We start from the raw sequence: 56,569 nt of genomic DNA, 5'->3' as shown, positions 1-56,569 counted from the left end.
TTCCCGATCGCCCGCGACGCCGGCCGCGAGGCCCTGGGCCTGCGCGCCGACGCCCTGCCCTTCGCCGGCCACGACCGCTGGCACGCCTATGAACTGTCCTGGCTGGACCCGCGCGGCAAGCCGGTCGCCGCCACCGCCACTTTCCTGGTGCCGGCCGGGTCGCCGAAGCTGATCGAATCGAAGTCGCTCAAGCTCTACCTCAACTCGCTCAACGCCAGCCGCTTCGACACCCCTGCCGACGTCCGGGCACGGATCACCACCGACCTGTCGAAGGCCGCGGGCGCCGCGGTCACCGTCGACTTCGGCCTGCCGCCGGTGGATGCCGGCGACGGCGCCGCCGACGGCGACCCCGCACCGGTGCCGCTCGACGCCCTCGACGTCGACTGCAGCGAATACGACCACCCCAACCCCGCGCTGCTCGCCGCCGACCCCGACGACGTGGTGCACGAAGTGCTGCATTCGACCCTGCTCAAGTCCAACTGCCCGGTCACCGGACAGCCCGACTGGGCCAGCCTGCGCCTGGCCTACCGCGGCCCGCGCATCGACCGCGAAGGCCTGCTGCGCTACCTGGTCTCCTTCCGCGAGCACGCCGGCTTCCACGAGCAGTGCGTGGAGCAGGTCTTCACCGACGTGCTGGCCCGCTGCCGGCCCGCGGCCCTGTCGGTCGAGGCGCGCTACACCCGCCGCGGCGGCCTGGACATCAATCCCTGGCGGGCCACGCCGGGGCTGCCACCACCGGCGGCGGGGCGCGATCCGCGCCAGTAACGGCCGCCCGCGGCGCCTTCGCGCGACCGACACGCGGGCTCCATGCGCCCTTAACGGCCCGGGTGCTTACCTGTGCCCCGAGACACGCGGCACAGGAGGCCCGGATGAACAAGCCCCAGAACCCCAACGATCCCGACTCGCTGTCGCTGAAGGCCGGCGGCACGACGTCGGCCGGCAGCGGCAAGCCGGATTTCAGCAACGTCAAGAGCAGCGTCGGCAGCACCGAGGAAGCGGCAACCGGATCAAAGCCCGACTTCAGCAACGTGAAGTCTTCAGTCGGCTCGACCGAGGAGGTCGTCGGCGCCAGCGAGACCCGGTACACCGTGCAGAAGGGCGACACCCTCTCGCACATCGCCAAGGCCCACTACGGCAAGGCCAGCCAGTGGTCGCGGATCTTCGAGGCCAACCGCGACCAGCTGGACGATCCCGACCGGATCCAGCTCGGCCAGGTCCTGAAGATTCCCGCCGCGCAGTCCGAAGACTGAGCTTCCCGCACCCCGACACACCGGACACGGAGATACCCATGACCCGCAACCCGATTCCTGCCGCGCTGGCCGCGGCGCTGCTCGGCACCCTGGCCCTGGCCGGCTGCAAGAAGGACGAGCCCGCCGCCCCGCCGCCGCCGGTCGCCACCCCGGCGCCCACCACGCCGGCGCCGGCCCCTGCACCCGCCGCGACCGTGAGCGTGACCTCGGTCGACCTCGGCAAGGCCGTGGACGGCAACAACCGCGTCACCGAGCCGATGACCACCTTCGCCACCACCGACGCGATCCACGCCTCGGTGGCGACGACCTCGTCCGACCCGGCGATGCCGCAGCAGGGCCAGCTGACCGCGCGCTGGACCTACGAGGGTGACCAGCTGGTCGACGAGACCAGCCGCGACTTCAACTTCACCGGCACCGGCAACACCTTCTTCAAGATCGAGAAGCCCGACGGCTGGCCGACCGGCAACTACAAGGTCGAGATCCTCCACAACGGCGAGGTCGTGCAGACCCGCAGCTTCGAGGTCCGCTGAGCCAGCGGACACCGCGCGAGCGGGACCTTCCCGCCAGCTTGCCCCCATCCCCGTTGCGCGGGGATGGGGGCAAGTCTTGCAGCGCTCCCCGGGCAACGCACCGTCCGCTTTGCCCCACCCCCGCCGAACGGCGACAATAGGGGTCCACTTCCGCCGCGCGCACCTGGCCCGCGGCCCCCTGGAGGACCCTGATGGCAGACTTCACCCCCGCCGTGCCCGATGGCGGCAGCCCGATCACCAAGACCGCGCAGGGGCTCAACGTCCCCGACCGCCCGATCATCCCCTTTATCGAAGGCGACGGCACCGGCCCCGACATCTGGCGCGCCAGCGTGCGCGTGCTCGACGCCGCGGTCGAGAAGGCCTACGGCGGCAAGCGCAGGCTGGAGTGGATGGAAGTGCTGGCCGGCGAGAAGGCCTTCAACCAGACCGGCGAATGGCTGCCGGAATCGACCGTCGAGGCCTGCCGCGAATACCTGGTGAGCATCAAGGGCCCGCTGACCACGCCGGTGGGCGGCGGCATCCGCTCGCTCAACGTGGCGCTGCGCCAGATGCTCGACCTCTACGTCTGCCTGCGCCCGGTGCGCTGGTTCGAGGGCGTGCCGTCCCCGGTGAAGAAGCCCGGCGACGTCGACATGGTGATCTTCCGCGAGAACACCGAGGACATCTACGCCGGCATCGAGTTCGAGCCGGGCTCGGCCGACGCGCAGAAGGTGCTCGACTTCCTGCAGAAGGAATTCCCGAAGGGCTTCGACAAGATCCGCTTCGGCACCGCCGACAAGGCTGCCGGCTGGAACGAGCAGCTGGGCGCGGTCGGCCTGGCGGCCACCGACGGCACGGTCAACGTCGGCATCGGCATCAAGCCGGTCAGCTGGCAGGGCACCGAGCGCCTGGTGAAGTCGGCGATCGAGTACGCGATCGCCAACGGCCGCAAGTCGGTGACGCTGGTGCACAAGGGCAACATCATGAAGTTCACCGAGGGCGCGTTCCGCGACTTCGGCTACAAGGTCGCGCGCGAGCACTTCGGCGCGGTCGAACTCGACGGCGGCCCCTGGCACATCATCCCCGAGGGCAAGCCGGGCGCGGGCATCGTGATCAAGGACGCGATCGCCGACGCCTTCCTGCAGCAGATCCTGCTGCGCCCGCGCGAGTACGACGTCTCGGCCACGCTGAACCTCAACGGCGACTACCTGTCCGACGCGCTGGCGGCGCAGGTCGGCGGCATCGGCATCGCGCCGGGCGCCAACATCAACTACGTCACCGGCCATGCGGTGTTCGAGGCCACGCACGGCACGGCGCCGAAGTACGCGGATCTCGACAAGGTGAACCCGGGCTCGGTGATCCTGTCGGGCGAGATGATGCTGCGCTACATGGGCTGGACCGAGGCCGCCGACGCCATCATCAAGGCGATGGACGGTGCCATCGGCTCGAAGCGCGTCACCTATGACTTCGCCCGCCTGATGGACGGCGCGACCGAGGTGAAGTGCAGCGAGTTCGCCGACGAGATCATCAAGCACCTCTGACCCGGGGCGCGGCGGGGCAACCCCGCCGTACCCGCTGGTGGAACACGCAATGCCCGCGATGGAAGTCGCGGGCATTGTCGTTCCCGGGGCCTGGTTTCCCGACGGCGGCCTTCATCCGGCGAACACCGGGGGAATGAATACGATGCGCGATCCCTGGAATCGCGGAGCTGCGCATGTCGTCTTTCGCCCTCTACCTGATCGGCATGGTCATCATCATCGGCGGCCTGGCCTGGGGCGCCTCGATGGCCGGCCTGGCCACGCAGTGGATCGCCATGGGCGCGCTGGTGCTGCTGGGCATCGGCATCGTCACCGCGGTCTCGCGCACCCGCCGCAAGGATCCGCCAGCCTGAGGCCAAGCGGCCCGGTCGCGCGCGGACGACACACCGGCGCGTGCCGGCAGGGCGTCGTCCGGGCCACACTGCGGCCATGAACCCGTCATCGAACGATCCGCTGGTGCAGCGTGCCGCCGCCCTGGTGCTGGATGCGTTCGAGGACTACGACGCGCGTTTCGGCGACCTCACGCGACGGGCCCGGCGGCGCTTCGTGCGCCGCGACTGGCGCGGCGCACAGGCCGATGCACTGGCGCGGATCGACCTGCAGGACGGCTTCCTGCCGGAAGCGCTGGGGCGCTTCGAGGCCCTGGTCGGGGAGCGCATGCGCTCGCGGCCGTTCTGGGCGGCGGTGCGCCAGGCCTATGCCGCGCTGACCGACGGTCGCCACGACGCCGCACTGGCGCGGACGCTGTTCAATTCGATGTCGCGGCGCTTCTTCCTCACCGAGGGCGTGGCGCCGGCGCTGGAGTTCCACGAGTCGGGCAAGGCTGTTGCGGGTGATCCGGACTGCCCGGGCGAGCTGCGGCCGCTGCCCGCGGCCAGCGATGCCTTCGATGCCTGGCGGGCGGCGCTGCGCGAACGCGGTTTCCCGCATCGCGACCTCGAGGCCGACGCGCGCGCGATCGCCGCGGCGATCCAGCTGCGGCTGCGGGCCGGTGGAGCGATGCCGGACATCGCCCTGCTCGACACCGTCTTCTACCGGGAGCGCCGCGCCTATCTCGTGGGCCGCATCGATGCTGCCGACGGGCCGCGGCCGCTGGTCGTCGCCCTGGTCAACGAGGCCGAAGGCGTGCGTGCCGATGCGGTGCTCACCGAGCGCGACCAGGTGTCGATGCTGTTCGGCTACGCGCGCAGCTGGTTCCATGCCGACCTCGAGCGCGTCGGCGACGCGGTCGCCTTCCTGCACGCGCTGCTGCCGGGCAAGCCGGTGTCGGAGCTGTACTCGGTGCTCGGCCGCGGCAAGCAGGGCAAGACCGAGCGCTACCGGGAAATACAGCGCCATCTCGCCGCGCGCCCGGACGAGCAGCTGGTGCGCGCCGACGGCGTGCGCGGCATGGTCATGGCGGTGTTCACCCCGCGCGACCTGCCGGTGGTGTTCAAGGTCATCCGCGACCGCTTCGCCGAGCCCAAGGACAGCGTGCGCGCCGACATCGAAGGCAAGTACCGCCTGGTCGCGCGCCGCGATCGCGTCGGCCGGCTGGTGGAAGCGCAGGAGTTCCGCCGCCTGCGCTTCCCGCGCGCGGCCTTCGAGCCGGGCATGCTCGAGGAACTGCTGGAAGGCTGCACCGAATCGGTGGTCGCCGAAGGCGAGCAGGTGCTGCTGCGCCACTGCTACGTCGAACGCCGGCTGCGCCCGCTGGACCTGTACGCCCGCGAGCGGCCGGAGGCCGAGGCGCGGCGCGCGGTGCTCGACTACGGCCAGGCGATCACCGATCTGGCCCGCAGCGGCATCTTCCCCGGCGACCTGCTGCTGAAGAACTTCGGCGTCTCGCGCAACGGCCGCGCCCTGTTCTACGACTTCGACGAACTCTGCCTGCTGGAGGAAGTGAACTTCCGCGACCTGCCCGAAGCTCGCGAGGAAGACGAGACCCGCCCGCTGGAAGACTGGCTCTACGCCCGCCCCGATGACGTCTTCCCCGCCCTGTTCCCCCGCTTCCTCGGCCTGTCGCCACCGCTGCGCCAGGCCCTGCTCGTAGCCCACCCCGGCATCTTCGAAGCCGCCTGGTGGCGCGAAATACAGGCGAAACTGCACGCCGGCGGCTACCTCGACGTCCCGCCCTATCCCGCCGCCGCGCGGCTCTGATCGCTCCGGGTGGGGATCACTTTTTTTGCCACGGATGAACGCGGATTACGCGGATCTGGCCGAGGAAGACTGTGGCCCAGGGCCAATCCAGGGCAGCTCGCCAGAAGCAACTTCCAACAAAAAGCCCATGCAGGGCCTGGTGCCCGCACTCGCCTCGGCCAGATCCGCGTAATCCGCGCAAATCCGTGGCAAAAAAGCTTCTCCGCTTTTCTGCACTTCCCGCTTTTTCTGTCTTTCCAGCTTCATCCGCGTAAATCCGCGTCATCCGTGGCAAATGCTTTTCCCGGATGCAACGGTTTAGCGGTTAGGCTTGCGAACCCGACCGCTTCCCGGAGACGCGACCATGGCCGTTCGGCTTTCGCCCCTGTTGATCCCGATCTTCCTCGCGGCCTGCGCCGCCACGCCGGCGACCGGTGCCGGTGCTGCAGCCGACGCCGGGGCCCCCGCGCCGCCGGCATCGGCGGCGGGCGTGTCGATGCGGGCGCCCGATCCGCTGCTCGACCAGGCGCTGGGCGGTGCGTGGCGCTCGGCGGAGAACGTGGCCCGCGACCCGTACCGCCATCCGCGCGAGACGCTCACGTTCTTCGGCATCGAGACCGGGCAGACGGTGGTCGAGATCGCGCCCGGCGCGGGCTGGTACGCCGAGATCCTGGCGCCGTGGCTGCGCACCGGCTACGTCGCGGCGGTGGTCGATCCGCAGGCGCAGCCCGAGGGCCGCCAGCGCGATGGCGCGGCGCGGTACAAGGGCAACCTCGAGACCCTGTTCGCCGGCAAGCCGGCCCAGTTCTCCGACGCGCGCGTGGTCGGCTACGACCCCAAGGCGCCGGTGTTCGGCCCCGCCGGTTCGGCCGACGCCGTGCTGACCTTCCGCAACGTCCACAACTGGCGCATGGCCGGGCAGGCCGAAGGCATGTTCAAGGGCTTCTTCGACGTGCTCAAGCCCGGCGGCGTGCTCGGCGTGGTCGAACACCGCGCCGCCGGCGACGTGGCCGACGACGACCGCAGCGGCTATGTCGGCCAGGACCAGGTGATCGCACTGGCCACCGCCGCCGGCTTCCGCCTGGACGAGGCCAGCGAGATCAACGCCAACCCGCGCGACACCCGCAACCACCCCAACGGCGTGTGGACCCTGCCGCCGACCAACAACCACGACGCCGAGGACCGCCAGCAGTACCAGGCCATCGGCGAGAGCGACCGGATGACGCTGCGCTTCATCAAGCCCTGAGTCCGGGTGCTGGTCGCGTTCAACAAGCCGCACGGCGTGCTCTGCCAGTTCACCGACCGGAGCACGCCGCCGCGCCCGACCCTGGCGGGCTTCGGCCTGCCGCCGGGCGTGTATCCCGCCGGCCGCCTCGACCACGACAGCGAAGGCCTGCTGCTGCTCACCGACGACGGCGCCCTGGTCCACCGCATCACCGACCCACGGCACAAGCTGGCCAAGACCTACCTGGTGCAGGTGGAAGGCGAGCCTTCACCGGAACAGCTGGCGCAACTGCGCGACGGCGTCGAGCTGCGCGACGGCCCGACCCGCCCGGCCCGGGTGCGCCTGCTCGACGCAGCACCGCCGCTGTGGCCGCGCGAACCGCCGGTGCGCGTGCGCAAGACCGTGCCCGACGCCTGGCTCGAGCTCGCGATCCGCGAAGGCCGCAACCGCCAGGTCCGGCGGATGACCGCGGCGGTGGGGCTGCCGACGCTGCGCCTGGTGCGGGTGGCGATCGGCGGTGCCGGGCTGGGGGAGCTTGGTCCGGGCGCCTGGATGGAGTTGCCGCACGCCACGCCATTCACCTGAACTGAATGGTTCAGCCACCGCCACCCGGGCGGCCGCAGAGGCCCTCCCCGGATGCCTTCATACCTGCGTCTTTCTGCTAACTTCATCGGCTGCTGCGCGGCCTCTCCGCGCTGCCGTGGAACAGCGCCATGAAGGCAGGCAACAACAATCCGGGTCGCGTCCTGGTCGTCGACGATCAGCCGGCCAACCTGCGGGTCGTCAGCGCGCTGCTGGAGCGCAAGGGCTACCGCGTGGCCGTGGCCGAAAACGGGGAAAGCGCGCTGTCCGTGGCGGAAGCCGAGCCGCCGGACCTGATGCTGCTGGACATGATGATGCCGGGCATGGACGGCTTCGGAGTGATGGAGGAGATCCGCCTGCGCGCCCTGCTGCCGCGGGTGCCGGTGGTGTTCCTGACCGCCGCCCAGGACCGCGACCTGCTGCTGCGCGCCTTCGAGGCCGGCGCGGTGGACTACGTGGTCAAGCCTTTCATTCCCGAGGAGCTGCTGGCGCGGGTGAACGCGCACATCGGCCTGAAGCTCGCACGCGACCGCCTGGAACAGGTGGCCCGCGAGCGCCAGGAACTGGTCAACCTGGTCGCCCACGACCTGAAGAACCCGCTGACCAGCGTGGTCTTCGCCAGCGACATCCTGGTCTCGGGCACGCTGCGGGAGGAGCGCATACCGCGCTACCTGCAGATGATCCGCGAGAGTGCCGACGAAGGCCTGGGTTACATCCACCGCTACCTTGAAACCCAGGCCAGCGCACGCGTCCATGCCGGCGACGGCGACGCCCGCGTCGCCCTGGCCGACGTGGTCGACTGGATCGTGGGCCGCTACGGCCTGCAGTTCGAGGACAGTGGCTGCCGGCTGTGCGTGGCCGGGATCCCGCCCGCGGTGGTGGCGATGGACGCCCTTGTGCTGCGCCAGGTGGCCGGGAACCTGGTCAGCAACGCGATGAAGTACGCGCCCGGCAGCGACGTCGACATCCTCGTCGACGCCGGTGCGCCCGGCTACTGGCGCCTGCGCGTGGCCGACCGCGGACCCGGCGTGCCGCGCGGGCGCCAACGCGAACTGTTCACGCCCTTCACGCGCCTGGCCGAGGGCGACCCGGCGCTGGCCGGCTCATCCAGCGGCCTGGGACTGTCGCTGGCACGGCAGATCGTCAGCAATGCCGGCGGCCAGCTCTGGTACGAGGACCGTGAGGGCGGCGGCGCCTGCTTCGTGGTCGAGTTGCCCGAGGTTCCGCAGGCCGGCTGAGACCGGCCGTTCCGGCTCAGTCCTCGCCGTGCGAGGGGCGGCTGCCGATGTCGGTCGCGTGCGGGTCGATGTCGCTGCTGTCGAGCGCTTCGCGGATCCGCTGCGAACGGCCCTCGAGCGCCGCGCGCTCGGCGGCCTTGCGGCGATGGCGGGCCACCGCGTAGAGCGCAGCGCCGATGCCGACCGCGGCGGCGGTGACCGCCACCGGGTGCTTGCGCGCCACCGTGCCGACCGCACGCGCGCCGGTGCGCGCCGCGCCCACGGCCACGCCGGCCTGGAGCCACTTGCCCGCGCCTTCCGGCACGCCCTGCAGCCACTTGCCCGCGCTGGACGGGGCGTCGTGCAGCCACTTGCCGGCGTTGTCGGGCACGGCGCTGCGGAAGCCGTCGCCGATGCGGCCGGCGATGTCGAAGGCCTTGTCCGGAATGGCGTTGCGGACGTCGCGGATGATGGTGCGCTTGCGCATGGGGAAGATCCTCGGGGCTGGGGCGGCGGTGCTACGCCGGATATTGCAAGGATAGGGAAGCCAGGCGCGCAGTGTGGGCCGCGCCCCGTGGTGCCGGCGTGATCCGCGAGCCGTCGTTCAGCTGCCGCGCGGCCGCGCCCGATGAGTGGGAACGGCGTTCCAGGGATCCTCGGGCCAGGGATGCTTCGGGTAACGGCCCTTCATCTCCCGCCGCACTTCCGGCCAGGTGCGATCCCAGAAGCTGCGCAGGTCGCTGGTCACCTGCAGCGGCCGGCCCGCGGGCGAGAGCAGGTGCAACAGCAGCGGCACCCGGCCCTCGGCGATGCGCGGGGTGTCAGCCAGGCCGAACAGCTCCTGCAGCTTGACCGCCAGCACCGGCGGACGCGGCTGGCCGGCGCCGGCGCTGCCGTCGTCATTGCCCATCGCGGGGTCGAAGGCATAGTCGATCACGCGCGCCTGGCCGGAAGGCACGGTGATGCGCACCGGCGCGAACGCGTCGAGCTTCTGCTGCAGCGCCCAGTCCAGGCGTCCGCGAAGCGCGTTGGAGAGTTCGTCCGCACCGAGCGCGTCCAGCCGCGACTTGCCCTCGAAGGCCGGGCGCAGCCAGTCGTCGAGCGTCGCCATCAGCGCAGCATCGCCAAGGTCGGGCAGGCCGAGCTCCGGCATCCAGACGCGCAGGCAGGCCACGCGCGCGCGCCACTGGCGCAGGCCGTCGCTCCACGGCAGGACATCGAGGCCCAGCGCGCGCACGGCGTCGGTCAGCGCGCGCGCGGCGGCGGCGGGATCCGGGCGGCCGGCGGGGCGGCTGTCGAGGACGATGCCGGCGAAGCGGCGCACGCGCTCGGCGACCAGGGCGCGGCGCTCGCCGTCCCAGCGGGTTTCGTCGCGCTCGCTGAAACGCCCGCCGAAGTCGCGGCGCAGTGCGGCCTCGTCCACCGGCGCGGCGCGCAGCAGCAGGGCGTCGCCGCGGGCTTCGAAGCGCAGCTCGGTGGCGACCAGCCAGGGTTCACCGACCAGGTCGCTGTCGTCGGGCAGGCGCAGCATGCGGCCGTTGGCGAGCTGGTAGCGGCGCAGGTCGCTGGCGTGGCGGGCGGCGATGCGGTCGGGGAAGGCATGCGCCAGCAAGTCGCCGAGTGCATGCGCGGGCAGGTCGCCCGGCGGCGGTGCGTCCACGCGCAGGCGGCGGCGCCACTGGCGCGCGGCGGCGTCGATCGCGGTCAGCGCGGAGCGGCTGGCATCGGCGGCGACGCGGCGTTCGCGGAACGCCGCAAGCGCACGCCAGCGCGCGGCCAGGGCGTCGCTGCGCGAACGCAGCGGATCGCGTGCTTCCAGCAGGGCGGCCAGGTCGCAGGCCAGGGCGCGCGAAGCGGGATCAGGGGCGGCCAGCAGCATCGCGGCCAGGCGCGGATGGGTGCCCAGCGCGAGCATCCGGCGGCCGGCCGGGGTGATGCGCACCGCACCATCGATCGGGCCGCCGCCGGATTCGTCGCGGCGCCGCACATCGGTCGATACCGGATGCCCGGACGGAGAGCGGGCGGCCTCCTCCAGCGCACCGAGCTGGCGCAGCAGGTCGCGCGCCGCCGCCATCGTCCCCGCCGGCGGCGCATCCACGAAGCGCAGCGCTTCGCTGCCCCAGGCCGCCAGCTCCAGCGCCAGCCCGGCCAGCTCCACCTGCACGATCTCCGGCCGCCGCTGCGGCTCCAGCCGCTGCGACTCCGGCCACAGCCGGTACGCCCAGCCCGAAGCGACGCGCCCGGCGCGGCCCGCGCGCTGGTCGGCCGAGGCCTGGGCGATACGCACCACGTCCAGGCGGCTGAAGCCGCTGTTGGGATCGTGCCGCGGCTCGCGCGCCAGGCCGCTGTCGACCACCACGCGCACGCCGGGCAGGGTGACGCTGGATTCGGCGACGTTGGTGGCCAGCACCACGCGCCGGCGATGGTCGGCGGCCGGGCGCAGCAGCTGCGCCTGCGCGTCCACCGGCAGATCGCCGTGCAGTTCGAGCACCTCAGCGCCGGCAGCCGCCACCGCGGCGCTGCCGGCCAGCACCGCCGCCGCGCGCGCGATCTCGCGGCGCCCGGGCAGGAAGGCGAGGACATCGCCGGGATGCGTCGCCAGCGCCTGCTCGACCGCGCGCCGCAGCTGGTGCTCCAGCGCCTCCTCGCGCCGCGCCGGAAAGTGCGCGAGCTCGACCCGGTAGCTGCGGCCTTCGCTCGACAGGCGCGGCGCATCCAGGAACGTCGCCAGCCGCGCGCCGTCGAGCGTGGCCGACATCACCACGATCCGCAGGTCCTCGCGCAGCCCCGCCTGCACGTCGAGCGCCAGCGCCAGGCCCAGGTCGGCAGCCAGGTGGCGCTCGTGGAACTCGTCGAACAGCAGCGCGCCGACGCCTTCGAGCATCGGGTCGTCCTGCAGCATGCGGGTCAGGATGCCCTCGGTGACCACCTCGATCCGGGTCGCCGCCGACACCCGGTTCTCGAAGCGGATGCGGTAGCCGACCGTCCGCCCGACCTCCTCGCCCAGCGCCGCCGCCATGAACCCGGCCGCGGCGCGCGCGGCGACGCGGCGGGGCTCGAGCATCACGATCCGGCGGCCGGCGAGCCAGGGCGCATCGAGCAGGGCCAGCGGCACCTGGGTGGTCTTGCCGGCGCCGGGCGGCGCCTCCAGCACCAGGCGCGGATGCGCGACGAGGCTGCGCGCGATGTCCGGCAGCAGCGCCGCGATCGGGAACGCGGGCAGTGGCGTCGCCAAGCCGCCCTCAGCGCGACAGCGCGCGCAGCAGGTCGCGCTGGAAGCGCTCCGGATCCTGGATGTGCGGCGAGTGGCCGAGGTCCTCGTACTCGACCAGCGCGGCGCCTGGAATCTCGGCCGCCGCGCGCCGGCCCAGGGCGCGGTAGTCGCCGAGCACCGCCTGTACCTCGGGCACCGCCGCGGCACGGCCGAGCGCGGTGCGGTCGTGCACACCGATGAACAGCGTGGTCGGCACCTGCAGCCGCGGCAGCTCGTATACCACCGGCTGCGCCATGAGCATGTCGTAGGTCAGCGCCTGGTGCCAGGCGACGGTCTCGCGCCCGGGGCCGGCGTACATGCCGGCCTGCATCCGCGCCCAGCGCTCGAACTCCGGGCGCCACTGGCCGGCGTAGTACACCGCTTCCTGGTAGGCGCGGATGCTGTCGTAATCCGTGCGCAGCTCACCGGCGTAGACCTTGTCGATGGGCTGGTAGGGCACGCCGAGGGCGGCCCAGTCCTCCAGGCCGATCGGGCCGACCAGGGCGAGGTGCTCGACCGCGTCGGGATGCATCAGCGCATAGCGGATCGCGAGCATGCCGCCCATGGAGTGGCCGACGACGACGCTGCGCTCGATGCCCAGCGAGGCCAGCAGCGCGCGGGTGTCGTGCGCCAGGCCGGCGAGCGCGTACTGGTGGCCGTCGGGCTTGCTCGACTTGCAGAAGCCGACCTGGTCGGGCGCGACCACGCGGTAGCCGGCCCGTGCCAGCGCGGCGATGGTGTTTTCCCAGGTCGCGGCGCAGAAGTTCTTGCCATGCAGCAGCAGTGCGGTGCGGCCGTTGGGCTCGCCGGTGGGCGCCACGTCCATGTAGGCCATCTCGACCGGCCGGCGCTGCGTTTCGAACGCGAACGTGCGCACCGGATGCGGGTAGTCGAAGCCTTCCAGCCGCGCGCCGTAGGCGGGCCCGTCGGCGGCGAGCGCCGCGGGCGCCAGCGCCAGGCAGGCGATGGCGGCGAACATGCGTGCGAACCCGGTCTTCATCGCGCTCTCCCGTCCGGTGGCCGAAGCCGGCATTCTACAATCGCGGTTTGACCGGACCCCGGACGCCCGCGGCATGCAGTTGATCGACATCGGACTGAACTTCACCCACGACAGCTTCGACCGCGACCGCGAGGCCGCCTGGCAGCGCGCGCGCGAAGCCGGCGTCGTCCAGGCGGTGCTGACCGGCGCCAGCCGCGAGCATTCGCCGCTGGCGCTGGAGATGGCGCGCACGAAGCCCGGCGAATGGTTCGCCACCGCCGGCGTGCATCCGCACCACGCCAGCGAGTACACCGCCGAATGCGATGCCGAGATGCGTGCGCTGCACGCGCACCCGGAGGTCGTGGCCGTGGGCGAGACCGGGCTGGACTACTTCCGAGACTTCTCGCCGCGCCCCGCCCAGCGCAAGGCCTTCGAACGCCAGCTCGAGATCGCCGCCGACACCGGCAAGCCGCTGTTCCTGCACCAGCGCGACGCCCACGCCGACTTCCTCGCGATCATGAAGGACTTCGAGGGCCGCATCGGCCCGGCGGTGGTGCACTGCTTCACCGGCAGCCGCGAGGAGCTGTTCGACTGCATCGACCGCGACTGGCACGTCGGCATCACCGGCTGGCTCTGCGACGAGCGCCGCGGCCAGCACCTGCGCGAGATCGTGGGCAACATCCCGGCCAACCGGCTGATGGTCGAAACCGACGCGCCCTACCTACTGCCGCGCACGCTCAAGCCGATGCCGAAGGACCGGCGCAACGAGCCCATGTTCCTGCCGCATATCGTCGAGGAACTCGCCCGCGACCGCGGCGAGGACGTCGCGGTGACCGCGGACAATGCCACGGCCACCGCGCGGGCGTTCTTCAGGCTGCCGGGCTGACGTTCCGTCCGGCGGCCCTTGGAGACGGAACGTTGCTCAGCGCTGCGGCATGGCCCCGCGCTGTTCCATCTGCTCGCCGAACTGCTTGAACGCCTCCAGCTGCGCACAGGCCTTTTCGCGCTCCGCCGGCGTGCCCTGCCGGACCTTGGCGAGGGCGTCGTTGTAACCCTTGGTGTACTCGGCGTCGAAGTTCGCGCCGCTCATGCCGCTCTGGATCGCCAGCGCCCGCTGCTGCTGTTTGAGGTCGGCGAGCTCGGCCGCCGAATAGCCGCCGCAGTGCTCGGCCAGCGCCTGCATGCCGCCACCCAGGGCCGGCATGGGGCCGACCATCGGGTTGCCGGGCTGGGCGGCACCTGGCGCCTCGGCAGAGCCGGCCAGGGCCGGGTCCGCTGAAACGTCTGCAGGCGCGGCGTCCGGCGCCGAGGGGACCGCGGCTTCCGGAGCGCCGGCGTCCTGGCTGGATTCTCCGCCGCACGCCGAAACGGCCAGGGCCAGTGCAACGACAAGAGCGGCGCGGACGGGGGATTTCACATCAAACATGGGAGTTCCTTCTGCTGGGGGGATAACCGGACATGGGGGGCTGGGCCTGGTTCAACCCAGGCGCACCAGCTCGACGCGGCGGTTCTTCGCCCGGCCTTCGTCGGTGTCGTTGTCGGCGACCGGCTGCGACTGGCCGTGGCCCTTCGCCTCCAGGCGCGAGGCCTCGATGCCCTGAGAGGTCAGCGCGGCCACCACGCTCTTCGCACGCGCCTCGGACAGGCGCTGGTTGTGCGTGGCGTCGCCGGTGTTGTCGGTGTGGCCGTCGATCGACAGCCGCAGCGCCGGATCCTCGCGCAGCAGCGCCAGCACCTGGTCGATCTGCGGCTGGGAATCGGGGAGGATGTCGGCCTCGTCCACGGCGAAATTGACCTGGATCGCGACCCGGCCATCGGCGTCGAGCTGCTGCTTCATCGCCGAAGCCGGCAGCAGCCCCGCGGTCTGCACGAAGCCCTCGCGCTCGACCACCACCCAGCCTGCACCGAGGTATTCCAGCCGCGCGTGCACCCAGACCTGGCGGCCACCGGAGCGGTCGACGCGGTAGACGAGCGAGTCATAGCCGTCCCAGCTGAAGCCGGTGCCGTCGCTGTAGAAACCCTTCAGGCCGGAGTCGTAGCGTTGGGAAGCCTCTTTCGGAATGCGGCCCTCGAACACCTTCGTGCCGCCGGCCTCGGCCATCATCGCCTCGAGGTTGCGCCGGACCTCGTGCATCGAATGCGTCCCGCGCTCGCCGCCCTTGACCATGGCGACGTGGACGCGGCCTTCGACCTCCTCGAAGCCGCTGCCGGTCCAGAACGGATACATGTCGAAGTCGCGCGTCTTCGGCCGGTTGCCGCCGTAGCCGGCCGGCGGCGACAGGAACGGCGGCTCGTCGCTCCAGCGTGCGGTCGCTTTGAACGGCCGCTCTTCGACCACAACCAGCCCGGCGCTGCGGCTGTCGGTGGCCAGCTGCACCCAGATGTTGCGGTCGGCCTGGCGGATCACGTGGACCGTGGTCGGCACGTCGCCGCCCATGTTCACGCCTTCGATGAAGCCCTGGCCGATCTCCTCCTCCAGCTGCGGGCCGTAGTACAGGTCGTTGTCCAGCGAGCCTTCGAACACCTTCTGCGCGCCGGCCTGCTCCAGCACCGCCTCGAGGTTGCGGCGCAGCTCGCGCGCCGAATACTCCTTGTCGCGGCGCTGGTCGCGCGCGATGCCGATGCGGCCATCCCAGCTCGCGCCCTCGACCCAGTGCAGGCCGTCGCCGAGCCGGAACGGGAAACGCGCGAACGCGCGCTGGTTCGGGCGGTTGGTGACGGCGTAGCCATCGGGCAGGGAAAAGAACGGAAGCTCACCCAGCGAGGCGCTGCTCATCGCAACGCTCCCGATGTCGAAAGGCAGGATCGCTATCGGATTGCCCCGCCTGTCCTGCAGGCCCGAGGCAGGCTGTTCCGCTCCGGTGGCGGTCGCAGCAGCGGCCTGGGTGCCCGGATCCACCGGCGGCGCGGTGTCATCCGTGGCCGTCGGCATGGCATTGTCGCTGGCGGCAGGGGTGCCGGTCGCGGCATCGCCGCCAGTCTCGGTGGTACCGCCACAGGCGGACAGCATCATCGCCAGCGCACAGGCGATGGCCAGGTTCCCTTCGCGCATTCCTCTTGCTCCATGGGGGACGGAAGCCGCGAGGTTACATGATCATGGTCCAGGCGGATGCGGCACCACGCACGAAGCACACACCCACCACCCTCAGCTGCGCAGGCCGACGCCCCGCTTCAGCAACCACAGCCCGAGCACGCCCAGCGCGACCACGAAGCCCAGCATCAACGCGTAGGCCACCCACAGCGGCACGTCGCTCTGCCCGAGCAGGCCGTAGCGGAAGGCGTTGACCATGTAGAAGATCGGATTGGCATGCGTTGCCGCTTCCGCCCAGCCCGGCAACAGCTTGACCGAATAGAACACGCCGCCGAGGTAGGTCAGCGGGGTCAGGATGAAGATCGGGACGATCGCCACATCGTCGAACTTCTTCGCGAACACCGCGTTGACGAAGCCGGCCAGCGAGAAGATGGTCGCGCCCAGCAGCACCGTCGACAGCGTCACCCAGGGATGCGGGATGCGCACGGTGGTGAACAGCATCGCGATGCAGAGCACGATCACGCCCACCATCAGCCCGCGCAGCACCGCGCCGGCGACGTAGCCGCCGAGGATCACCCAGGGCGGCATCGGGCTGACCAGCAGCTCCTCGACGTGGCGGCCGAACTTGGCGCCGAAGAAGCTCGACGAGATGTTGCCGTAGCTGTTCTGGATCACGCTCATCATCACCAGGCCGGGGACGATGAAGTCCATGTAGGAGATGCCGTCCATGGTCCCGATCCGGCTGCCGATCAGGCCGCCGAAGATCAGGAAGTACAGCGTCATCGTGATCGCCGGCGGCACCAGGGTCTGGCTCCAGATGCGCAGGATGCGCATCACCTCGCGACGTGCGATCGTGCCCAGGGCGACGAGGTTGGGGCGCAGCACGGAGGCATCGCCGGGCGTGGCGGGCGTGGCGCTCATGCGGCGGTCTCCTTATCGCCCGTCATGCGCACGAACAGCTCCTCGAGCCGGTTGGACTTGTTGCGCATCGAGCGCACGCGGATGCCGGAGGCGTCGAGCGCGGCGAAGACGCGGTTCAAGTCCATCGCGCGCGGCATGTCGACATCCAGCGTGTGTGCGTCGGTCGCACGCACTTCGGCGCCGGGGATCTCCGGCAGCACCGCGGGCAGCGCGTCCTCGACGTCGAGCAGGAAGCCTTCGACGTCGAGCTTGGACAGCAGCCCGCGCATCGGCCCGGACTCGACGATGCGGCCGTGGTCGATGATGGCGAGGTTGCGGCACAGGTTCTCCGCCTCCTCCAGGTAATGCGTGGTGAGGATGATGGTGGTGCCGGCGGCGTTGATCGCCCGCAGCGTCTGCCACATGCCTCGGCGGATCTCGATGTCGACGCCGGCGGTGGGCTCGTCGAGGATCAGCAGCTTCGGCTTCGTCATCATCGCCCGCGCGATCATCAGCCGGCGCTTCATGCCGCCCGACAGCGTGCGGCTCATCATCTGCGCCTTGTCCCACAGCTGGGCCGAGCGCAACTCGGCTTCGGCACGGACAATCGCTTCCGCGCGCGGGATGCCGTAGAACCCGGCGTAGTTGACCAGGATGTCGAGCGGCTTCTCGAACATGTTGAAGTTGATTTCCTGCGGTACCAGGCCGACCAGGCGCATCGCGCGCGCGCGCTCGGCCTGCTGGTCGACGCCGAACACGCGCACCTCGCCCGAAGTCCGGTTGACCAGCGAGGAGATGATCCCGATGAGGGTCGACTTGCCGGCGCCGTTGGGGCCGAGCAGGGCGTAGAAGTCACCGGGCGCGACATCCAGCGAGACGCCCTTCAGGGCCTCGACGCCGTTGTCGTAGGTCTTGCGCAGGTCGCGCAAGGAAAGCGCGGCGGGCGGTGCGGCTTCGCTCATCGGGTTTCCCTGGGCGCGGGGGGGGATCGGGGGAGCGGTATTATAGAAGTCCCGCGGGCTCCGGCCCGGCAATGGTCCGTTCCATCGTGCCCGCACTGTTCCCGCTGAAGCTCGCCTCGCGCCGGATGCTGGCGCCGACCGTCGCCCACCTCGCCTTCAGCCGCGATGACGGCCTGCCGCTGGACTACATCCCCGGGCAGTTCATCCAGGTCCATTTCGAGTACGCCGACGGCACCGCGGCCAAACGCAGTTACTCGCTGGCCACCCTCCACGACCACGCCATGGAACCCGGCGAACTGGTCGAGATCGCGGTCAGCTACGTGCCCGGCGGCGCCGCCACAGCCCTGTTCGAGAACCTCGACATCGGCGGCACGATCCAGGCCAGCGGACCCTTCGGCCGCTTCTGCCTGCAGCCGCGCGACGACAACCACCGCTACCTGCTGATCGGCACCGGCACCGGCGTCACCCCCTACAGGGCGATGCTGCCGCAGCTGGAGCAGGCGATGGCCGAGCGCGACGCCGAGGTCGTGCTGCTGTTCGGCGCGCGCACCCCCGAGGAACTGCTGTACGGCGACGAGTTCCGCGCCTTCGCCGACGCGCACCCGGGCTTCCGCTTCGTGCCCTGCTTCTCGCGCGAGCTGCCCGCGCCCGGCTCGGCCCAGGACCACGCGGACGTGCGCCATGGCTACGTGCAGCAGTTCCTGGCAGAGTTCGCGCCCTCGGCCGAGGGCGACATCGCCTACCTCTGCGGCAACCCGGACATGGTCGATGCCTGCTTCGAGGCACTGAAGGACCACGGGCTTCCGGTTCCACGCATCCGACGCGAGAAGTACGTCAGCAGCAAATAGGGGGCTCGGCGCCGCCGGGTCACACTTGTCGGCAGCCCGGCGTCTGGATGACTGAAGGCCCGTGCCATCCTTCGGGGTCACCACTATCCATCCATCTTCCAAGACGAGGAGCGCCATGACATCCCGTGGAACCACCCTGTGCCGCCTGTTCGCCGCGCCGCTGGCGGTGGCGCTGGCCGCCTGCGCACCGACGGGCAGCGCGCCCGGCGGCGGGCAGCGTTTCGGCTCCATCGATTTCGAATCCTGTGCGCTGAGCACAGTCGGGGCGCCCGCAGTCGAAGCCCAGTGCGCCAGCTTCGAGGTGCCCGAGGACCACGACCGGCCCGATGGCCGCCGCATCGCCCTGTCCATCGCCATCGTCCCCTCTTCCGGCCTGGCCGCGCCCGACCCCGTGGTCATGATCGCGGGCGGCCCGGGCCAGGCGGCGCTGGAGTCCTATCCCCAGGTCGCCCAGGCCTTCGAGGACGTGCTCAGGCGGCGCGACGTGGTGCTGGTCGATGCCCGCGGCACCGGCGGTTCGCACCCGCTGCGCTGCGAGGACGAAGAGGGCGGGAACGCCTTCGGCGTCGATGACATGTCGCCCGACGCCATGCGTGCGTTCGCCGCGCGCTGCCGCGACGCGCTGTCCGCCGACAGCGACCTGCGCCGCTATGCGACCACCGACCACGTACGCGACCTCGAGGCGGTGCGCAAGGCCCTGGGGGCGCCGCAGCTCAACCTGGTCGGCATTTCCTATGGCACGCGCGTGGCTCAGCAGTACGCCCGGACGTTCCCGGAGTCCACCCGCAGCGTGGTGATCGACGGCGTGGTGCCCAACTCCATGGTCCTGGGCCAGGAACACGCCAGGAACCTGGAGCAGGCGCTGGACGTCCAGTTCGAGCGCTGCCGCGCCGAACCGTCCTGCATCGACAACCTGGGCGATCCCACCCGGCAGCTGGCCACGGTGCGCACGGCGCTCGAGGGCGGCGACCTCGCGCCGGTGCAGTACCGCGATCCCACCAATGGCGAATGGCTCGAGGATCAACCGACCTTCGGCCACCTGGCCGTGCTGCTGCGCATGTTCTCCTACCAGCCCGCGGCCGCGGCCACCCTGCCCCTGCTCCTGCACGAGGCGGCGGAAGGCCGCTACGCGCCGCTGATGGCGCAGTCGCGGATGCTGGTGGGCTCGATCGGCGGACAGATGGCGCACGGCATGCAGCTGTCGGTGATGTGCACCGAGGACGCCGCCGAGATGGCCGTCGATCCCGGTGACGACGGCAGCGTTCTGGGCAACGACATGGTCGCCGTGTTCAAGGCCCAGTGCGCGGAATGGCCCACCGCCGCCCGCCCGGAAGGCTTCCGCGAGCCGCTTTCTGGCGACCTGCCGGTGCTTGCGATCAGCGGCGAGTTCGATCCGGTCACCCCGCCCCGCTACGGCGACGAAGTGGTCGCGCACCTGCCTCGCGGCCGCCACCTCGTCGCGCCGGGGCAGGGCCACAACGTGATCGGCGCTGGCTGCATGCCGAAGCTGTTCGCCCAGTTCATCGAGAACGCCGACGCGGATGGCCTCGATGCCGCCTGCCTGGAACGACTCGCGCCGACACCGCCGTTCGCCGGCAACTACGGATGGGAGCCCTGAGATGATCGAAGTCAACGACCTGCACAAGTCCTTCAAGGCGAAGGCCGGCCCGGTGCACGCGGTGCGCGGGGTGGGCTTCACCGCGCGCGACGGCGAGATCACCGGCCTGCTGGGCCCCAACGGTGCCGGCAAGACCACCACCCTGCGCATGCTCTACACCCTGATGTCGCCGGACCGCGGTTCGGTGCGCGTGGACGGCATGGACGTCGCCCGTGACGCCACCGCCGTGCGCCGCAGCCTCGGCGTGCTTCCCGACGCGCGCGGCGTCTACAAGCGCCTGACCGCGCGCGAGAACATCGCCTATTTCGGCCGCCTGCATGGCCTGGACGAATCCACCATCGCCGCGCGCGTCGACGAGCTGTCCCGCACCCTGGGCATGGAGGACTTCCTGGACCGCCAGACCGAGGGCTTCTCGCAGGGCCAGCGCACCAAGACCGCGATCGCGCGCGCGCTGGTACACGCGCCGCGGAACGTGATCCTGGACGAACCCACCAACGGCCTGGACGTGATGACCACCCGCGGCCTGCGCGGTTTCCTGCAGCAGTTGCGTGCCCAGGGGCATTGCGTGATCTTCAGCAGCCACATCATGCAGGAGGTCGCGGCGCTGTGCGATCGCATCGTGATCATCGCCGGGGGCGAGGTGCGCGCCCACGGCACGCCGGATGAACTGCGCGCGCAGTCGGGCGAGGACAACCTCGAGGACGCGTTCGTCAAACTGATCGGCACCGAGGAGGGCCTGTCCGCATGAGCCTGTTCAACAACGTGGTATGGACGGTCGCGTGGAAGGAGCTGCTCGACCTGTTCCGCGACCGGCGCACGGTGATGCTCAGCCTGCTGATGGGTCCCTTGCTGTTCCCGCTGCTGGTTCTTGGCATGGGCTCGCTGGCCGAAAGCCGGGCACGGGTCCAGCTGGAATCGGTGCTCGACGTGCCGGTGATCGGCGCCGAGCACGCGCCCAACCTGGTGCGCTACCTGCACACTCGCGACATCAAGGCGATCGATCCTCCGGTCGATGCCGAACGTCAGCTGCGCGAACAGGCGTTCGACGTGGTGCTGCGCATCCCGCCCGACTACGCCGAACTGTGGCGCGACAGCCGCATGGCGCCGGTGGAGATCCTCTACGACTCCTCGCGCCAGGACTCCCGCATCCCGGTGCAGCGGGTACGCACGGCGCTGGCCGAATACGGACGTCAGGTGGGCTCGCTGCGCATGATCAGCCGCGGCGTCAGCCCGGAGGCCGCGATCTCGGTGCTGGCCGCGCCGCGCGATGTGTCCACGCCGGAATCCCGGCGCGGCATGATGCTGGCGCTCCTGCCCTACCTGCTGATCCTGAGCGCCTTCCTGGGCGGGGCCTACCTGGTGATCGACATCACCGCCGGCGAACGCGAGCGCCAGTCGCTCGAGCCCCTGCTGGCGACGCCGGTGTCGCGCAGCGCGATCATGAGCGGAAAGATCCTGGCCGCCTGCCTGTTCGGGATGCTGGGCCTGGCCCTGATCGTGATCGCCTTCAAGGTGAGCTTCGCCGTGGCGCCGCCATCCATGCAGCTGGTGAAGGTCTCGGGGCAGATGATGCTGCAGCTGCTGCTGGTGCTGCTGCCCCTCGTGCTGATCGGCACCACCCTGCTGACCCTGATCGCGGCCAGCGTGAAGTCGGTAAAGGAAGCGCAGAGCTACATGAGCGTGCTGATGCTGCTGCCGATCATCCCCACGATCGTGCTGCTGGTGAATCCGGTAAAGAACCAGCTGTGGCAGTTCGCGGTGCCGTTCCTGGGCCAGAACCAGATGCTGCTGAAGATCATCCGCGGCGAGTGGGTGGCACCGGTGGAGTGGGCGGTGTACCTCGGCGCCGGCTTCGGCCTCGGCCTGGTGCTGTGGCTGATCGCCGCGCGCCTGTACCACCGCGAGAAGCTGGCGATCTCGGCCTGAGCATCGCGACCCCGCCGAAACGAAGAAGTCCGGCCAATGGCCGGGCTTCTTTTTCCTGCCTCCGGGGCGGCCTCAGCCGCCCGGGTTGAAGGCGATGGTGCGGCGAGTGGTGACCGGCTCGGATACCGGCTCGAAGCGCCAGCGGCGGACCGCCGCCACAGCCTCGCGATCAAAAACCCGGGCCGGGTTGGCCCGCACCACGCGGGCGTCGCTGACGCTGCCGTCGGGTGCGACCGTGAACTCGACCTGGACTTCGCCCGACTGCGACGCGCGCAGCGCCTCGACCGGATAGCGCGGCGCCGGAGTGCTCAGCGGGCGCAGCGTGGGTGCCGCGGCCGCGGGTGCCGGCGTCGCGGCGGCCTGCTGGGCCTGGCGCTGCTCGGCGGCGCGCTGTTCGGCCGCACGCTGCTCCGCGGCCACGCGCTCGGCCTCGGCACGCTCGGCGGCCTCGCGTTCGGCGACCTGCTGCTGGGCCAGCTGCTCGGCGGCCTGGCGCTGCTGCTCGGCCTGGGTGCGTTCGCGCTCTTCCGCCAGCTGGCGCTGGCGCTCGGCCTCCTGCTCGGCGCTCAGGGCCTGCTGGGCAACGCGGCGCTGCGCGGTCTCGTCGGCACTGTCGATCGATGCGGTCAGGCGCTGCAGGGCCGGGTGGTTGGCGTCGGCGCGCGCGACCAGGGCGGCCAGGCGGCGCGATTCCTCGAAGTCCTCGCGGTCACGCGCCTGCTCGGTCGCGATCACCAGCATCGGCATCAGGTCGGTCAGCGCACTCGCCACCGCGGCGTCGCCGGGCGACTTCTCGCGCAGCGCGAGGTAGTACTCCAGCGCGTTGTCGCCGGCCGGTGCGTAGAGGCGGCTCTCGGCGTAGGCGGTCCGGCCGCGCTCGCGCAGTTCGTCCACGCTGAGTTCGGCCAGTGCGTTGGCCTGCGCCGCGGCCTGTTCGGCGGCGGCTTCGGATGCTGCGGCGGCCGACTCGGCCGGGCTGCCGGCGGCAGCGGTATCGCCCTGCTGCGCGGCATCGTCCTTGCCGCAGGCGGCGATGGCGAGGATCAGGGCCGCCGCAAGGGCCAGCCGAGGCAGGGCCCGCCACGTGGGCAGTTGGTTGTTCACGGACATCGTTTGGTTACTCCCCCTGGTGTGCGGAAACGCACGTGTGCCTAGGACGCGACACGCGAGCCCGTTTGTCAACACCCTGACACCTTCTCCCGCCCGCATTCATTTGCCGATGCAGAAGCTGGAGAAGATGTGTCCGAGCAGCGCGTCGGCGCTGACCCGGCCGGTGATGTCGCCCAGGCTGTGATGGGCGTCACGAAGTAGTTCGGCGGCGAGATCCAGTGCCTCGCCGGCCAGCGCCGCGGTTGCGGCCTCGAGCGAGGCCGCGGCGCGGCGCAGCGCATCGACGTGGCGCGCCCGCGCGGTGAACTCGCCACCGCCGGATTCGCCGCCGCCGGTCACCAGCGCGTGCAGGCGCACGTGCAGCGCGTCCATGCCCTGCCCCGTCACCGCGGACACGCGCAGCTCGCCCTCCGGTGGCGGTGGCGCATCGGGCGGCAGCAGGTCGGCCTTGTTGTGCAGCCACAGCACCTGCGGCAGGCCGTCGAGGTCGCCGGCCAGCGCGGCGCGGCCGGCGGCGGGATCGCGCGCATCGAGCACGGCGATCGCCAGTCCCGCGCGCGCCAGCTCCCCGCGCGCGCGGCGCATGCCCTCGCGCTCGATGGCGTCGCCTTCGGCGCGCAGGCCGGCGGTGTCGACCAGGGTCAGCTCGGCACCGTCGACGTGCAGGGTCTCGCGCAGCAGGTCGCGGGTGGTGCCGGCGACGTCGGTGACGATGGCGCGCTCGGCGCCGGCCAGGGCATTGAGCAGCGAACTCTTGCCGGCGTTGGGCGGGCCGACGATCACCGCGTGCAGGCCGTCGCGCAGGCGGCGGCCGCGGTCGGCGGCGGCCAGCAGCGCGGCCAGGTCCGCGCGGGCACGCTGCAGCCGCGTGGCCAGCTCGGTACCGCCCAGCGTGTCCAGCGGCTCGTCGGCGAAATCGATCGCGGCCTCGACGTGCACGCGGATGGCGAGCAGTTCGTCGGCCAGTGCTTCGACGCGCCGCGAGAAATCGCCGTCCAGCGAGCGCCGGGCGGCGCGGGCGGCGGTCAGGTCGGCGGCAGCGATCAGGTCGGCCACCGCTTCGGCCTGGGCGAGGTCGAGGCGGCCGTTGACGAAGGCGCGCTCGGTGAACTCGCCCGGCCGCGCCATCCGCGCGCCCAGCGCGCAGCAGCGCGCGACGATCGCCTGCAGCAACACCGGGCTGCCGTGGCCCTGCAGTTCAGCCACGTCCTCGCCGGTGTAGCTGGCCGGCGCCGCGAACAGCAGCGCGATGCCGTCGTCGATGGCCTCGCCGGCGGCATCAAGGAAGCGAACGTGGTGGGCATGCCGCGGACGCAGCGCCCGCCCGCCGCAGACCTCGCGCGCGATGGCGGCTGCCGCGGGGCCCGAGAGCCGGACGATGCCGACGCCGCCGCTGCCGGGCGCAGTGGCGACGGCGACGATGGTGTCGTTCCCGGTGCCGGTCATCAAGGCGCGCACGCGCGGACGCAGCCGCCCGCCTCAGCCTTTCGAAACGGCCTTCGCGGGCTTGTCGCCAGCATCGGGCTTTTCCGCGTAGCGGCGGATCAGCCACCACTGCTGCAGCAGGCCGAGCGCGCCGTTGGTCACCCAGTACAGCACCAGGCCCGAGGGGAAGAAGATCATGAACACGCCGAAGACCAGCGGCATCAGCTGCATCATCTTCTGCTGCATCGGATCCATGCCGACCATGGGCGTGAGCTTCTGCGTGGCCCACATCACCAGGATGTTGAGCACCGGCAGGATGAAATACGGGTCGCGCGCGGTCAGGTCCTGGATCCAGCCGATCCACGGCGCGTGGCGCAGCTCGACGGACTCCAGCAGCACCCAGTACAGCGCCAGCCAGATCGGCATCTGCAGCAGCACCGGCAGGCAGCCGCCGACGGGATTGATCTTCTCCTTCTTGTACAGCTCCATCATGGCGACCTGGAACTTCTGCTTGTCGTCGCCGTAGCGCTCCTTGAGCTGCTGGATGCGCGGCTGGAACTTGCGCATCTTCGCCATCGACTGGTACTGCGCCTTCGACAGCGGGTACATGATGCCCTTGACCACCACCACCAGGCCGATGATCGACCAGCCCCAGTTCTGGAACAGGCCGTGGAGCTTGTCGAGGATCCAGAACAGCCACTCGCCGAGCACGGCGAAGACCGAGAAGCGGCTGTAATCGACCGCGCGATCAAGGTTGGGTACCTGCTGCGCCTTGATCTGGCCGACCAGCTTCGGGCCGACCCACAGGCGCGCGCTGGTGCTGGCCTGGTCGCCGGGCGCCACCGCCAGGCCGGGGCCGACTTCGCGGATCAGGTACTGCTGCGCGCCACCGGCACCGGGCATGGTGTGCAGCGAGACGGTGACCTCGTCGGTCGCCGCCGGGATCCAGGCGCTGAAGAAGTGGTGCTGGAGCATGGCCAGCCAGCCGCCGGTCTGGCGGACGTTGACCGGGCCCTCGTCGGCGAAGTCGGAATAGCGCACGCGTTCGTAACCCTGGCCCGGGCTGAACCAAGTGGCGCCGTACAGGCTGAAGGACTCGGGGTTGGTCCAGCCGGTCTTGAGCGCCTGCGGCAGGCGCACCAGCTGGCGGTAGGCATGGCCCTGCCACAGCGACGGGCTCTTGTTGTAGACGGTGTCGCGGACCTCGATGGCGTAGCTGCCGCGGGTGAACACGTAGCTGCGGCGGATGCTGACGCCGTCGGCACCGTGCCAGACGAAGGGCACCTCGAGGGTGTCGGCGTCGGCGGGCATCACGTACTGCGTCGCCGCCGACTCCGGCACGAAGCCCGACTCGTGGCTGGGCGCGGCGCTGGACTGGCTGACCCAGCCGCTCTGCGCGGCATAGAAGGTGGCCGGGTTGTCGTCGAACAGGCGCACCGGGGCGCTGCCCTCGTCGCGGGTCTGCGGGAACTGCACCAGGTCGGCGCGCGCGACCGCGCCGCCGCGCAGGGCGAGGTCGAGGACGTCGGTGCGCACCTGTACCAGGCCGGCGGCCGGCGCGGCTGACGGCGCGGCGACGCCCGGCAGCGGCGCAGCCTGCGGCGCCGCTGGCACGGCGCCCGGCACGGTGGCGGCGGCATCGGCGGCCGGTGCGCCCGGGATCGCGGCGGCCGGATCGGCGGCGACGGCTTCGATCGTGGCCGCGGCGGTCGTGGCCGGCTCCCGCTGCTCCTTGCCCCACTCCATCCACAGGAGGGTCGCCACCATCAGCCAGGCGAAGATCAGGAAGGTACGGGTCTGGTTCATCGGGCAGGCAGGCTCATTCGCCGGCGGAACGCGGCGTCAGGACGGGGAGGTGCGGGGAGTCGGGCATTGTGCCGGTCGGGTCCGGCGCGGGCAACGCGCCGGCGCGGCGCAGGGCGTCGTGGAAGGCGGCGCGCAGCGCCACGCGGGTCGCGCCGGCCGCCGCGGGGCGCGCGACGACCACGTAGGCGGCGGGCGGCAGGGCGGCACGCAGGGCGCGAAACTCCTCGCGCAGCGCGCGCTTGATGCGGTTGCGGCCGACGGCGCGGCGATCGACCTTGCGCGAGACCGCCAGGCCCAGGCGCGCGGGCTGGCCGTCGCGGAGCAGGTGCAGGGCGAGCAACGGGGTGCCGGTGCGGCGACCCTCGCCGAACACGCGGTCGAAGTCCGCGCGCACGCGTACGCGCGCTTGGCGGGGCAAGCGGCGGTCCATGGAAATGCGGTTCGCGACGGGGCGGCCGGCAGTCGGTCCGCCCGGCGGCATCAGGCGGTCAGGCGCTTGCGGCCCTTGGCGCGGCGGCGGGCAAGGATCTTGCGGCCGTCGGCGGTCGCCATGCGGGCACGGAAGCCGTGGTCGCGCTTGCGCTTGAGGTTGCTGGGCTGGTAGGTGCGCTTGGTGGCCATGACGGTTGCTCTGGGCGGTGACGCAGCGGAAAGAACCGGCGATTGTAGGCCGCTCCTGTGGGCCGGTCAAATCCAGCCCCCCTGCCCCGCCCCGGCGCCCTTCCCTGCCCATCGCCGCCGCGACCGCCGGCGCGCAGTCCGCGGGGTGCGATGGTAGGCTGGCTACCCCCTTTTCCCCGCCCCGCCGCACGTGGCCCGGCCACGCCGCGCGGCAGGTCCCGCTGTCGGTATGTCGAACCCCAACATGGATGCCTGGCCCCGCTGCCTCGAACGCCTGGAAGCCGAACTGCCGGCCGAGGATGTCCACATGTGGCTCAAGCCCCTGCAGGCGGCTCGCCGCGAGGACGGCACGGTGCTGTACGCACCCAACGTCTTCATCCGCGACGCGGTGCATGAGCGCTACATGCCGCGCATCCGCGAGCTGCTGGGGCATTTCGGCGGCAGCAGCGATGTCTCGCTGGAGATCGGCTCCCTGCCCCCGGCCACACCCGCGCCGCAGCGCGCGCCGGCCACGGCCGCGGCCACCGCGGCGTCGAACGCGGCCAGCGCCGCCGCCTTCCACGGCAACCTGGACAGCCACTACACCTTCGACAACTTCGTCGAGGGGCGCAGCAACCAGCTCGGCCGCGCCGCCGCCTGGCAGGCCGCGCAGAAGCCCGGCGACCGCGCCCACAACCCGCTGCTGCTGTACGGCGGCACCGGTCTGGGCAAGACCCACCTGATGTTCGCCGCCGGCAACGAGATGCGCCGCAACAACCCGGGCGCACGGGTGCTGTACATGCGCTCCAACGACTTTTACAGCGCGTTCTTCCGTTCCCTGCAGGAGCGCACCGCCGACCAGTTCAAGCGCCAGTTCCAGAAGCTCGACGCGCTGCTGATCGACGACATCCAGTTCTTCGCCGGCAAGGACCGCACCCAGGAAGAGTTCTTCCACACCTTCAATGCGCTGTTCGAGGGCCGGCAGCAGATCATCATGACCAGCGACCGCTTTCCCCGCGAAGTCGAGGGCCTCGAGCCGCGGCTGAAGTCGCGCCTGGCCTCCGGGCTCCCGGTGGCGATCGATCCGCCCGATTTCGAGACGCGGGCCGCGATCGTGCTGGCCAAGGCACGCGAGCGCGACACCCATATCCCCGAGGAGGTCGCGTTCCTGCTCGCGAAGAAGATTCCCTCGAACGTGCGTGAACTCGAGGGGGCGCTGAACACGCTGTCGGCCCAGGCCAACTTCACCGGCCGCGCGATCACGCCCGAGTTCGCGCAGGAAACCCTGCGCGACCTGCTCCGCGCGCAGCAGGCGGCGATCAGCATCCCCAATATCCAGAAGACCGTGGCAGACTACTACGGACTCCAGATCAAGGATTTGCTGGGCAAGAAGCGGACGCGTTCGCTGGCCCGCCCGCGCCAGATGGCGATGGCGCTGGCCAAGGAACTCACCGACCACAGCCTGCCCGCGATCGGGGAAGCCTTCGACGGACGGGACCACACCACGGTCCTGCATGCCTGCCGGCAGATCCGCGCCCTGGCGCTGACCGACGGCAAGCTCCGCGAGGACTGGGACAAGCTCATCCGCAAGCTCAGCGAATGAGGTCGTCCCGCCGGTGGCCAACCCAGTGGACGGCACCGGGAAAACCTGTGGACAACTGCCATGCCCCGGCCGGGCCCGAAAGTTGTCCACAGCTTCTCCCACCGCTGGCAGCAGGCTTGTCCACGGGGTTGTAGCTCAATAATATCGTTTTAAATCAGTGATTTAAGTTTATTTTCCACCGGATTTCCGGACACCACCACCACCGCTTTTAGTATTTATCCAATTCAAGAGCCAGGGCCAAGGGGACAACACCGGCATGCGTTTCAGTCTGCAGCGAGAAGCCTTCCTCAAGCCGTTGGCGCAGGTCGTCAACGTGGTCGAACGCCGGCAGACCCTGCCGGTGCTCGCAAACCTGCTGGCCCTGGTCAAGGACGGCCAGCTGTCGCTGACCGGTACCGACCTCGAGGTCGAAATGGTCGCGCGCTGCGCCGTCGACGACGCCCAGGACGGCGAGGTCACGATTCCCGCGCGCAAGCTGTTCGACATCGTTCGCGCCCTGCCCGACGGCAGCAAGGTCACCGTCAGCCAGGCCGGCGACAAGATCACGGTCCAGGCCGGCCGCAGCCGCTTCACCCTGGCCAGCCTGCCGGCCAACGACTTCCCGTCGATCGACGAGGTCGAGGCGACCGAGCGCGTCGAGGTGCCGGAAGCGGCCCTGAAGGAGCTGATCGAGCGCACCGCGTTCGCCATGGCCCAGCAGGACGTGCGCTACTACCTCAACGGCCTGCTCTTCGACCTCGGCGACCACCGCCTGCGCTGCGTGGCCACCGACGGCCACCGCCTGGCGCTGTGCGAGGCCGAGCTGGATGTCGGCAGCCAGGCCAAGCGCCAGATCATCGTCCCGCGCAAGGGCGTGACCGAGCTGCAGCGCCTGCTCGAAGGCGGCGACCGCGTGCTCGAGCTGGAAATGGGCCGCAACCATATCCGCGTGAAGCGCGACGATGTCACCTTCACCAGCAAGCTGATCGACGGCCGTTTCCCCGACTACGAGGCCGTGATCCCGATCGGCGCCGACCGCGAGGTCAAGATCGACCGCGAGGTGCTGCGGGCCTCGCTGCAGCGCGCGGCGATCCTGTCCAACGAGAAGTACCGCGGCGTGCGCATCGAGGTGTCCCCGGGCCAACTCAAGATCAGCGCTCACAACCCCGAGCAGGAAGAAGCCCAGGAAGAAGTCGAGGCCGACACCTCGGTCGATGGCCTGGCGGTTGGTTTCAACGTCAACTACCTGCTGGACGCGCTGGGCGCGCTGCGCGACGAAACCGTGATCCTGGCGCTGCGCGACGCCAACTCCTCCGCCCTGGTGCGCGAGGCCGCCAACGCCCGGTCGCGCCATGTCGTGATGCCGCTGCGGCTGTGATCCCCTCGGGGTTCCACGTGGAACGCGAACGCCCGGGATCGCCCGGGCGTTCTGCTTTTCCGGGGCGGACGCGGTGCGCCTGACCCGCCTGGAGCTGCGCGACCTGCGCAACCTGGCCGAGGTCGCGCTGCGCCCGGGGCCGGGCCTGAACCTGCTGGTGGGGCCGAACGGGGCGGGCAAGACCAGCGTGCTCGAGGGCCTGCACCTGCTGGCCTACGGGCGCAGCTTCCGCGGCCGCGTGCGCGATGGCCTGGTGCGGACCGGGCGCGACGCGGTGGAGGTGTTCGCCGAATGGGAGCGCGAAGGCCGGGATGGTCACCATCGGGCCGGTCTGCGCCACGCCGGCGGCCAGTGGCAGGCCCGGATCGACGGCGAAGCGGTCGATCACCTGGGTGAGCTCTGCGCCGCCTTCATGGTCGTGACCTTCGAGCCCGGCAGCCACGCCCTGGTTTCGGGTGGTGGCGAACCGCGCCGACGCTTCGTCGACTGGGGCCTGTTCCACGTGGAACAGGGCTTCCTTCCGGTCTGGCGCCGCTATTCGAGGGCCCTGAAGCAGCGCAACGCCTTGCTCAAGTCCGGCGCCGGACTGGGCCAGATCTCGGCCTGGGACCACGAACTGGCCACCGCCGGCGAGGAGCTGACCCGTCGCCGCGCCCTCTACCTGGATCGCCTGCAGGAGCGCCTGGAGCCGGTCATGGCCGCACTGGCGCCGTCACTGGGGCAGGCCCTGCTGGAATTCGAGCCCGGCTGGCGCCAGTCCAGCCTGTCCCTGGCCGACGCACTGGCCGTGGCCCGCGACCGCGACCGCACGCTGGGCCACACCAGCGTCGGCCCGCACCGCGCCGACTGGGGGCTGCGGCTGTCGGAAAAAGGGGGGGGCGAAGCCCTGTCCCGCGGCCAGGCCAAGCTTGCCGCCCTGTCCTGCCTGTTCGCCCAGGCCGCCGACTGTGCGGCGGAGCGGGGCGACTGGCCCGTCATCACCCTGGACGACCTCGCTTCCGAACTGGACGCCCCCCACCGCGAGCGCGTACTGGCCTTCCTGGCCGGAACTCCGGCGCAGGCCTTCATCAGCGGCACCGAACCCCTGCAGACAGACGCCCCACTGACCCTGTTCCACGTGGAACAGGGCATCGTGACCTCGGGCCAGGGCTGAGCCAGGCTGTTGGGCTGCGTTCCACGTGGAACCTGCCGGAAGAGCCTTTTGCCACGGATGAACGCGGATGGGCGCGGATTTGCACAGATAAAGCAGAAAAAGCAGGAAGAGCGGAAAGGCTTTTCAGCCACGGATTTGCGCGGATTACGCGGATCTGGCCGGGGCGGGATTGAAGGGTAGGGCCTTTACAGGACAACTCGCGGGAAGCTGTCCAGACAAAAATCCCGTGCGGCGCGTGGTGTCAGCACTGGCCTCGGCCCGATCCGCGTAATCCGCGCAAATCCGTGGCAAAAGCTCTGGCTCTTTCTTTCTTCTCTGCTCTATCCGTGCAAATCCGCGCCCATCCGCGTTCATCCGTGGCAAAAATCTTTTCCCGCCCCAGCCCAGCCCACCACGAACGCAGGCCTTGCCAAGTGGCCTGGAATGCTATAATCGACGGCTCAGGCCCCTATAAGTAATGTGTCGTGCGCCGGCGTCGCCGCGCGGGCCGTTGCGGGGCGATTCCAACGGCCAGAATCCTCTCGATGACCGAAGACACCGGCAGCACCCCCGAGACCGCCAACACCGGCTACGACTCCAGCAAGATCACCGTCCTGCGCGGCCTCGAGGCTGTCCGCAAGCGCCCGGGCATGTACATCGGCGACGTGCACGACGGCACCGGCCTGCACCACATGGTGTTCGAGGTCGTGGACAACTCGATCGACGAGGCCCTGGCCGGCCACGCCGACGACATCACGGTGACCATCCACGAGGACGGCTCGGTCTCGGTGTCCGACAACGGCCGCGGCATCCCGGTCGACATCCACAAGGAAGAGAACGTCTCGGCGGCCGAGGTGATCCTCACCGTGCTGCACGCCGGCGGCAAGTTCGACGACAACAGCTACAAGGTCTCCGGCGGCCTGCACGGCGTGGGCGTGTCGGTGGTCAACGCGCTCAGCGAGCACCTGTGGCTCGACATCTGGCGCGACGGTGGCCACCACCGCCAGGAGTACTCGCTGGGCGAGCCCCTGTATCCGCTGAAGGAGCTGGGCCCCTCCGAGGGCCGCCGCGGCACCACGCTGCGCTTCAAGCCCGCCGCGGAGATCTTCAGCGACGTCGAGTTCCACTACGACGTGCTCGCGCGCCGCCTGCGCGAGCTGTCCTTCCTCAACTCCGGCGTGAAGATCACGCTCGCCGACGAGCGCGGCGAGTCGCGCCGCGACGTGTTCCAGTACGAAGGCGGCATCCGCTCCTTCGTCGAGCACCTGGCGCAGGTGAAGACCCCGCTGCACCCGAAGGTGATCGCGGTGGCGGGCGAGGAGAACGGCATCACCGTGGACGTGGCGCTGCAGTGGACGGACTCGTACCAGGAGACCATGTTCTGCTTCACCAACAACATCCCGCAGAAGGACGGCGGCACCCACCTGCAGGGCTTCCGCGCCGCGCTCACGCGCACCCTGGCCAACTACATCGAGCAGAGCGGCATCGCCAAGCAGGCCAAGGTCAACCTGTCCGGCGACGACATGCGCGAGGGCATGATCGCGGTGCTGTCGGTGAAGGTGCCCGATCCCAGCTTCTCCTCGCAGACCAAGGAAAAGCTTGTCTCATCGGACGTGAGACCAGTGGTGGAGCACACCTTCGGCGCCCGGCTCGAGGAATTCCTGCAGGAGAACCCGAACGAGGCCCGCGCCATCGCCGGCAAGATCGTCGATGCCGCCCGCGCCCGCGAGGCCGCGCGCAAGGCCCGCGACCTGACCCGCCGCAAGGGCGCGCTGGACATCGCAGGGCTCCCCGGCAAGCTGGCCGACTGCCAGGAGAAGGATCCGGCGCTGTCCGAACTCTTCATCGTCGAGGGCGACTCGGCCGGCGGCTCGGCCAAGCAGGGCCGCAACCGCAAGAACCAGGCGGTGCTGCCGCTACGCGGCAAAATCCTCAACGTCGAGCGCGCGCGCTTCGACCGCATGCTGTCCTCGGCGGAAGTCGGCACCCTGATCACCGCGCTGGGCACCGGCATCGGCAAGGACGAGTACAACCCCGACAAGCTGCGCTACCACCGCATCATCATCATGACCGACGCCGACGTCGACGGCGCCCACATCCGCACCCTGCTGCTGACCTTCTTCTACCGGCAGATGCCGGAGCTGATCGAGCGCGGCCACGTCTACATCGGCCTGCCGCCGCTGTACAAGATCAAGCAGGGCAAGACCGAGCTGTACCTGAAGGATGATGCGGCGCTGGATGCCTACCTCGCCGGCAACGCCGTCGAGGGCGCCAGCCTGGTGCCGGCCACCGGCGAACCGCCGATCACCGGCGAGGCGCTGGAGAAGCTGCTGCTGGCCTATGCCGGCGCCCGCGACACCATCGCCCGCAACGCCTGGCGCTACGACCCCGAAGTGCTGGGTGCGCTGGTCGACTTCACCCCGCTGGATGCCGAGGCCCTGGCCGGCAACGTCGATGAGCGCCACGAGCTCGACCAGCTGGAGAAGCGTCTCAACGAGTCCGGGCTCGGCAAGCCGCGCTACGCCCTGGAGTTCCAGCCGGCCACCGCCACCGCCGGCCCCGCGCTGGTGGTGAAGCGCCGCCACATGGGCGTGGACGCGGTACAGGTGCTGCCGTTCTCGGCCTTCGAGGGCGGCGAGCTGCGCGCCCTGCGCGACGCCGCCGCGCTGCTGCACGGCCTGGTGCGCGAGGGCGCGCAGATCGTCCGCGGCAACCGCGCGCAGCCGGTCACCAGCTTTGCCCAGGCCCAGGCCTGGCTGCTGGAGGAGGCCAAGAAGGGTCGCCAGATCCAGCGCTTCAAGGGCCTGGGCGAGATGAATCCCGAGCAGCTCTGGGACACCACGGTCAACCCGGAGACCCGCCGCCTGCTGCAGGTGACGATCGAAGACGCAGTGGCCTCCGACCAGATCTTCAGCACCCTCATGGGCGACGTGGTCGAACCGCGCCGCGCCTTCATCGAGGACAACGCCCTGAGGGTGTCCAACCTCGACGTCTGAATGGGCGGCTTGACGCCGCCTTCAGCCGGCGGCGTCTACAACATCCGCAGACCAACAAGGACGCCGCCATGAGGATTCTCCCGATTGCCGCCGCGATCGCCGCCACCCTGGCCGTGGCCGCGTGCGCGACCACCACCTCGCCGACCGGCCGCACCCAGTACGTGGGCGCGGTGTCGCAGGAACAGCTCAACCAGATGGGCGCCCAGGCCTTCACCGAGCAGAAGGCCAAGATGCAGCAGACCGGCAACGCCGCCCAGAAGCGCTACGTCGACTGCGTGGTGCGCGCGGTGGTGGCCCAGCTGCCGGCGGCGCAGCGCCAGATCGCCTGGGAGTCGGCGGTGTTCGTCGACGACAACCCCAATGCCTTCGCGTTGCCCGGCGGCAAGGTCGGCGTGTACACCGGCATCTTCACGGTGGCGAAGAACCAGGACCAGCTGGCGGCGGTGATCGCGCACGAGATCGGGCACGTGATCGCCAATCACCACGACGAGCGCATCACCCGCCAGATGGGCGCCCAGGCCGGTCTGGGCGTGGTCGGCGCCCTGGTCGGCTCGCGCTACGGCGACGGCGCCACCCAGACCACCAACCAGCTCGGCGGCGCCGCGCTGCAGGCGGCCTTCCTGCTGCCGGGTTCACGGGCCCAGGAGACCGAGGCCGACGTGGTCGGCCAGCGGCTGGCGGCCGAGGCCGGCTTCGACCCGCGCCAGGCGGTCAACCTGTGGCAGAACATGATCGCCGCAAGCGGCGGCAGCCGGCCGCCGCAGTGGCTGTCCACCCACCCCGATCCCAGCGCCCGCATCGGCGAACTGCAGCAGCGTGCGACCGACCTGGTGCCCACCTGGGAGCAGGCGCGCGCCGCCGGTCGCCGTCCCGCCTGCGGCTGAACCATCACCGCGCCCCCGGCGCAATGGCCGAATGGCCCGGTCGCGCCAACGCACCTTGTTCTGTTAGTTTTGGCACCCCCGCGCATCTGCCGGCTCCGGCCACCAGATGCACTGCATCCGAGGTCCCCATGTCCGCATCCAGTATCCAACGCCACCTCCTCGTCGCCGCGATCGCCGGTGTGCTCGCCCTGGGCCCTGCCGCCGACGCCTTCGCGCAGACCGCAGCCGAGCGCGCCGCCGAGCGCCGCGCCGCCCGCCAGGCCGCCCTCGAGGGTGGTGAGAAGGACACCCGCAAGGGCGCCGCGGCCGAGGAATATCCCGACGCCACGCGCAAGGAGCCGGGTCTGCGCTCCAGCTCGCGCCTGGGTCCGCGCATCAACAAGGTGTCCGCGGCGCAGCAGGAAGGCGACCTGGCTGCCGCCGAGGCCGCGGCCAAGGACATCCTGGAGAACGACAAGGCCAACGCCTACGAGCGCGCCATCACCCTGCGCCTGCTTGCCGATCTCCTGATCGACACCGACAACGATCGCGCCAGGAACCTCCTGCGCGAGGCCATCGAGCTCGACGGTCTGGGCAACAACGATCACTACGGGTCGATGCTGGCCCTGGCCCAGCTGCAGATGCAGGACGATGACTACGCCGGCGGCCTGGCCACCCTCGACCGCCTGGTCAACGAGACGAAGACCGACAAGGCCGAAGTGCAGGTGCTGCGCGGCAACGCCCTGTACCGGCTGGAGCGCTACGACGAAGCCATCGCTGCGCTGGAGCCCGTGGTCAAGGGCAATCCGGAGGCTCGAGCCGACTGGAACCAGCTGCTGATGGCCTCCTACGCCGAGAGCGGCCGCGGCTCCGAGGCCACCGCGCTGGCCGAACAGGTCGCCGCGAAGACGCCGGACGACAAGCGCGCCCAGCTCAATCTGGCCAACGTGTACCTGCAGGCCGACGACTACCCGAACGCGATCGCGGTCTACGAGCGCCTGCGCTCGGCCGGCGAACTCACCGATGAGCGCGACTACAGCAACCTGTCGGCGCTCTACCTCAACTCCGACAACGGCGAGGCCAAGGCCATCGAGGTGCTCAACGAGGGCCTGGACAAGGGCGTCCTGAAGGGCGACCACCGGACCTACTCCTCGCTCGCGCAGGCGTACTACTTCACCGACCAGTACGACAAGGCGATCGAGTTCTATGGCAAGGCCGCGCCGCTGGACGAAGACGGCGGCACCTGGCTGAACCTCGCCAAGGTGCTGGCCAACGAGGGCCGCGACGCCGAGTCCAAGGCCGCCGCGCAGAAGGCCCTTGACAAGGGGCTGCCGAACCCGGAAGAGGCCAGGAAGCTGCTCGCCCGCTGAAACAGGCCTCCTATTGATGCCGGCGCGCGGTGGTACTGCCCGGCTAAGTTGGTATAAGCTTGGAAATTCCCGCGCTGAACACACCAGCGCGGATCCAGACAACATTCGGGGCGCTTGCCGCCCGGCCAGAATCGAGTTCCCCGCATGACGCAGCACGCCACGACCCTTGACCGGAACAACGACCAGGACGAGGGTCTCAACTGGGCGCGTATCGCCGGCTTCACCATGGTGGTGGCCTTCCACGCCGCCGCTGTCCTGCTCCTGCTGGCGCCGGTCAATCCGCCCGGCGCCGCACAGGAAGAAGAGCAGGTCACCCGCGTGGTGATCATCGAGCCGCCGCCGCCGCCCCCGCCGCCGCCGCCGCCGCCGCCGAAGCCGCCGGAGCCGCAGCCGATCAGGGAGCTGACGCCGCCGACCCCGACGCCGCTGCCGCCGCCGCCGGAAGAGCCGCCGGTGGTCTTCGACGACCCGTCGCCGATGGACACCCCGGCCCCGCCGCCGGCCCCGCCGGCGCCGCCGGCCCCGGTCGCCAACATCGGTGCCAGCGTCGATCCCTCGTCGCGCAGCATGAACCCGCCGAAGTACCCGCCGGCGGCCCTGCGCGCGGGCATCACCGGCCAGGTGGTCCTGGTCGTGGACGTCGACGCCTCGGGCAACGTGACCAACGTGTCGGTCGAGAAGTCCAGCCGCAACCGCGACCTCGACCGTGCCGCGATCGATGCCGCCCGCCGCTGGCGCTTCAACCCCGAGATGCGCGACGGTGTCGCCGTCGCCGGCCGCGTTCGCGTCCCGGTCGACTTCGTCCTCTGACGAGCGCGCCTCCAACGTCTTTGCAACACCCGCTGTGCCCGCTACACCCTTTACCCAACACCACAACATCTAGAAGGTAAGCGTCATGCTGCAGGAAACCACTAACGTCCCCGCCGCCGGAGGCAGCAACGCCGCTGCGCTCCAGCAGATGGGCTTCGCGGACATGATCCAACACATGGACGCGGTCGGCTGGGTGGTGCTCATCACCCTCCTGGTCATGTCGGCCATGTCGATCTACTGGATCATCTTCAATGCCATCAAGCACATGCGTCTGCGCAGCAGCTCGGATCGCGTGATCAACACCTTCTGGGAAACCCAGAACGCCCAGGACGCGATCCGCGCCATGGAAGAGGAATCGCGCGGCGAGCCCTTCTCCAAGATCGCGCTCGATGCCGCCCAGGCCGCGGCCCACCACCAGCGCCACGAAGGTTCGCGCCTGGTCGAGTCGCTCAACCGCTCCGAGTTCGTCGACCGCGCGCTGCGCCAGGGCGTGACCCGCGAGTCGCTGAAGCTCGAGGCCGGCCTGACCGTGCTCGCCACCGTCGGTTCGACCGCGCCGTTCGTCGGCCTGCTCGGTACCGTGTGGGGCATCTACCGCGCCCTGATCCGCATCGGCGCCAGCGGCCAGGCCGACATCGGCGCGGTGGCCGGTCCGGTGGGTGAGGCGCTGATCATGACCGCCATCGGTCTGGGCGTCGCGATCCCGGCGGTGCTGGGCTACAACTTCTTCGTCCGCCTCAACCGCGGCGTGAACAACAAGCTCGACACCTTCGCGCACGACCTGCACGACTTCTTCGCCACCGGCTCGCGCGTCGGCGAGCAGAAGCGCTGATCCGTCGGCAACGGCCTGGTACGTAGGGAGAAACCGACATGGCTTTCAGTTCAAGCAGTAGCGGCCATGACAAGGTCAACGCCACGATCAACATCGTGCCGCTGGTCGACGTGATGCTGGTGTTGCTGATCATCTTCATGGTCACGGCGCCGCTCATGGCCCACAAGGTCAAGGTCGAGCTCCCGCAGGCCAACCTGGACGAGCGGCCCGACACGGCGCCGCCCGCCCTGCCGATCACCGTCGCGGTGACCGACAACGGCGACATCTTCCTCAACGACCAGCCGGTGACCCTCCAGCTCCTGGAGAGCTCGCTGGCCGTCGAGGCACAGAAGACCCCCCAGCCCCCGGTCAACGTCCGCGCGGACAAGACCACGAAGTACGGGATGGTGAAGGAGGTCGTCGACCTCGCGCAGGCCTCAGGCATGCGCAAGGTCGGCTTCGTCGCCACCCGCGAAAGCAACTGACCCGGAGTTAGCAGCATGGCTTTTTCGTCCAATTCCGGTGAAGGCCCGATGGCCGACATCAACATCATTCCGCTCTGCGACGTGATGCTGGTGCTGCTCATCATCTTCATGGTCACCGCGCCGCAGCTGTCGTATCCGATCGACATCGACCTGCCGCAGCGTTCCACCAATCCGCCGGTGAATCCGGTGGATCCGCCGGAGCCGATCAAGCTCCGCATCGACGCCGGCGGCCAGGTGTTCTGGAACGACAGCCCGACCCCGGTGTCGGCGCTGCGCAACATGATGGAAAGCGAGGTCCAGCGCGATCCGAACAACCAGCCGACGCTGCAGATCGACGTCAATGCCGAGGCCGATTACGGCGTGCTGGCCAAGGTGCTGGCCGAAGCGAAGAACGCACAGATGATGAAGATCGGTTTCGTCCGGAACTGATTCTTGCAAGACCCGCCCGCGGCGTCGCCTGCAGCGCGCCCCGGGACAACAACACGCTTGCTTTCTTGCGCCGCCCTACATGGGCGGCGCTTTTTTTGTGGGGACGAGGAAGAGCTCTTTTTGCCACGGATTTGCGCGGATTACGCGGATCGGGCTGAGGCCACTACAGGGGGCTGACGCCACTACAGGGACTGCGCGCTGCACAGGCTCTTTTGCTGACCTGGCTTCGGCGAGTTGTCGTGCTAGAGGCCTGAACCCCAAGCTCGCCTCAACCAAATCCGCGTAATCCGCGCAAATCCGTGGCAGATCTCTTGCTCTTCCGGAACTACAGCAATGCGAGATAACGGCCGACGGTAGCGGAGAGTCCTTCGTAGAGGGATTCGGCGATGAGGGCATGGCCGATGGAAACTTCTTCGATGCCGGGGACGGCGGCGAGGAAGTCGCGGAGGTTGGCCTGGCTCAGGTCGTGGCCGGCGTTGACGCCGAGGCCGGCGGCGGCCGCGCGGCGGGCGGTGTCGGCGCAGGCGGCCAGGGCCGCGCTGGCGTCGCCGGCATGGTGGGCTTCAGCGTAGGGGCCGGTGTAGATCTCGATGCGGTCGGCGCCGGCTGCTGCTGCGGCCTCGACCTCGCTGCCGGCGTCGGCGAACAGGCTGACGCGGCAGCCCAGGTCGCGCAGTTCGGCGATCAGCGGCGCCAGAAGTTCGCGGTCGCGCGCGAAGTCGAAGCCGTGGTCCGAGGTGATCTGGCCGTCATCGTCCGGCACCAGGGTGGCCTGGGCCGGCCGGGCTTCCCGGCACAGGGCGATGAAACCGGGGTAGCCCGGACGCGGTGCGGCGAAGGGGTTGCCTTCGAGGTTGAGCTCGACGCCGCGTTCGGCCGCCAGCGCGGCCAGGGCCATGACGTCGTCGGCGCGGGCGTGGCGCGCATCGGGGCGGGGATGCAGGGTCAGGCCGTGGGCGCCGGCGTCCAGGCAGGTGCGGGCGGCACGCAGCAGGTCGGGTTCGGCGCCGCCGCGCGAGTTGCGCAGCACGGCGATCTTGTTGAGGTTGACGCTGAGTCGGGTCATGGGCGGCAGCATACCGCCGTCGACGGTGCGCGCGGCTCAGCCCTGGGGCGGCTCCGCGGCCTGCACGTCGGCGCCGGCGGCGGCACGGCGGGCTTCGGCCTCTTCACGCAGCCGCTTCAGCTCGAGCGGGTCGAGCATCATGCTGTCGTCGCGTGCCTGGTTGCCCATGCGCTGGGCGAGCAGGCCCAGCACCCAGGCGATGATGCTGCCCAGGGCCACGAGAAGGCAGAGCACGACCAGGGCCATCGACGAAGCATTCAAGGCCACCGCGAAGGCACCCGCGGCCAGGAGCAGGAACAGCCAGGGCATGTGAGGTCTCCACGTGGACGAAAACGCAGTCTAGCCCGGCCGGCAGGGTGGGCGCGTGGCCGCCCGGCGGTGGCTGGGCGCCGCTGGTCACAGTCCGGACGTCGCCCGGCGAACCGCGGGCAGTATCGCGTCGGGATCCGCCTAGAGCAGCGGCGACATCAACCGGGCCAACGCCTCGGGCAGGCGCGCCCGCAGCAGGGGCCGGCGGCGGCCGCGCTGCACCCGCGGCGCGTGCGCGAGTTCGCCCTCGATCAGCGTGGCCAGCTGGTCCGCGATGCCGGGATCGTCGAACAGCACCGAGACCTCGAAGTTGAGGCGGAAGCTGCGGTGGTCGAAATTGGCGCTGCCGATCAGCGCCAGCTCGTCGTCCACCAGCAGGGTCTTGCTGTGCAGCATGCGCGGCCCGTACTCGTAGACCTTCACCCCGGCCACCAGCAGCTGCCCGAAGTAGGAGCGCGCGGCCAGCGTCACCAGCTTCGAATCGCTGTCGCGCGGCACCAGCAGGCGCACGTCCAGGCCGGCCAGCGCGGCCGAGGTCAGGGCCATCATCGCCGCCTCGCCGGGCACGAAGTAGGGCGTGGTCATCCACACGCGCTTCTTCGCTGCCTGGATCGCGGAGACGTGCATGCGGTGGATCGCTTCCCAGGGCGAATCCGGTCCCGAGACCAGCACCTGCGCCCGCACCGGTCCGGGCGCGGGTTCCACCGGCGTGTCGCGGACGACGCAGGAGAGGAAGTCGCGGTCGCCGGTGGCATAGGCCCAGTCCTCGCAGAACACCAGCTGCAGCCGGCGCACGACGTCGCCTTCCAGGCGCAGGTGCAGGTCGCGGTAGGCGGTATCACCCAGGCGCTCGTCCTGTTCGTCGGTGACGTTCATGCCGCCGGTGTAAGCAACCGTACCGTCGATGACGACGATCTTGCGGTGGGTGCGCAGGTTGGCCCAGGGCCGGCGCCAGAACTGGCCGAAGCGCATCGGGTGGAACCAGGCCAGCTCGCCGCCGGCCTCCAGCAGCGGGCCGAAGAAGCGCCGCGCGCGGCCGGAACCGATGGCGTCCACCAGCAACCGCACCTGCACGCCGGCGCGGGCGCGTTCGACCAGGGCGTCGCGCAGGGCGGTGCCGGTGCGGTCGGGCTCGTAGATGTAGTACTCCAGGTGCACGTGCTTCGTGGCCGCGCCGATGTCAGCCAGCAGCGCCTGGTACTTGGCCGCGCCGTCGACCAGCAGGCGGACCTCGCGCGCGCTCGAGGGCGGCAGCCCGGTGGTGGCCGCGCCCAGGCGGGCGAGTTCGGCGGCGTCGGCGTGGGCGGGGTCGGGGGCTTCGGGCTCGTGCTGCAGGGAGGCCCGGCTGCGCGCGCGGCGCAGGCGCTGGCGATGGATCCGCTGCGGCCCGAACACGTGGTAGACGAAGAAGCCCAGGTAGGGCAGCAGCGCCAGGCCCAGCAGCCAGCTGAGCGTGGCCACCGGCTCGCGCTTCTGCAGGATGATCCAGCCGCCGAGCAGCAGCAGGTAGGCGGCCCAGGCCGCCAGCAGCCAGGCGCCGAGGTTCGGGATCGACCACAGGCCCTGCCAGGCTTCGCGCAGCACGTCCAGAAGGTTTCCCCTGCGTCGCGCGGGCTGCGACGGCGTGGGCGTAGGCTATCCGGATGCGCGACGACGGCAAAGCCAGGCTTGCGGCGCTCGGCCCGCTGAAGGGCCGGGGCGCCGGCTCGCGCGTGGCCGGCCGCTTCGAAAAGCGCGTCGCCAGCCGCGAAGATGACGGCTGGGGCTCGGGCCACGACTTCAGCGACGCCACCGGCGAATCGCTCGAGCCCGGCCCGGCCACCGTGGTCACCGCCGAGCGAGCGCGCAGCATCATCAGCCGCAACGACTCGCCGGACCTCGGTTTCAGCCAGTCGATCAATCCCTACCGTGGGTGCGAGCACGGGTGTGTCTATTGCTACGCCCGCCCCAGCCACGCCTACCTGGACCTGTCGCCGGGGCTGGACTTCGAAACCCGGCTGTTCGCCAAGACCAACGCCGCCGGGCTGCTGCGCGCCGAACTTGCGCGCCCGCGCTACCGCTGCTCGCCGATCGCGCTCGGCGTGAACACCGATGCCTACCAGCCGATCGAGCGCCGCGAACGCATCACCCGCCAGCTGCTCGAGGTGCTGGCCGAGGCGCGGCACCCGGTGCGGCTGATCACCAAGAACGCCCTGGTGCTGCGCGACCTCGACCTGATCGCGCCGATGGCGGCGCAGGGCCTGGCCCAGGTGTCGGTGTCGGTGACCACGCTCGACAACCGCCTGTCCGCGCGCCTGGAGCCGAGGGCGTCCGCGCCGCACACGCGCCTGAAGACGATCGCCGCGCTCCACGAAGCCGGCGTGCCGGTAAGCGTGATGGTGGCGCCGGTGATTCCGGCGATCACCGACGGCGAGATGGAATCGATCCTTGCCGCCGCGCGCGAGGCTGGCGCCTGCGACGCGGCCTGGGTGCTGCTGCGCCTGCCGCACGAGCTCAAGGAGGTCTGGCGCGAGTGGCTGGCGCAGCACTATCCCGACCGCGCCGCACGCGTGATGAGCCTGGTCGCGCAGATGCGCGGCGGCCAGGACTACGACAGCGGCTTCGGCACCCGGATGCGCGGGGAGGGCCCGTTCGCGCAGCTGCTGGCGGCGCGCTTCGCCACCGCGCGGCGGCGGTTTGGCTACGCGCGCATGCCCGAACTGGACTGCAGCCGCTTCGTTCCGCCGCAGGCAGCGGACGCGCCGGCACAGGGTCGCCTGTTCCAGGATTGAAGCCAGGCCCGGCGTCTGCGGTTCATCCATCACGCGTCCTATACGCGGCCACCACGTGGCCGTGGTGTACGGTTCGCCAATGAAGCAGGAACAGAGCCACGGCACGTCCCCCGGCGTCGCCGCGGCGGAGCCCCCCCTTCCACAGCAACCCGCGGACGCCGCCAGCGACGGCGACCTCGGCGAGCGCCTGCGCGCGTGCGAAGCGGAGCTCGCACGCGTTCTCAAGGATCAGCAGCTTGTCTCCTACGGCATCGCCCATGACCTGCGTGCGCCGCTGCGCGCGATCGAGGGCTTCGCGGCGATGCTCGAGGCCACGTCCGGCGAAGCGCTCGACGCGACCGGCCGCGACCACCTTGCCCGGATCCGTGCCGCCGCCGCGCGTATGGCGAAGCTGATCGATGGGCTGCAGGCGCTGTCGCGTGCCTCGCACGACCACCTCGACATCGGCGATGTGGACGCCAGCCTGCTCGCCGACTGGGCACTGGTGGAACTCGGCGACGCCGAACCCGGGCGCGCGCACGAATCCAGCGTGCAACCCGGGATCCGCGTCCGCGCCGACGAACGCCAGCTCAAGCAGCTGTTCGACCACTTGCTGCACAACGCCTGGAAGTTCTCCGCCGGCCGCGATGCCGTACGCATCGAGGTCGATGCCGAGCGCGCGGGCGACACCGTCACCATCCACCTGCGCGACCACGGCAGCGGCTTCGACCCGCGGCATGCCGAACGCGCCTTCGAACCCTTCCAGCGCGTGCATGGCCCTGACGAAGGCGGCGGGCACGGCCTGGGCCTGGCGATCGCGCAGCGCATCGCCGGGCGCCTGGGCGGGCGCATCAGCGTCGACACCGCGCCCGGCGAGGGCAGCGTGTTCCACGTCGAACTGCCAGCCGCCGCCGACGGACCGCCGGCATGAGCAACCGTCCGATCCTGCTGGTCGAGGACAACCCGGACGATGTCGAGCTGACCCGGATCGCCTTCGCCGAAGCCAAGATCGCCAACCCGCTGCACGTGGTGGGGAACGGTGCCCAAGCGCTGGACTACCTGTTCGGTCGCGGCGAATGGGCCGACCGCGAGCGCCACGAGCCGCCCTCGCTGGTGCTGCTGGACCTCAACATGCCGCGCATGGACGGCCGCGAAGTGCTGCAGGCCATCCGCGGTGACGCCGCCACCCGCAGCCTGCCGGTGGTGGTGATGACCACCAGCACCGAACCCTTCGACGTCGAAGCCTGCTATTCGCTCGGCGCGAACAGCTACATCCGCAAGCCCGTCGACTTCGGCCAGTTCATGTGGGCCGTGAAGCAGGTCGGCATGTACTGGCTGGTGCTTAATCACCCGCGGGAGGGTTAGGGCGGACTCAGCCCGCCGGGAACAGGGTTTCGGCGCGCTGGAAGAGGATCCAGCTGGTGGCGATGAACTTGTCGCCGCCTTCGGGGCGGTTGCCGCGGTGGGTGTGGGTGAAGGCGGTGGGCGCGATCAGCAGGTCGCCGGTGCGCGGTTTGATCTTCCGGCCCTGGAACAGGAACTCGGTTTCGCCGGCGTCGAAGCCGTCGTTGAGGTAGACCGTCCACAGCAGGTGGCGGTGCAGGGTCTCGGCCTGCGGGTCGCGCGGGTAGAGCTCGCAGTGCCAGTAGGGATAGCCGCCTTCGCCGGCGGCGTACCACTGCAGGTTGATGCTGCCGGGGCGCAGGCAGGCCATGGCGAGCTGGCCCAGGGCCTTGTTGTCCATCGCGGCGAGGTCCTCGGCCTGCAGCCGGCGCAAGGCGCCGTCGGCATCGGGCTGCTGCAGCATCAGCGGCGCGATCAGCGCCTGCGGGTAGCGGCGCAGGTAGGCGAGCAGGCCGCTGTAGACGGCCACGTTCAGGGCCTGCTCGACATCGACCCAGTCGGCGCGACCGGGCAGGGCGATGTCGCGGCTCTTCTTCAGCTCCGGGAACACCCCGCTGCCCACGCGCCCGGGCTGCAGCGCATCGCTGGCGCGCATGCGCTCGACGATCGCCGCACAGGTCGCGGCATCGACCGCCCCGGGCACCACCTCGATGAAGTCCGTGCCAACGCCTTCGCTCATGCGGGCCTGTCTCCTGCAGCAACGGCCTTGGCCGCGATGTACGGAGCTTATGCCATGGGGGAAGCAAAAGCTTTTTGCCACGGATCTGCGCGGATTACGCGGATTGGGCCGTGGCCAGCGCCATCACCACGCTCTGCACCCGCTTTTTCCGGGTGGGCAATCCGGCACCAACCTTGCCCAGGCCAGATCCGCGTAATCCGCGCAGATCCGTGGCAAAGGCTTTTTTTTCTTCACCAACGGCCGCAGCAGCGCCTACGAAGCGGCTGCGTCATGGTCGAGGTGGTAGCGGGTGGCGGTTTCGACTTCGGACTTGGAGCCCAGGAAAACGGGGACGCGCTGGTGGAGCTGGGTCGGGGCGATGTCCAGGATGCGGTCGCGGCCGTTGGTGGCGGCACCGCCGGCCTGCTCGACCAGGAAGGCCATGGGGTTGGCTTCGTACATCAGGCGCAGCTTGCCGGGCTTGGACGGGTCCTTCCTGTCCCAGGGATAGACGAAGATGCCGCCGCGGGTCAGGATGCGATGCACGTCGGCGACCATCGAGGCAATCCAGCGCATGTTGAAGTCCTTTCCGCGCGGACCCTCCTTGCCCACCAGCAGGTCGTCGACGTACTGCTGCATCGGTGCTTCCCAGTGGCGCTTGTTCGACATGTTGATGGCGAACTCCTTCGTTTCCTCCGGGATGCGGATGGATTCGCGTGTCAGCATGAAGGTGCCGGTTTCGCGGTCGAGGGTGAAGGCGTGGGTGCCGTGGCCGAAGGTCAGCACCAGCGTGGTCTGCGGGCCGTAGACGCAGTAGCCGGCGGCGACCTGGGCGGTGCCGGGCTGCAGGAAATCCTCGTCGCAGGGCGTGGTCGTGCCCTCGGGGCAGCGCAGCACCGAGAAGATCGTGCCGACCGAGACGTTGACGTCGATGTTGCTGGAGCCGTCCAGGGGATCGAACAGCAGCAGGTAGTTGCCGCGCGGGTAGGCGTCGGGGATCGGGTGGCAGTGGTCCATTTCCTCGGAGGCGCAGGCGGCGAGGTGGCCGCCCCAGGCATTGGCCTCGAGCAGGATGTCGTTGCTGATGACGTCGAGCTTCTTCTGCGCCTCGCCCTGCACGTTGCCGGTGCCGGCGTCGCCGAGCACGCCGCCCAGCGCACCCTTGCCGACCGCGATCGAGATGCTGGTGCAGGCGCGGGCGACCACGGCGATCAGCTGGCGCAGGTCGGCGTTGATGCGGCCGGCGCGCTGCTCCTCGATCAGGTGGCGGGTGAGGGTGACGGCGTGGCGGGGGCTGGACATGGCGACCTGCGGACGGGAAGGACGCCGCCATTCTCCCGGCTGCCGCCGGGGAAGCAAGCGCATGGCAGACTGCGGGGCTTCCACGACACCGGACTCCAACGTGCCCGAGGACACCGCGGCCCTGCTGTACGCCTTCTCCGCCGCGCTCGGTGCCGGGCTGCTGGTGGGCCTGGTGCGCGAGCGCGGCCACGCCACGCAGCCCACTGCCGGCCTGCGCACGCACGCGCTGGTGGCGCTGGCAGCGGCGGTCGCGGCCTGGCTGGGGACCGCGGTGCTGGTGGTGGTGCTGGCCGCCGTCGCGCTGCTGGCGGCGATGGCCTACCACGCCAGCCACGAGCAGGACCCGGGCCTGACCGGCGAGGTGGCGCTGGTCGCCACCGCCCTGCTGGGCGCGCTGGCGCTGCGCTCGCCGGCGATCGCCACCGGCCTGGCGGTTCTGGTGGCGGTGCTGCTGTTCGCGAAGCAGCCACTACACCGGCTGACGCGCGACCTGCTGAGCGAGCGCGAAGTCTTCGACGGCCTGTTCCTGCTGGCCTCGGCGCTGGTGGTGCTGCCGCTGCTGCCCGACCGCGGCTTCGGCCCCTACCAGGCGATCAACCCGCGCACGCTGTGGCTGCTGGTGGTGCTGGTGATGGCCGTCGGCGCGCTGGGCCACGTCGTGCTGCGCGTGATCGGCAACCGCTGGGGGCTGGCGGTGTCGGGGTTTTTCGCCGGCTATGTGTCGTCGACCGCCGCCGTGCTGGGGTTCGGCCAGCGCGCCAAGGACTCGCCGCAGCTGCTGCCCTCGGCCGTGGGCGCGGCGCTGCTGGCCAACCTGGCGTCGCTGAGCCTCAGCGTGCCGGTGCTCGGCGCGCTGGCGCCGTCGCTGGTGGCCGAGCAGCGCTGGGTGCTGGCGGCGGTGGGGGCGGTGCTGCTGGCAGGCGGCCTGCTGGGCCTGCACGCCGGGCGCGAGGACGAGGTCCCGCCGCCGACGGCTCAGACGCGGATGTTCCGGTTCGGCCACGCGCTCGGCTTCGCGGCGCTGGTCGGCGGCCTGGTGCTGCTCGCCGCCGTGCTCAACCGATGGACCGGCGCCGGCGGTGCGATGGCCGCCGCGGTGATCGCCGCGGCGGCCGAACTGCACGCGTCGATCGCCACGCTGGGCAGCCTGCGCCTGAGCGACGCCATCGACCCGGCGCAGGGGCGATGGCTGATGGTCGGCCTGCTCGCCGCCAGCCTGGGCACGAAGTCGGTGCTGGCCTTCGCCAGCGGCGGACGCGGCTACGGCCTGCGCGTGGCCGCCGGGCTGCTGGCGGCGCTGGCCGCCGGCGTCGCCGCGGCGGCGTTCGTGCCGGGCTGAGCTAGCGGCGGTCGAACCGCCACTCCAGGCCGAGCAGCCAGCTGCGGCCGGCGCCGGGCTCGTAGAAGCGGCCGTTGCCCTCGTTGACGATGACCGAGCCGACGTGGTCGCGGTCGAGCACGTTGTCGATGCGCGCGAACACCCGCAGCGGGCCGGAGGCGGTGGCCCAGCGGCGCGAGGCCTCGACGTGGAGCAGGCCGTAGCCCGCGGCCGAGCCGGTGCCGGCGTCGTTCACCATCACGTCGCCCATGGCTTCGGCCTCCAGCGCCGCCGACCAGGCGCCGCCGTCGCTCCACTGCAGGCGTGCGAACGCGTGGCGCTCGGGCACGCCGGGAATGCGCCGGCCGGCGGCGATCGCGCCGGTGTCGGCCGCGCCGCTGCGGAACTCCGCCTCCAGCTGCGTCGCCGCCAGCTGCAGGTCCCAGGCCTCGCCCAGCGGCTGCCACCAGGACAGCTCCACGCCCTGGCGGCGCGCGCTGCCGGCGTTGCGATAGCTGCTGCGGCCGGCGACGTTGCCGGCCACGGCGATCTCGTCGTCGGTGTCGGCGCGGAACAGCGCCGCCTCGAGCAGACCGCCGGCCGGCGTGCGCCACTTCATGCCCAGCTCGAGGTTGTCGCTGACCGCCGGGCGCAGGCCGAAGGCCAGGCCGGCGCCGCCGTCGGCGCGGTAGGAGAGCTCGTTGAAGGTCGGCGTCTCGAAGCCGCGGCCCGCCGACGCATAGATGCGCAGGTGCTCCGACGGCGCGAAGGTGATGCCGGCCACCGGCGAGGTTTCGGCGTAATCGACGCGGCCGCTGTCATCGGGATTGCCCGCGGTGACGTAGTGGTCGCGCGATGTGAACGTGGCCTCGCTGCGGCGCGCGCCAAGCAGCAGCGACCAGCGCGGCGCGAACCGCCACCAGGCCTGCGCGTACAGGTCGTCGGACTCGACCTCGTTGCGCTCGTCCCGGCGCAGCGTGCCGCGCACGCCCAGCGACTCGCCGACAAAGCTCTCGAAGCCGCGGCGGTGCTGGCGCTGGCGCTCGCCGGACAGGCCCGCGGCAAGTTCCAGCGGACGGCCCGCCAGCGCACCGCTCCAGGACCAGCGCGCATCGTAGCCGGCGTAGCGGTTGTCGAGGTCGATCACGCCGCCGGAGTGCAGCGGATTGCGCTGCGGCGCCGGCGGGATCGGCAGCACCTGGGTGACCTCGCGGTCGCCGCCCCAGGCCGACAGCCGCAGCGCCTGCGCCTGGCCGAAGCCCTGCTCGAACACCGTGCCGGCCTGCGACTGGCGCACGCTCTTGCGGGTGTCGTAGACATAGGCGTTGGCGACGGCCTGGCGAGGATCCTCGCGCATCTGCTGCGCGGTCAGGCCCAGCGGATCGCGCGCCTCGGGGATGTCGACGTGATTGAGCACCAGGTCGAGGCGACGGCGCTCGCCCAGCTCGAAGCCCAGCTTGAGGTTGGCGACGTCGCGGCGCGCCGCGGAATGGTCCCGCCAGCCGTCGGTGTCCAGGCGCGAGAGCGACAGGTTGTAGCCGACCACGTCGTTGCCGCCGAGCAGGCGTGCCGCGCCGGTCCAGGTGCCGTCGCTGCCGACGGTGGCGCGCAGGCGCCAGGGGGCGCCGGCCTGGCCATCAGCGCTGTGGATCGAGACCACGCCGCCGGACGAGTTGCCGTGCAGCGCCGAGAACGGCCCGCGCAACACCTCGATGCGTTCGGCGCCGGCAAGGCTGAAGTGCGACAGCTGGCCCTGGCCGTCGGGCATCGACGCCGGGATGCCGTCGGCGTACAGCCGCAGCCCGCGCACGCCGAAGGTCGCGCGCGCGCCGAAGCCGCGGATCGACAGCTGCGTGTCCTGCGCCAGGTTCTGGCGGTCGCGCGCGAGCAGGCCGGGCACGCCGCGCAGGGCCTCGGAGACGTCGGCCTCAGCGGTGGAGCGCTCGCCTTCGAGGTCGATGGTGGCGGTGGAGGCGGGTGTGTCGAAGGCCGGCACGGTGCGCAGGCGGGTGGCTTCGACCACGACGGCGTCGAGGATGGTGGGGCTGGCGGTGGGGGCCTGGACCTCGGCGGGCGAGGCCGCGAGGGCCGCGGCGGAGCAGGAAACAAGCGCGAGCGCGATGGCGAACGGCAGCGTCGACAGCGGGGGAACGGCTGCCGGAGGGGGGGAGAGGGAAGTCATGCGGGCATTGTCGACCGTGGCAGGGGGAAAGGCCGGTGCGTGCGTGGGAAAGCAGTGTTCCCGTCGGATTTTTTGCGGGGCGAGTTCATCTCCCAGACCCGGGGAAGGCCGGTTTTCTTCGGGTCGGTCGGGGCGGCTCCGTTGGAGTCCTGGTGCGACTCCGTTGGAGGCCTCGCTGCCCGTCCCGCGCACAGGGGGTGTGCTCCCGGCCCCTGTGCACGGGACGGGCGGTGGCGTTGCCGGCTTCGGGTGGCGATGACTTCAGCGGTCGCGGCTGTAGCCGCTCCTGCAGGGGGCGGGGGCGGGCGAGGAGAGGTCAGACGTCGCCGTCGGTGGCCCAGCCCTCGCCGGTGCCGCGCTGGAAGACGGTGTCGGATTCGAGCACCGTGCCGGCCGGGATCGAGGACTGCTCGGCCAGGCGCGCATAGATCGGCGTGAAGTCCGGATCGGTCGCCGCCATCAGCTGCTCGAAGCTGTCGATGACGAAATAGGTCTTCTGGTAGGTGTCGATGCGGTAGCGCGTGCGCATGATGCGCTCCAGATCGAAGCCGATGCGGTTGGGCGCGGCGGACTCGAGGCTGTGCACCGACTCGCCGCTCGAGGACACGATGCCGCTGCCGTAGATGCGCAGGCCGTCGGCTTCGCGGATCAGGCCGAACTCCACCGTGTACCAGTACAGCCGCGTCAGGTTCTGCAGCGCGTCCGGCCCGATCGCATGCGCCTTGACCCCGCCGCGCCCGTAGGCCGCCATGTAGTCGGCGAACACCGGGTTCATCAGCAGCGGCACGTGGCCGAAGAGGTCGTGGAAGAGATCGGGCTCCTCGATGTAGTCGATCTGGTCCGGGCGGCGGATCCACCAGGTCACCGGGAAGCGACGGTTGGCCAGGTGGTCGAAGAAGTCGAGCTCCGGCAGCAGGCCCTCGACCCCGATCAGGCGCCAGCCCGTGGCCGGCTCCAACACCGCGTTGAGGTCCTCGTACTTCGGGATCCGGTCGGGCGTCATCCCCATCGCGTCCTGCGCGCGCAGGAACTCCCCGCTGGCGCGGCCGACCAGCAGCTTGCGCTGGCGCTCGAACAGCGTCGCCCAGGTGGCGTGGTCCTCGGCGGTGTAGCCGGCCCAGTTCTGGTCGACCACGCCGGTGGCATAGACCGGTACCTTGCCCTTGTCGGTGTGGATGTTCTCGACGCGGCGGGGTGCGGTGGGGGCCTGGGCGGACATGGTGGACTCCGGAATGGTGATGGTGGTGCAGGGGTGCGGTCGCGGAGCGGCCGTGCGGCGGGTCCCGACCCGGATACCGGCGACGGTGGGACCGCGAGGTGTCCCGCAGATGGCCGGCACGTGACGTGACCGGGGAGGCCCCGGCGGGACGGAGCATCGAAACGGCCGCCGCCCCTTGGTGTTGGCTGGACGCATGTTTCGTGCGCCGCTGCACCCCTGACCATCGACTCTAACGACAGAAGCACGCAAGATGGTTGCGATTGTTGCCTGTCGGGCGCCAGATGGCGCAATATTGTTGCGCAAGATTGCCGGAGACATCCCATGCCCGCCGCAGACACGCTGGATCGCATCGACCTGCAGCTGCTGGCCGAGCTCCAGCGCCAGGGCCGCCTGAGCAATGCCGAGCTGGCCGAGCGCGTGCACCTCTCCCCATCGGCCTGCCTGCGCCGAGTGCAGCGGCTTGAACGCGGCGGCGTGATCGCCGGCTACCGCGCCGAAGTCGACCCCGAACGGATCGGCCTGGGCCTGACCGCCTTCGTCCGCATCCGCCTGAACCACCACGATGCCGCCGCCGTCGCCGACTTCGCCGGCAGCGTCAACGACTGGGACGAGGTGGTGGCCTGCCATGCCCTGACCGGCGACATGGACTACCTGCTGCAGGTGGTGGCCGCCGACCTGGAGCACTTCTCCAGCTTCCTGCTCGACCGCGTGCTGGCGCGACCCGGCGTGGGCGACGTGAACTCCAGCTTCGTGCTGCGCACGGTCAAGGCGATGCGCGGGCTACCGCTGCCGGCGGGGTAGGGAGGCCGCTGCGCGTCAGTCCCGGTCGAGCGGACTCAGCACCCCGCCCGCGCCGCGGCCGAGCACGTGCGTGTAGATCTGCGTGGTGGCGAGATCCTTGTGCCCGAGCAGCTCCTGCACCGTGCGGATGTCGTGGCCCGACTCCAGCAGGTGGGTGGCGAAGGAATGACGCAGCGTGTGGCAGGTGGCCGGCTTGTCGATGCCCGCCGCGACCCGTGCCGCCTTGACCGCGCGCTGCAGCACCGCCTCGTCGACGTGGTGGCGCCGCTTCGTCCCCGATCGCGGATCCACCGACAGCTGCCGCGCCGGGAACATCCACTGCCAACCGAACTCGCGCGCTGCCGACGGATACTTCCGCGACAGCGCATGCGGCAGCCAGACCTCGCCGAAGCCCTCCATCAGATCACGCGCATGCAGCACCCGGACGCGCTCGACCTGGGCCTCCAGACCGGCCTCGAGCTTGCGCGGCAGCGGCACCCGCCGATCCTTGCCGCCCTTGCCGTTGCGCACCACGATCTCCCGGCGCCCGAAGTCCACATCCTTGGTGCGCAGCCGCACCGCCTCCATCAGCCGCATGCCCGCCCCGTAAAGCAGCGACGCCATCAGATTGAGCTGCCCGTCCATGAGCGCGAGCAGCGCCCGCACCTCCGCATGAGTGAGCACGACCGGCAAGCGCTGCGGCCGCTTCGCGCGCGTGACCGACCCGACCCAGGGCAGTTCCAGCCCGAGTACTTCCTTGTAGAGGAACAGCAGCGCCGACAGCGCCTGGTTCTGCGTGCTGGCCGCGACGTTGTCGCGCACCGCAAGCGACGACAGGAAAGCCTCGACCTCCGCCAGGCCCAGATCGCGCGGATGGCGACGGCCGTTGGCGAGGATGAAGCGCCGTGCCCAACCGACGTAGGCGCGCTCGGTGCGGATGCTGTAATGCTTCATCCGGCAGCGGATGCGGATCTGGTCGAGCAGGCGGGGAGAGTGGGGCACATCGGCCCCGCCGCCTCCGGCGGCGGCGCCACCGCCACCGCCCCAGGAAGCGCTGCCGTCCTTGGCAGCTCCGATTACCGCCTTATCCTTGGCCCGGTATGGCATACCGCCTCATCCACGGGGTATTCCACGACAGCATTACCGCTCCCGCCGCGCCGCGACAGGCGATAAAGCCGTGATTCTGTGTGGGATTTCCCTGACCAAGGGAGAGCGGGTGGTGCGAGGAGCTACCTGCTACATTCCGCTTTTGGAATCTACTTAGTGTTAGGCCCGCATCATGCAAAGTCGCGAGTCCAACAAAGCGCTTAGCCTTGCCTCTGGTGCGGCACTTGCCGCTGCCTTTGCACTCTCGGTTCCCGTTGTTGAGCGGCTCATCGCTGCCATTCTGCAGTGGTGCAAGTTCGCGGGCTACTCGGATGCTGGCTATATCACACTCAGTCTTAAAACCGGTTTCCTCTTCACCGGTTTGCTCGCGGCCACCTTTGGATCTGCTCTGTGGTTCAATCGACTTGCCAAGCGTCGCGCCGCACCTCGCGCTAAGGGCCTGTCTTACCTGGCCATGTGGGTTGCGGCGGTAGTTCTGGTGACTTACTGGCTCTTGGGCATGAGTGGCCTCAATGTCTGGCGGGCCTAACAATTCATTCAAGCCGACGCCGCTTCGCGGCGCGGCTTAATTCAGGCGTTAGGAGACATGGTGTTCTCTTTCTTTGAACCTAAAGCACTCAAGAAGAGCAAGCGGGCGGCGCAAGCAGCGGGTCTCCAGCGCCAGCAGGCGTCGGACAAGATCGCTATAGAAATGCAGCTGGTTGATAAGTGCAGGAGCCTCGCTTTTCGCAGCAGGGATAAGCTTCTCGCTGAACCACGTGATGGCAATGAAGCGCTTGTGCAGCTGCTGATTTCAATCAGAAGCGCTGATGAACTCATACAGGCCCTGGAGCGTGGATTGCCACACGCTCTAAAGGCGCTCTCTCAGAAACACGAGGCGGCTGTTGCAAGCAACTCAATTGCTGCTTACGACGAAGTTCAATCAGCGGAGCTTGAGATACGAGACTCATTCCTCGAACTACATAAGCAGGCTCTAGAGGTTATCGAAGCACTCTTGAAGGCAGACGCAGCATGCGAGAGCGTGTTGAGGGAATCTTCGGTTAATGTCACCTAACAATTCATTCAAGCCGACACCGCTTCGCGGCGCGGCTTAATTCAGGCGTTAGGCCTCTCTTCTAATGTACGTACTCACCGAGCAACTTCACTCAGACGGCGACCCAAGCCTGCCATTCAAGCGTTATGGCAGGTACTTAGAGCGCAATAAAGATCGCTTTCCCGTCTCTGCCTTTAAGCTCGCCTCCGGACCGCTGCTTAATGCGGCCGATCGCCGCTGTCCACATGATGCATGGCTGGAGTGGGCTCGCTTTGAGGAGCCAGCGAGGGGCAAGCGGCGCCAGATCCGCCACCTTAGCTTGCGTGTTCGTCTTCTTGGCGCGTGCCACGACCGCTACCTGGAGCTGTTTTATCCTAGGGTCTACTCATACACCATGACCAATCCAGTAGCGTCCGGCGGCCACTATGATTGGCGGTACAGTGAGTTGACCCTCAATAAGGCTGGGAACGTGGTGCATGAGATCGAGTGGGCTGGCCCTCCAGGTGCGCATGCAACGTGGCTAATTGAGGCGTCAGATGTTCGTTTACGGTCGCTTCCCTTAGGAGCGGCCTAACAATGCGTTCAAGCCGACACCGCATCGGGGCGCAAACCACATGGCAGGTACAGCTTGCCATGTGCTTCACGCCCCGCTGCGGCGCGGCTTAACTTAGGTGTTAGGCGCCAAACAGACATCTCTATGAGCTTTCACATCAATGGCATCGAGCCAGAGCTGAGCGGAAAGGTCTGCACTGGGCTCGCGGTGCAGCACTTCTACGAGGGGGCACGCATCGCGGACCCAGCTAACGTCGTGTTCTTCTGCTTTGATGGCGTGTGGCACCGAATCTATTTCGAAACGTACACAGTATTCTGGCGGTCCGGGCAAGCTCCAGAATCGCCGATCAACGCGACACTTGATTACGGCCTCTTAATCAACCACCTGACTGACCTTCCCGGCATCGTGGGACAGCGGCTAGAGAATGTCTCTTACAGTTCAACGGAGCATGGAGATGTCTCGGCAAAATTCTTGTTCAGTGGTGGCAAAGAGCTGACGCTAAGATACGACACCGGCGCTGACTTCACTCAGATTGGCGCCTAACAATTCATTCAAGCCGATGCCGCTTCGCGGCACGGCTTAATTCTGGTGTTAGGCCGCTGTGGACCCTACAAGAGTACTGACAGTCGAAGATATCCGTGAGGGGTTGGCTACCGCGACAGAGTGGCGCCACTTCTGGATTTGGCACGGAGTGAAGTTGGTGTCGTTCATGGCTGCCTGCGGCTTGGTGCCGATTTGCATTGGCTACCTTGGAGACGGGCCGGTTTCGCCTTGGGCGTTCACGCTTCCTCTTCTTCTTTCAGCTATCGTCGCGCCCACGCCACTTCGTGAGTTTCTGCACTTCTCCCGGATGGTTGCAGAGTTCAAGAACGTTGAACTCAGGGCTTCGGCTGGGGAGCTGGTGCACGCTTCTGACGTGCCGTCACTTACGCGGCGCGCGGCCTAACAATGCGTTCAAGCCGAAGCCGCTTCGTTACGCAAACCACATGGCAGGTACAGCTTGCCATGTGCTTCGCTCCACTACGCGTCTCGGCTTAACTTAGGCGTTAGGCGGCTCTGCGAATGTTCTTGAAGCGCCCAGCCTTTCTCATAGTGTTCCTCAGCAGCTTAGCCGTCGCTGCCGAGGAGATTGCTGCTGTGCCATCTCAGCCAGCCACTTGGTATGGCGACTTCCGGAGCCAAGTCGTCCCGACGGACGAGTGCCCGGGCGGAACCGTTGAGCAGATCGGCGAGCGTATGTCGGTCTCTGCGCCATACTCCGCGCAAGACGCTGAGGCAATACAGCGGTTCTCTCTTTCAGCTCTACGCGGCATTGCGGGTAATGATCAGGTGCATGAGTTCTATTTCAGTTCCGAGCTTCCTGGCGGCAGCTTTTGGGGGTTCGGCGGTTTCCTAGTGGCGCGCGGGGTATGCGTCATCCACGTCAAGGTCACTAACGTTGACAACTAAGGAGCCGCCTAACAATTCGTTCAAGCCGATGCCGCTTCGCGGCACGGCTTAACTCAAGTGTTAGGGCGCATGAGACACATCCTCGCCATCCTGCTGCTTGCTCTCTGCGCTTGTAGTCGCTCCGGCGATGCGACGTTTCCGGTACTGCGAGCATTCGATGATTTCAGTTGCCCCCGGCTACCTGTGGATTCCGGCTACTCGGTGCAGGCTCGGCTGGGGCCTGACTACACGATTTGCACTCTCACACCACTCCAATCCGGCCTTCTTCCCGCAGAGATTCGCGTTGGTGGGCATTGGTCCTTACCCAATGACAGCCGCTTTGCCGGATTCTCAGAAACTCCAGTAGGAAAGGTTGCGTGGTTCTATGGAGTAAGAGACAACTCTGTCCACGAGCGCTTGGCATTTCTACCCACTGGCCTCACCCAGCCTTCGGATGTGCTTCTGGTCATCTATGGTGGTGAACTGCAAGAGGCTACCCGGCAGCGTGAGCTGGTACTTGCAGCTGTGGTTCGCGCTAGCATGCGCCCTAACAATTCATTCAAGCCGACGCCGCTTCGCGGCGCGGCTTAATTCAGCAACTGTCTTGAAGCGTGCCGTTCAAGCCATTGCCATGCCCTCGGCCCGCAGCTCATCGCGCCGCCTGGCATTGATGATCCCGAGCAGCTTTCGCATGCACGCTACGAGTG

Annotated in this window: 52 protein-coding genes (1 of these 52 cut by a window edge); 32 read left to right on the top strand and 20 right to left on the bottom strand. The window is 69.8% G+C overall.

Annotated features, from left to right (window positions below; translation table 11 throughout):
* The 9 genes from queF to E2170_RS07715 all read left to right on the top strand — a co-directional run.
* On the top strand, positions 1-765 hold the 3' portion of the coding sequence (queF, locus tag E2170_RS07750) for an NADPH-dependent 7-cyano-7-deazaguanine reductase QueF (protein WP_133000118.1). The gene continues 66 nt to the left of window position 1, outside the view; 765 of the gene's 831 nt are visible here — the last part of the coding sequence; its start codon lies beyond the left edge, outside the window; the stop codon is at positions 763-765.
* Between the two features lie 104 nt (positions 766-869).
* Complete coding sequence (locus E2170_RS07745) at positions 870-1,250, top strand: LysM peptidoglycan-binding domain-containing protein (protein ID WP_133000117.1); 381 nt, start codon at positions 870-872, stop codon at positions 1,248-1,250.
* A 38-nt stretch (positions 1,251-1,288) separates the two neighbouring features.
* Positions 1,289-1,780: a hypothetical protein gene (locus E2170_RS07740; RefSeq protein WP_243708121.1), complete on the top strand. Its 492-nt coding sequence runs from the start codon at positions 1,289-1,291 to the stop codon at positions 1,778-1,780.
* Between the two features lie 191 nt (positions 1,781-1,971).
* Entirely contained in the window at positions 1,972-3,300 is a 1,329-nt protein-coding gene (gene icd / locus E2170_RS07735; RefSeq protein ID WP_133000116.1) for an isocitrate dehydrogenase (NADP(+)), read from the top strand.
* Between the two features lie 173 nt (positions 3,301-3,473).
* Positions 3,474-3,650, top strand: coding sequence for a hypothetical protein (locus E2170_RS13810; protein WP_165942200.1), 177 nt, complete (start codon positions 3,474-3,476; stop codon positions 3,648-3,650).
* Positions 3,651-3,726: 76 nt separating this feature from the next.
* Positions 3,727-5,436, top strand: a complete 1,710-nt coding sequence (aceK, locus tag E2170_RS07730) for a bifunctional isocitrate dehydrogenase kinase/phosphatase (RefSeq protein ID WP_133000115.1) — start codon at positions 3,727-3,729, stop codon at positions 5,434-5,436.
* 343 nt (positions 5,437-5,779) lie between these two features.
* Complete coding sequence (locus E2170_RS07725; protein ID WP_133000114.1) at positions 5,780-6,661, top strand: class I SAM-dependent methyltransferase; 882 nt, start codon at positions 5,780-5,782, stop codon at positions 6,659-6,661.
* A 6-nt stretch (positions 6,662-6,667) separates the two neighbouring features.
* Positions 6,668-7,225, top strand: a complete 558-nt coding sequence (locus E2170_RS07720) for a pseudouridine synthase (RefSeq protein WP_133000113.1) — start codon at positions 6,668-6,670, stop codon at positions 7,223-7,225.
* 128 nt (positions 7,226-7,353) lie between these two features.
* Positions 7,354-8,460: a hybrid sensor histidine kinase/response regulator gene (locus E2170_RS07715; protein WP_133000112.1), complete on the top strand. Its 1,107-nt coding sequence runs from the start codon at positions 7,354-7,356 to the stop codon at positions 8,458-8,460.
* 16 nt (positions 8,461-8,476) lie between these two features.
* Here the strand turns inward: E2170_RS07715 and E2170_RS07710 are convergent, their stop codons facing one another.
* From E2170_RS07710 to E2170_RS07700, 3 genes are all read right to left on the bottom strand, one after another.
* Entirely contained in the window at positions 8,477-8,926 is a 450-nt protein-coding gene (locus E2170_RS07710) for a hypothetical protein (protein WP_133000111.1), read from the bottom strand.
* Positions 8,927-9,043: 117 nt separating this feature from the next.
* Positions 9,044-11,674 (bottom strand): ATP-dependent helicase HrpB, encoded by a 2,631-nt coding sequence (gene hrpB, locus E2170_RS07705; protein WP_133000110.1) that lies wholly within the window; start codon positions 11,672-11,674, stop codon positions 9,044-9,046.
* A 7-nt stretch (positions 11,675-11,681) separates the two neighbouring features.
* Positions 11,682-12,692: an alpha/beta fold hydrolase gene (locus E2170_RS07700; RefSeq protein ID WP_425477845.1), complete on the bottom strand. Its 1,011-nt coding sequence runs from the start codon at positions 12,690-12,692 to the stop codon at positions 11,682-11,684.
* 73 nt (positions 12,693-12,765) lie between these two features.
* On the opposite strand from E2170_RS07700, the gene E2170_RS07695 reads away from it, so the two are divergent.
* Positions 12,766-13,557 carry a TatD family hydrolase gene (locus E2170_RS07695; RefSeq protein ID WP_133000108.1) on the top strand — a complete coding sequence of 264 codons (792 nt, stop codon included), beginning with the start codon at positions 12,766-12,768 and terminating at the stop codon, positions 13,555-13,557.
* 36 nt (positions 13,558-13,593) lie between these two features.
* Here E2170_RS07695 and E2170_RS07690 read toward each other — a convergent pair whose 3' ends face one another.
* From E2170_RS07690 to E2170_RS07675, 4 genes are all read right to left on the bottom strand, one after another.
* Entirely contained in the window at positions 13,594-14,097 is a 504-nt protein-coding gene (locus tag E2170_RS07690; protein WP_133000107.1) for a hypothetical protein, read from the bottom strand.
* Positions 14,098-14,148: 51 nt separating this feature from the next.
* On the bottom strand, positions 14,149-15,723 hold the full coding sequence (locus E2170_RS07685; protein ID WP_243708120.1) for an OmpA family protein: 1,575 nt from the start codon (positions 15,721-15,723) through the stop codon (positions 14,149-14,151).
* A 93-nt stretch (positions 15,724-15,816) separates the two neighbouring features.
* Positions 15,817-16,623 carry an ABC transporter permease gene (locus tag E2170_RS07680; protein ID WP_133000106.1) on the bottom strand — a complete coding sequence of 269 codons (807 nt, stop codon included), beginning with the start codon at positions 16,621-16,623 and terminating at the stop codon, positions 15,817-15,819.
* Positions 16,620-17,564 (bottom strand): ABC transporter ATP-binding protein, encoded by a 945-nt coding sequence (locus tag E2170_RS07675; RefSeq protein ID WP_133000105.1) that lies wholly within the window; start codon positions 17,562-17,564, stop codon positions 16,620-16,622. Before E2170_RS07675 ends, E2170_RS07680 begins: the two co-directional genes overlap by 4 nt.
* A gap of 71 nt (positions 17,565-17,635) precedes the next feature.
* Between E2170_RS07675 and E2170_RS07670 the strand changes: the two genes are divergently transcribed.
* From E2170_RS07670 to E2170_RS07655, 4 genes are all read left to right on the top strand, one after another.
* On the top strand, positions 17,636-18,412 hold the full coding sequence (locus E2170_RS07670; protein ID WP_165942199.1) for a ferredoxin--NADP reductase: 777 nt from the start codon (positions 17,636-17,638) through the stop codon (positions 18,410-18,412).
* Positions 18,413-18,527: 115 nt separating this feature from the next.
* Positions 18,528-20,030, top strand: a complete 1,503-nt coding sequence (locus E2170_RS07665; protein ID WP_133000104.1) for an alpha/beta fold hydrolase — start codon at positions 18,528-18,530, stop codon at positions 20,028-20,030.
* 1 nt (position 20,031) lies between these two features.
* Entirely contained in the window at positions 20,032-20,778 is a 747-nt protein-coding gene (locus tag E2170_RS07660; protein ID WP_133000103.1) for an ABC transporter ATP-binding protein, read from the top strand.
* Positions 20,775-21,956: an ABC transporter permease gene (locus E2170_RS07655; RefSeq protein WP_133000102.1), complete on the top strand. Its 1,182-nt coding sequence runs from the start codon at positions 20,775-20,777 to the stop codon at positions 21,954-21,956. The genes E2170_RS07660 and E2170_RS07655 overlap by 4 nt, the downstream gene beginning before the upstream one ends.
* A 72-nt stretch (positions 21,957-22,028) precedes the next feature.
* Here the strand turns inward: E2170_RS07655 and E2170_RS07650 are convergent, their stop codons facing one another.
* The 5 genes from E2170_RS07650 to rpmH all read right to left on the bottom strand — a co-directional run bounded on the left by E2170_RS07650 (position 22,029) and on the right by rpmH (position 26,918).
* Complete coding sequence (locus E2170_RS07650) at positions 22,029-23,066, bottom strand: energy transducer TonB (protein ID WP_133000101.1); 1,038 nt, start codon at positions 23,064-23,066, stop codon at positions 22,029-22,031.
* Between the two features lie 99 nt (positions 23,067-23,165).
* Positions 23,166-24,512 carry a tRNA uridine-5-carboxymethylaminomethyl(34) synthesis GTPase MnmE gene (mnmE, locus tag E2170_RS07645; protein WP_133000100.1) on the bottom strand — a complete coding sequence of 449 codons (1,347 nt, stop codon included), beginning with the start codon at positions 24,510-24,512 and terminating at the stop codon, positions 23,166-23,168.
* A 33-nt stretch (positions 24,513-24,545) separates the two neighbouring features.
* Positions 24,546-26,297: a membrane protein insertase YidC gene (yidC, locus tag E2170_RS07640; RefSeq protein ID WP_133000099.1), complete on the bottom strand. Its 1,752-nt coding sequence runs from the start codon at positions 26,295-26,297 to the stop codon at positions 24,546-24,548.
* A 13-nt stretch (positions 26,298-26,310) separates the two neighbouring features.
* A complete protein-coding gene (gene rnpA, locus E2170_RS07635; RefSeq protein ID WP_425477844.1) occupies positions 26,311-26,778 on the bottom strand; it encodes a ribonuclease P protein component in 468 nt (155 codons plus the stop codon).
* Entirely contained in the window at positions 26,778-26,918 is a 141-nt protein-coding gene (rpmH, locus tag E2170_RS07630; RefSeq protein ID WP_027083663.1) for a 50S ribosomal protein L34, read from the bottom strand. Before rpmH ends, rnpA begins: the two co-directional genes overlap by 1 nt.
* Positions 26,919-27,162: 244 nt before the next feature.
* Here rpmH and dnaA point away from each other — a divergent pair, with 244 nt between their 5' ends.
* The 10 genes from dnaA to E2170_RS07580 all read left to right on the top strand — a co-directional run bounded on the left by dnaA (position 27,163) and on the right by E2170_RS07580 (position 38,753).
* A complete protein-coding gene (dnaA, locus tag E2170_RS07625) occupies positions 27,163-28,500 on the top strand; it encodes a chromosomal replication initiator protein DnaA (RefSeq protein ID WP_133000097.1) in 1,338 nt (445 codons plus the stop codon).
* Between the two features lie 256 nt (positions 28,501-28,756).
* The gene (gene dnaN, locus E2170_RS07620) at positions 28,757-29,857 is read left to right on the top strand and encodes a DNA polymerase III subunit beta (RefSeq protein ID WP_133000096.1); all 1,101 of its coding nucleotides are present in this window, start codon (positions 28,757-28,759) and stop codon (positions 29,855-29,857) included.
* 73 nt (positions 29,858-29,930) lie between these two features.
* Complete coding sequence (recF, locus tag E2170_RS07615) at positions 29,931-31,010, top strand: DNA replication/repair protein RecF (RefSeq protein ID WP_133000095.1); 1,080 nt, start codon at positions 29,931-29,933, stop codon at positions 31,008-31,010.
* A 524-nt stretch (positions 31,011-31,534) separates the two neighbouring features.
* On the top strand, positions 31,535-33,985 hold the full coding sequence (gene gyrB, locus E2170_RS07610; RefSeq protein ID WP_133000094.1) for a DNA topoisomerase (ATP-hydrolyzing) subunit B: 2,451 nt from the start codon (positions 31,535-31,537) through the stop codon (positions 33,983-33,985).
* A gap of 68 nt (positions 33,986-34,053) precedes the next feature.
* Complete coding sequence (locus tag E2170_RS07605) at positions 34,054-34,869, top strand: M48 family metallopeptidase (RefSeq protein ID WP_133000093.1); 816 nt, start codon at positions 34,054-34,056, stop codon at positions 34,867-34,869.
* Between the two features lie 128 nt (positions 34,870-34,997).
* Positions 34,998-36,218: a tetratricopeptide repeat protein gene (locus tag E2170_RS07600; RefSeq protein ID WP_133000092.1), complete on the top strand. Its 1,221-nt coding sequence runs from the start codon at positions 34,998-35,000 to the stop codon at positions 36,216-36,218.
* 144 nt (positions 36,219-36,362) lie between these two features.
* Positions 36,363-37,028: an energy transducer TonB gene (locus E2170_RS07595; protein WP_133000091.1), complete on the top strand. Its 666-nt coding sequence runs from the start codon at positions 36,363-36,365 to the stop codon at positions 37,026-37,028.
* An 85-nt stretch (positions 37,029-37,113) separates the two neighbouring features.
* Complete coding sequence (locus E2170_RS07590; protein WP_133000090.1) at positions 37,114-37,860, top strand: MotA/TolQ/ExbB proton channel family protein; 747 nt, start codon at positions 37,114-37,116, stop codon at positions 37,858-37,860.
* A gap of 38 nt (positions 37,861-37,898) precedes the next feature.
* Positions 37,899-38,324 (top strand): ExbD/TolR family protein, encoded by a 426-nt coding sequence (locus E2170_RS07585; protein ID WP_133000089.1) that lies wholly within the window; start codon positions 37,899-37,901, stop codon positions 38,322-38,324.
* Between the two features lie 15 nt (positions 38,325-38,339).
* A complete protein-coding gene (locus tag E2170_RS07580; RefSeq protein WP_133000088.1) occupies positions 38,340-38,753 on the top strand; it encodes an ExbD/TolR family protein in 414 nt (137 codons plus the stop codon).
* A 325-nt stretch (positions 38,754-39,078) separates the two neighbouring features.
* Here E2170_RS07580 and E2170_RS07575 read toward each other — a convergent pair whose 3' ends face one another.
* The 3 genes from E2170_RS07575 to cls all read right to left on the bottom strand — a co-directional run bounded on the left by E2170_RS07575 (position 39,079) and on the right by cls (position 41,718).
* The gene (locus tag E2170_RS07575) at positions 39,079-39,819 is read right to left on the bottom strand and encodes a pyridoxine 5'-phosphate synthase (protein ID WP_133000087.1); all 741 of its coding nucleotides are present in this window, start codon (positions 39,817-39,819) and stop codon (positions 39,079-39,081) included.
* Between the two features lie 36 nt (positions 39,820-39,855).
* Complete coding sequence (locus tag E2170_RS07570) at positions 39,856-40,128, bottom strand: hypothetical protein (protein ID WP_133000086.1); 273 nt, start codon at positions 40,126-40,128, stop codon at positions 39,856-39,858.
* Positions 40,129-40,269: 141 nt separating this feature from the next.
* Positions 40,270-41,718 (bottom strand): cardiolipin synthase, encoded by a 1,449-nt coding sequence (gene cls, locus E2170_RS07565; RefSeq protein ID WP_133000085.1) that lies wholly within the window; start codon positions 41,716-41,718, stop codon positions 40,270-40,272.
* 53 nt (positions 41,719-41,771) lie between these two features.
* Between cls and E2170_RS07560 the strand changes: the two genes are divergently transcribed.
* The 3 genes from E2170_RS07560 (at position 41,772) to E2170_RS07550 (ending at position 44,243) form a co-directional block, all read left to right on the top strand.
* The gene (locus E2170_RS07560) at positions 41,772-42,899 is read left to right on the top strand and encodes a PA0069 family radical SAM protein (RefSeq protein ID WP_133000084.1); all 1,128 of its coding nucleotides are present in this window, start codon (positions 41,772-41,774) and stop codon (positions 42,897-42,899) included.
* 79 nt (positions 42,900-42,978) lie between these two features.
* Positions 42,979-43,809 (top strand): sensor histidine kinase, encoded by an 831-nt coding sequence (locus E2170_RS07555; protein WP_133000083.1) that lies wholly within the window; start codon positions 42,979-42,981, stop codon positions 43,807-43,809.
* Positions 43,806-44,243 carry a response regulator gene (locus E2170_RS07550; protein ID WP_133000082.1) on the top strand — a complete coding sequence of 146 codons (438 nt, stop codon included), beginning with the start codon at positions 43,806-43,808 and terminating at the stop codon, positions 44,241-44,243. The genes E2170_RS07555 and E2170_RS07550 overlap by 4 nt, the downstream gene beginning before the upstream one ends.
* A gap of 7 nt (positions 44,244-44,250) precedes the next feature.
* On the opposite strand, the gene E2170_RS07545 is transcribed toward E2170_RS07550, so the two are convergent.
* Together E2170_RS07545 and E2170_RS07540 are read right to left on the bottom strand one after the other, a co-directional pair.
* The gene (locus E2170_RS07545) at positions 44,251-44,961 is read right to left on the bottom strand and encodes a 2OG-Fe(II) oxygenase (RefSeq protein WP_133000081.1); all 711 of its coding nucleotides are present in this window, start codon (positions 44,959-44,961) and stop codon (positions 44,251-44,253) included.
* Positions 44,962-45,213: 252 nt separating this feature from the next.
* Positions 45,214-46,242 (bottom strand): class 1 fructose-bisphosphatase, encoded by a 1,029-nt coding sequence (locus E2170_RS07540; protein ID WP_133000080.1) that lies wholly within the window; start codon positions 46,240-46,242, stop codon positions 45,214-45,216.
* Positions 46,243-46,303: 61 nt separating this feature from the next.
* Between E2170_RS07540 and E2170_RS07535 the strand changes: the two genes are divergently transcribed.
* Positions 46,304-47,581, top strand: coding sequence for an MgtC/SapB family protein (locus E2170_RS07535; protein WP_165942198.1), 1,278 nt, complete (start codon positions 46,304-46,306; stop codon positions 47,579-47,581).
* Between the two features lies 1 nt (position 47,582).
* On the opposite strand, the gene E2170_RS07530 is transcribed toward E2170_RS07535, so the two are convergent.
* Together E2170_RS07530 and phhA are read right to left on the bottom strand one after the other, a co-directional pair.
* Complete coding sequence (locus tag E2170_RS07530) at positions 47,583-49,742, bottom strand: TonB-dependent receptor family protein (RefSeq protein WP_133000078.1); 2,160 nt, start codon at positions 49,740-49,742, stop codon at positions 47,583-47,585.
* 316 nt (positions 49,743-50,058) lie between these two features.
* Complete coding sequence (gene phhA / locus E2170_RS07525) at positions 50,059-50,961, bottom strand: phenylalanine 4-monooxygenase (RefSeq protein WP_133000077.1); 903 nt, start codon at positions 50,959-50,961, stop codon at positions 50,059-50,061.
* A 321-nt stretch (positions 50,962-51,282) separates the two neighbouring features.
* Here phhA and E2170_RS07520 point away from each other — a divergent pair, with 321 nt between their 5' ends.
* Positions 51,283-51,762 carry an Lrp/AsnC family transcriptional regulator gene (locus E2170_RS07520; protein WP_133000076.1) on the top strand — a complete coding sequence of 160 codons (480 nt, stop codon included), beginning with the start codon at positions 51,283-51,285 and terminating at the stop codon, positions 51,760-51,762.
* 15 nt (positions 51,763-51,777) lie between these two features.
* Here E2170_RS07520 and E2170_RS07515 read toward each other — a convergent pair whose 3' ends face one another.
* A complete protein-coding gene (locus E2170_RS07515; protein WP_279432873.1) occupies positions 51,778-52,725 on the bottom strand; it encodes an integron integrase in 948 nt (315 codons plus the stop codon).
* A gap of 295 nt (positions 52,726-53,020) precedes the next feature.
* Here E2170_RS07515 and E2170_RS07510 point away from each other — a divergent pair, with 295 nt between their 5' ends.
* The 3 genes from E2170_RS07510 (at position 53,021) to E2170_RS07500 (ending at position 54,977) form a co-directional block, all read left to right on the top strand.
* On the top strand, positions 53,021-53,377 hold the full coding sequence (locus E2170_RS07510; RefSeq protein ID WP_133000074.1) for a hypothetical protein: 357 nt from the start codon (positions 53,021-53,023) through the stop codon (positions 53,375-53,377).
* Between the two features lie 57 nt (positions 53,378-53,434).
* The gene (locus E2170_RS07505; RefSeq protein WP_133000073.1) at positions 53,435-53,902 is read left to right on the top strand and encodes a hypothetical protein; all 468 of its coding nucleotides are present in this window, start codon (positions 53,435-53,437) and stop codon (positions 53,900-53,902) included.
* 676 nt (positions 53,903-54,578) lie between these two features.
* Complete coding sequence (locus E2170_RS07500; protein WP_133000072.1) at positions 54,579-54,977, top strand: hypothetical protein; 399 nt, start codon at positions 54,579-54,581, stop codon at positions 54,975-54,977.
* Positions 54,978-56,569: the final 1,592 nt, after the last annotated feature.

Origin of the sequence: Luteimonas arsenica, assembly GCF_004352825.1 — a bacterium.
In the GTDB taxonomy this organism is placed as follows: Bacteria; Pseudomonadota; Gammaproteobacteria; order Xanthomonadales; family Xanthomonadaceae; genus Luteimonas; species Luteimonas arsenica.
The sequence above is the reverse complement of the archived record's forward strand: the minus strand, read 5'-3'. Positions and strand labels throughout refer to the sequence as shown.

Coding starts and splice junctions, on each gene's coding strand:
- E2170_RS07745 (WP_133000117.1), top strand. CDS start 870: ATGAACAAGCCCCAGAACCCCAACGATCCCGACTCGCTGTCGCTGAAG.
- E2170_RS07740 (WP_243708121.1), top strand. CDS start 1,289: ATGACCCGCAACCCGATTCCTGCCGCGCTGGCCGCGGCGCTGCTCGGC.
- icd (WP_133000116.1), top strand. CDS start 1,972: ATGGCAGACTTCACCCCCGCCGTGCCCGATGGCGGCAGCCCGATCACC.
- E2170_RS13810 (WP_165942200.1), top strand. CDS start 3,474: ATGTCGTCTTTCGCCCTCTACCTGATCGGCATGGTCATCATCATCGGC.
- aceK (WP_133000115.1), top strand. CDS start 3,727: ATGAACCCGTCATCGAACGATCCGCTGGTGCAGCGTGCCGCCGCCCTG.
- E2170_RS07725 (WP_133000114.1), top strand. CDS start 5,780: ATGGCCGTTCGGCTTTCGCCCCTGTTGATCCCGATCTTCCTCGCGGCC.
- E2170_RS07715 (WP_133000112.1), top strand. CDS start 7,354: ATGAAGGCAGGCAACAACAATCCGGGTCGCGTCCTGGTCGTCGACGAT.
- E2170_RS07710 (WP_133000111.1), bottom strand. CDS start 8,926: ATGCGCAAGCGCACCATCATCCGCGACGTCCGCAACGCCATTCCGGAC.
- E2170_RS07700 (WP_425477845.1), bottom strand. CDS start 12,692: ATGAAGACCGGGTTCGCACGCATGTTCGCCGCCATCGCCTGCCTGGCG.
- E2170_RS07695 (WP_133000108.1), top strand. CDS start 12,766: ATGCAGTTGATCGACATCGGACTGAACTTCACCCACGACAGCTTCGAC.
- E2170_RS07690 (WP_133000107.1), bottom strand. CDS start 14,097: ATGTTTGATGTGAAATCCCCCGTCCGCGCCGCTCTTGTCGTTGCACTG.
- E2170_RS07685 (WP_243708120.1), bottom strand. CDS start 15,723: ATGCGCGAAGGGAACCTGGCCATCGCCTGTGCGCTGGCGATGATGCTG.
- E2170_RS07680 (WP_133000106.1), bottom strand. CDS start 16,623: ATGAGCGCCACGCCCGCCACGCCCGGCGATGCCTCCGTGCTGCGCCCC.
- E2170_RS07675 (WP_133000105.1), bottom strand. CDS start 17,564: ATGAGCGAAGCCGCACCGCCCGCCGCGCTTTCCTTGCGCGACCTGCGC.
- E2170_RS07670 (WP_165942199.1), top strand. CDS start 17,636: ATGGTCCGTTCCATCGTGCCCGCACTGTTCCCGCTGAAGCTCGCCTCG.
- E2170_RS07665 (WP_133000104.1), top strand. CDS start 18,528: ATGACATCCCGTGGAACCACCCTGTGCCGCCTGTTCGCCGCGCCGCTG.
- E2170_RS07660 (WP_133000103.1), top strand. CDS start 20,032: ATGATCGAAGTCAACGACCTGCACAAGTCCTTCAAGGCGAAGGCCGGC.
- E2170_RS07655 (WP_133000102.1), top strand. CDS start 20,775: ATGAGCCTGTTCAACAACGTGGTATGGACGGTCGCGTGGAAGGAGCTG.
- E2170_RS07650 (WP_133000101.1), bottom strand. CDS start 23,066: ATGTCCGTGAACAACCAACTGCCCACGTGGCGGGCCCTGCCTCGGCTG.
- mnmE (WP_133000100.1), bottom strand. CDS start 24,512: ATGACCGGCACCGGGAACGACACCATCGTCGCCGTCGCCACTGCGCCC.
- yidC (WP_133000099.1), bottom strand. CDS start 26,297: ATGAACCAGACCCGTACCTTCCTGATCTTCGCCTGGCTGATGGTGGCG.
- rnpA (WP_425477844.1), bottom strand. CDS start 26,778: ATGCCGCCGGGCGGACCGACTGCCGGCCGCCCCGTCGCGAACCGCATT.
- rpmH (WP_027083663.1), bottom strand. CDS start 26,918: ATGGCCACCAAGCGCACCTACCAGCCCAGCAACCTCAAGCGCAAGCGC.
- dnaA (WP_133000097.1), top strand. CDS start 27,163: ATGGATGCCTGGCCCCGCTGCCTCGAACGCCTGGAAGCCGAACTGCCG.
- dnaN (WP_133000096.1), top strand. CDS start 28,757: ATGCGTTTCAGTCTGCAGCGAGAAGCCTTCCTCAAGCCGTTGGCGCAG.
- gyrB (WP_133000094.1), top strand. CDS start 31,535: ATGACCGAAGACACCGGCAGCACCCCCGAGACCGCCAACACCGGCTAC.
- E2170_RS07605 (WP_133000093.1), top strand. CDS start 34,054: ATGAGGATTCTCCCGATTGCCGCCGCGATCGCCGCCACCCTGGCCGTG.
- E2170_RS07600 (WP_133000092.1), top strand. CDS start 34,998: ATGTCCGCATCCAGTATCCAACGCCACCTCCTCGTCGCCGCGATCGCC.
- E2170_RS07595 (WP_133000091.1), top strand. CDS start 36,363: ATGACGCAGCACGCCACGACCCTTGACCGGAACAACGACCAGGACGAG.
- E2170_RS07590 (WP_133000090.1), top strand. CDS start 37,114: ATGCTGCAGGAAACCACTAACGTCCCCGCCGCCGGAGGCAGCAACGCC.
- E2170_RS07585 (WP_133000089.1), top strand. CDS start 37,899: ATGGCTTTCAGTTCAAGCAGTAGCGGCCATGACAAGGTCAACGCCACG.
- E2170_RS07580 (WP_133000088.1), top strand. CDS start 38,340: ATGGCTTTTTCGTCCAATTCCGGTGAAGGCCCGATGGCCGACATCAAC.
- E2170_RS07575 (WP_133000087.1), bottom strand. CDS start 39,819: ATGACCCGACTCAGCGTCAACCTCAACAAGATCGCCGTGCTGCGCAAC.
- E2170_RS07570 (WP_133000086.1), bottom strand. CDS start 40,128: ATGCCCTGGCTGTTCCTGCTCCTGGCCGCGGGTGCCTTCGCGGTGGCC.
- E2170_RS07560 (WP_133000084.1), top strand. CDS start 41,772: ATGCGCGACGACGGCAAAGCCAGGCTTGCGGCGCTCGGCCCGCTGAAG.
- E2170_RS07555 (WP_133000083.1), top strand. CDS start 42,979: ATGAAGCAGGAACAGAGCCACGGCACGTCCCCCGGCGTCGCCGCGGCG.
- E2170_RS07550 (WP_133000082.1), top strand. CDS start 43,806: ATGAGCAACCGTCCGATCCTGCTGGTCGAGGACAACCCGGACGATGTC.
- E2170_RS07545 (WP_133000081.1), bottom strand. CDS start 44,961: ATGAGCGAAGGCGTTGGCACGGACTTCATCGAGGTGGTGCCCGGGGCG.
- E2170_RS07540 (WP_133000080.1), bottom strand. CDS start 46,242: ATGTCCAGCCCCCGCCACGCCGTCACCCTCACCCGCCACCTGATCGAG.
- E2170_RS07535 (WP_165942198.1), top strand. CDS start 46,304: ATGGCAGACTGCGGGGCTTCCACGACACCGGACTCCAACGTGCCCGAG.
- E2170_RS07530 (WP_133000078.1), bottom strand. CDS start 49,742: ATGACTTCCCTCTCCCCCCCTCCGGCAGCCGTTCCCCCGCTGTCGACG.
- phhA (WP_133000077.1), bottom strand. CDS start 50,961: ATGTCCGCCCAGGCCCCCACCGCACCCCGCCGCGTCGAGAACATCCAC.
- E2170_RS07520 (WP_133000076.1), top strand. CDS start 51,283: ATGCCCGCCGCAGACACGCTGGATCGCATCGACCTGCAGCTGCTGGCC.
- E2170_RS07510 (WP_133000074.1), top strand. CDS start 53,021: ATGCAAAGTCGCGAGTCCAACAAAGCGCTTAGCCTTGCCTCTGGTGCG.
- E2170_RS07505 (WP_133000073.1), top strand. CDS start 53,435: ATGGTGTTCTCTTTCTTTGAACCTAAAGCACTCAAGAAGAGCAAGCGG.
- E2170_RS07500 (WP_133000072.1), top strand. CDS start 54,579: ATGAGCTTTCACATCAATGGCATCGAGCCAGAGCTGAGCGGAAAGGTC.